General features: G+C 40.4%; 55 protein-coding genes and 1 pseudogene. 14 read left to right on the forward strand and 42 right to left on the reverse strand.

What is annotated here, in order from left to right; all coding sequences use genetic code 11:
- Together E0H81_RS12490 and E0H81_RS12495 are read left to right on the forward strand one after the other, a co-directional pair.
- On the forward strand, positions 1–272 hold a 272-nt coding region (locus E0H81_RS12490; protein ID WP_280526103.1), incomplete at its 5' end, for a transposase.
- 109 nt (positions 273–381) lie between these two features.
- On the forward strand, positions 382–1,563 hold the full coding sequence (locus E0H81_RS12495) for a benzoate/H(+) symporter BenE family transporter (RefSeq protein WP_131319325.1): 1,182 nt from the start codon (positions 382–384) through the stop codon (positions 1,561–1,563).
- 122 nt (positions 1,564–1,685) lie between these two features.
- Here the strand turns inward: E0H81_RS12495 and E0H81_RS12500 are convergent, their stop codons facing one another.
- Complete coding sequence (locus E0H81_RS12500; RefSeq protein WP_131319327.1) at positions 1,686–2,030, reverse strand: DMT family transporter; 345 nt, start codon at positions 2,028–2,030, stop codon at positions 1,686–1,688.
- A 97-nt stretch (positions 2,031–2,127) separates the two neighbouring features.
- Complete coding sequence (locus tag E0H81_RS12505; protein WP_131319329.1) at positions 2,128–3,132, reverse strand: alpha/beta hydrolase; 1,005 nt, start codon at positions 3,130–3,132, stop codon at positions 2,128–2,130.
- Between the two features lie 272 nt (positions 3,133–3,404).
- On the opposite strand from E0H81_RS12505, the gene E0H81_RS12510 reads away from it, so the two are divergent.
- Together E0H81_RS12510 and E0H81_RS12515 are read left to right on the forward strand one after the other, a co-directional pair.
- Positions 3,405–3,848, forward strand: a complete 444-nt coding sequence (locus tag E0H81_RS12510; RefSeq protein ID WP_131319331.1) for a universal stress protein — start codon at positions 3,405–3,407, stop codon at positions 3,846–3,848.
- A gap of 133 nt (positions 3,849–3,981) precedes the next feature.
- Complete coding sequence (locus E0H81_RS12515) at positions 3,982–4,425, forward strand: universal stress protein (protein WP_131267265.1); 444 nt, start codon at positions 3,982–3,984, stop codon at positions 4,423–4,425.
- 348 nt (positions 4,426–4,773) lie between these two features.
- Here the strand turns inward: E0H81_RS12515 and E0H81_RS12520 are convergent, their stop codons facing one another.
- Both E0H81_RS12520 and pepN read right to left on the reverse strand, forming a co-directional pair.
- The gene (locus E0H81_RS12520; RefSeq protein WP_131319333.1) at positions 4,774–4,986 is read right to left on the reverse strand and encodes a hypothetical protein; all 213 of its coding nucleotides are present in this window, start codon (positions 4,984–4,986) and stop codon (positions 4,774–4,776) included.
- A gap of 305 nt (positions 4,987–5,291) precedes the next feature.
- A complete protein-coding gene (gene pepN, locus E0H81_RS12525; protein ID WP_131319335.1) occupies positions 5,292–7,898 on the reverse strand; it encodes an aminopeptidase N in 2,607 nt (868 codons plus the stop codon).
- 421 nt (positions 7,899–8,319) lie between these two features.
- Here pepN and E0H81_RS12530 point away from each other — a divergent pair, with 421 nt between their 5' ends.
- The 4 genes from E0H81_RS12530 (at position 8,320) to E0H81_RS12545 (ending at position 12,114) form a co-directional block, all read left to right on the forward strand.
- On the forward strand, positions 8,320–8,583 hold the full coding sequence (locus tag E0H81_RS12530; protein ID WP_131267268.1) for a hypothetical protein: 264 nt from the start codon (positions 8,320–8,322) through the stop codon (positions 8,581–8,583).
- Between the two features lie 445 nt (positions 8,584–9,028).
- Positions 9,029–10,192: a hypothetical protein gene (locus E0H81_RS12535; RefSeq protein WP_131319337.1), complete on the forward strand. Its 1,164-nt coding sequence runs from the start codon at positions 9,029–9,031 to the stop codon at positions 10,190–10,192.
- A gap of 102 nt (positions 10,193–10,294) precedes the next feature.
- On the forward strand, positions 10,295–11,116 hold the full coding sequence (gene thiM, locus E0H81_RS12540) for a hydroxyethylthiazole kinase (RefSeq protein ID WP_131319339.1): 822 nt from the start codon (positions 10,295–10,297) through the stop codon (positions 11,114–11,116).
- A gap of 104 nt (positions 11,117–11,220) precedes the next feature.
- Positions 11,221–12,114, forward strand: a complete 894-nt coding sequence (locus tag E0H81_RS12545; RefSeq protein ID WP_131319341.1) for a LysR substrate-binding domain-containing protein — start codon at positions 11,221–11,223, stop codon at positions 12,112–12,114.
- Positions 12,115–12,147: 33 nt separating this feature from the next.
- Here E0H81_RS12545 and E0H81_RS12550 read toward each other — a convergent pair whose 3' ends face one another.
- From E0H81_RS12550 to E0H81_RS12560, 3 genes are all read right to left on the reverse strand, one after another.
- Positions 12,148–13,899, reverse strand: coding sequence for an FAD-dependent monooxygenase (locus E0H81_RS12550; protein WP_131319343.1), 1,752 nt, complete (start codon positions 13,897–13,899; stop codon positions 12,148–12,150).
- Between the two features lie 463 nt (positions 13,900–14,362).
- Positions 14,363–15,103 (reverse strand): hypothetical protein, encoded by a 741-nt coding sequence (locus E0H81_RS12555; RefSeq protein ID WP_244926540.1) that lies wholly within the window; start codon positions 15,101–15,103, stop codon positions 14,363–14,365.
- Between the two features lie 264 nt (positions 15,104–15,367).
- Complete coding sequence (locus E0H81_RS12560) at positions 15,368–16,894, reverse strand: TerC family protein (RefSeq protein ID WP_131319345.1); 1,527 nt, start codon at positions 16,892–16,894, stop codon at positions 15,368–15,370.
- A gap of 928 nt (positions 16,895–17,822) precedes the next feature.
- Here E0H81_RS12560 and E0H81_RS12565 point away from each other — a divergent pair.
- Entirely contained in the window at positions 17,823–18,287 is a 465-nt protein-coding gene (locus E0H81_RS12565; RefSeq protein WP_131319347.1) for a MarR family winged helix-turn-helix transcriptional regulator, read from the forward strand.
- 157 nt (positions 18,288–18,444) lie between these two features.
- Positions 18,445–18,909 carry a MarR family winged helix-turn-helix transcriptional regulator gene (locus E0H81_RS12570; RefSeq protein ID WP_131267276.1) on the forward strand — a complete coding sequence of 155 codons (465 nt, stop codon included), beginning with the start codon at positions 18,445–18,447 and terminating at the stop codon, positions 18,907–18,909.
- Positions 18,910–18,916: 7 nt separating this feature from the next.
- Here the strand turns inward: E0H81_RS12570 and E0H81_RS12575 are convergent, their stop codons facing one another.
- From E0H81_RS12575 to E0H81_RS12595, 5 genes are all read right to left on the reverse strand, one after another.
- Positions 18,917–19,576 (reverse strand): SOS response-associated peptidase family protein, encoded by a 660-nt coding sequence (locus E0H81_RS12575; RefSeq protein WP_131319349.1) that lies wholly within the window; start codon positions 19,574–19,576, stop codon positions 18,917–18,919.
- Positions 19,577–19,838: 262 nt separating this feature from the next.
- On the reverse strand, positions 19,839–20,309 hold the full coding sequence (locus E0H81_RS12580; RefSeq protein WP_131319351.1) for a hypothetical protein: 471 nt from the start codon (positions 20,307–20,309) through the stop codon (positions 19,839–19,841).
- Positions 20,310–20,386: 77 nt separating this feature from the next.
- Entirely contained in the window at positions 20,387–22,552 is a 2,166-nt protein-coding gene (locus E0H81_RS12585; protein ID WP_131319353.1) for a malate synthase G, read from the reverse strand.
- 368 nt (positions 22,553–22,920) lie between these two features.
- Positions 22,921–24,060: a cell division protein ZapE gene (gene zapE, locus E0H81_RS12590; RefSeq protein WP_131267280.1), complete on the reverse strand. Its 1,140-nt coding sequence runs from the start codon at positions 24,058–24,060 to the stop codon at positions 22,921–22,923.
- 84 nt (positions 24,061–24,144) lie between these two features.
- Positions 24,145–25,152: an AraC family transcriptional regulator gene (locus E0H81_RS12595; RefSeq protein ID WP_131319355.1), complete on the reverse strand. Its 1,008-nt coding sequence runs from the start codon at positions 25,150–25,152 to the stop codon at positions 24,145–24,147.
- A gap of 155 nt (positions 25,153–25,307) precedes the next feature.
- Between E0H81_RS12595 and E0H81_RS12600 the strand changes: the two genes are divergently transcribed.
- Positions 25,308–26,819 carry a flavin-containing monooxygenase gene (locus tag E0H81_RS12600; RefSeq protein ID WP_244926541.1) on the forward strand — a complete coding sequence of 504 codons (1,512 nt, stop codon included), beginning with the start codon at positions 25,308–25,310 and terminating at the stop codon, positions 26,817–26,819.
- Positions 26,820–26,870: 51 nt separating this feature from the next.
- Positions 26,871–27,779 carry a LysO family transporter gene (locus tag E0H81_RS12605; RefSeq protein ID WP_131319357.1) on the forward strand — a complete coding sequence of 303 codons (909 nt, stop codon included), beginning with the start codon at positions 26,871–26,873 and terminating at the stop codon, positions 27,777–27,779.
- Positions 27,780–27,944: 165 nt separating this feature from the next.
- Here the strand turns inward: E0H81_RS12605 and E0H81_RS12610 are convergent, their stop codons facing one another.
- From E0H81_RS12610 to E0H81_RS12750, 29 genes are all read right to left on the reverse strand, one after another.
- On the reverse strand, positions 27,945–28,151 hold the full coding sequence (locus E0H81_RS12610) for a hypothetical protein (protein WP_131319359.1): 207 nt from the start codon (positions 28,149–28,151) through the stop codon (positions 27,945–27,947).
- A 97-nt stretch (positions 28,152–28,248) separates the two neighbouring features.
- A complete protein-coding gene (gene pyrF / locus E0H81_RS12615) occupies positions 28,249–28,929 on the reverse strand; it encodes an orotidine-5'-phosphate decarboxylase (RefSeq protein ID WP_131319361.1) in 681 nt (226 codons plus the stop codon).
- A gap of 36 nt (positions 28,930–28,965) precedes the next feature.
- Positions 28,966–29,325, reverse strand: a complete 360-nt coding sequence (locus tag E0H81_RS12620; RefSeq protein WP_131319363.1) for a lipopolysaccharide assembly protein LapA domain-containing protein — start codon at positions 29,323–29,325, stop codon at positions 28,966–28,968.
- 21 nt (positions 29,326–29,346) lie between these two features.
- Positions 29,347–29,649, reverse strand: coding sequence for an integration host factor subunit beta (locus tag E0H81_RS12625; RefSeq protein ID WP_131267287.1), 303 nt, complete (start codon positions 29,647–29,649; stop codon positions 29,347–29,349).
- Positions 29,650–29,809: 160 nt separating this feature from the next.
- Positions 29,810–31,486 (reverse strand): 30S ribosomal protein S1, encoded by a 1,677-nt coding sequence (gene rpsA / locus E0H81_RS12630; RefSeq protein ID WP_131267288.1) that lies wholly within the window; start codon positions 31,484–31,486, stop codon positions 29,810–29,812.
- 108 nt (positions 31,487–31,594) lie between these two features.
- Positions 31,595–32,278, reverse strand: a complete 684-nt coding sequence (gene cmk, locus E0H81_RS12635) for a (d)CMP kinase (RefSeq protein WP_131319365.1) — start codon at positions 32,276–32,278, stop codon at positions 31,595–31,597.
- A gap of 17 nt (positions 32,279–32,295) precedes the next feature.
- Positions 32,296–32,727 (reverse strand): SRPBCC family protein, encoded by a 432-nt coding sequence (locus tag E0H81_RS12640; RefSeq protein ID WP_131319367.1) that lies wholly within the window; start codon positions 32,725–32,727, stop codon positions 32,296–32,298.
- 59 nt (positions 32,728–32,786) lie between these two features.
- The gene (tadA, locus tag E0H81_RS12645; protein WP_131319369.1) at positions 32,787–33,308 is read right to left on the reverse strand and encodes a tRNA adenosine(34) deaminase TadA; all 522 of its coding nucleotides are present in this window, start codon (positions 33,306–33,308) and stop codon (positions 32,787–32,789) included.
- A gap of 2 nt (positions 33,309–33,310) precedes the next feature.
- The gene (locus tag E0H81_RS12650; RefSeq protein WP_131319371.1) at positions 33,311–34,435 is read right to left on the reverse strand and encodes an enoyl-CoA hydratase/isomerase family protein; all 1,125 of its coding nucleotides are present in this window, start codon (positions 34,433–34,435) and stop codon (positions 33,311–33,313) included.
- Positions 34,432–35,145, reverse strand: coding sequence for a uracil-DNA glycosylase (ung, locus tag E0H81_RS12655; protein WP_131319373.1), 714 nt, complete (start codon positions 35,143–35,145; stop codon positions 34,432–34,434). Before ung ends, E0H81_RS12650 begins: the two co-directional genes overlap by 4 nt.
- A 50-nt stretch (positions 35,146–35,195) precedes the next feature.
- Positions 35,196–35,792 (reverse strand): 6-pyruvoyl trahydropterin synthase family protein, encoded by a 597-nt coding sequence (locus E0H81_RS12660; RefSeq protein WP_131319375.1) that lies wholly within the window; start codon positions 35,790–35,792, stop codon positions 35,196–35,198.
- Positions 35,793–35,950: 158 nt separating this feature from the next.
- The gene (gene gspK / locus E0H81_RS12665; RefSeq protein ID WP_131319377.1) at positions 35,951–36,898 is read right to left on the reverse strand and encodes a type II secretion system minor pseudopilin GspK; all 948 of its coding nucleotides are present in this window, start codon (positions 36,896–36,898) and stop codon (positions 35,951–35,953) included.
- Between the two features lie 21 nt (positions 36,899–36,919).
- The gene (gspJ, locus tag E0H81_RS12670; RefSeq protein ID WP_131319379.1) at positions 36,920–37,729 is read right to left on the reverse strand and encodes a type II secretion system minor pseudopilin GspJ; all 810 of its coding nucleotides are present in this window, start codon (positions 37,727–37,729) and stop codon (positions 36,920–36,922) included.
- Positions 37,729–38,160: a type II secretion system minor pseudopilin GspI gene (gene gspI, locus E0H81_RS16260; RefSeq protein ID WP_280526104.1), complete on the reverse strand. Its 432-nt coding sequence runs from the start codon at positions 38,158–38,160 to the stop codon at positions 37,729–37,731. The genes gspJ and gspI overlap by 1 nt, the downstream gene beginning before the upstream one ends.
- A gap of 118 nt (positions 38,161–38,278) precedes the next feature.
- The gene (locus tag E0H81_RS12680; RefSeq protein ID WP_131319383.1) at positions 38,279–38,839 is read right to left on the reverse strand and encodes a prepilin-type N-terminal cleavage/methylation domain-containing protein; all 561 of its coding nucleotides are present in this window, start codon (positions 38,837–38,839) and stop codon (positions 38,279–38,281) included.
- A gap of 9 nt (positions 38,840–38,848) precedes the next feature.
- Entirely contained in the window at positions 38,849–39,463 is a 615-nt protein-coding gene (locus E0H81_RS12685; protein ID WP_131267299.1) for a TetR/AcrR family transcriptional regulator, read from the reverse strand.
- A gap of 45 nt (positions 39,464–39,508) precedes the next feature.
- Positions 39,509–40,282, reverse strand: coding sequence for a TatD family hydrolase (locus E0H81_RS12690; protein ID WP_131319385.1), 774 nt, complete (start codon positions 40,280–40,282; stop codon positions 39,509–39,511).
- Positions 40,283–40,308: 26 nt separating this feature from the next.
- Positions 40,309–40,650 (reverse strand): PilZ domain-containing protein, encoded by a 342-nt coding sequence (locus E0H81_RS12695; protein WP_067726035.1) that lies wholly within the window; start codon positions 40,648–40,650, stop codon positions 40,309–40,311.
- A 19-nt stretch (positions 40,651–40,669) separates the two neighbouring features.
- The gene (locus E0H81_RS12700) at positions 40,670–41,653 is read right to left on the reverse strand and encodes a DNA polymerase III delta subunit-related protein (protein WP_131319413.1); all 984 of its coding nucleotides are present in this window, start codon (positions 41,651–41,653) and stop codon (positions 40,670–40,672) included.
- A 29-nt stretch (positions 41,654–41,682) separates the two neighbouring features.
- On the reverse strand, positions 41,683–42,444 hold the full coding sequence (gene kdsB / locus E0H81_RS12705; RefSeq protein WP_131319387.1) for a 3-deoxy-manno-octulosonate cytidylyltransferase: 762 nt from the start codon (positions 42,442–42,444) through the stop codon (positions 41,683–41,685).
- 12 nt (positions 42,445–42,456) lie between these two features.
- Positions 42,457–43,461 (reverse strand): tetraacyldisaccharide 4'-kinase, encoded by a 1,005-nt coding sequence (gene lpxK, locus E0H81_RS12710; RefSeq protein ID WP_131319389.1) that lies wholly within the window; start codon positions 43,459–43,461, stop codon positions 42,457–42,459.
- Positions 43,462–43,464: 3 nt separating this feature from the next.
- Entirely contained in the window at positions 43,465–45,192 is a 1,728-nt protein-coding gene (gene msbA / locus E0H81_RS12715) for a lipid A export permease/ATP-binding protein MsbA (RefSeq protein ID WP_131319391.1), read from the reverse strand.
- Positions 45,192–45,614 carry an ExbD/TolR family protein gene (locus E0H81_RS12720; RefSeq protein ID WP_131319393.1) on the reverse strand — a complete coding sequence of 141 codons (423 nt, stop codon included), beginning with the start codon at positions 45,612–45,614 and terminating at the stop codon, positions 45,192–45,194. The genes msbA and E0H81_RS12720 overlap by 1 nt, the downstream gene beginning before the upstream one ends.
- A gap of 8 nt (positions 45,615–45,622) precedes the next feature.
- A complete protein-coding gene (locus E0H81_RS12725) occupies positions 45,623–46,261 on the reverse strand; it encodes a MotA/TolQ/ExbB proton channel family protein (RefSeq protein WP_131319395.1) in 639 nt (212 codons plus the stop codon).
- 30 nt (positions 46,262–46,291) lie between these two features.
- The gene (locus tag E0H81_RS12730; protein ID WP_131319397.1) at positions 46,292–47,179 is read right to left on the reverse strand and encodes a ParB/RepB/Spo0J family partition protein; all 888 of its coding nucleotides are present in this window, start codon (positions 47,177–47,179) and stop codon (positions 46,292–46,294) included.
- Complete coding sequence (locus E0H81_RS12735; RefSeq protein WP_067866770.1) at positions 47,176–47,958, reverse strand: ParA family protein; 783 nt, start codon at positions 47,956–47,958, stop codon at positions 47,176–47,178. Before E0H81_RS12735 ends, E0H81_RS12730 begins: the two co-directional genes overlap by 4 nt.
- A gap of 25 nt (positions 47,959–47,983) precedes the next feature.
- On the reverse strand, positions 47,984–48,616 hold the full coding sequence (rsmG, locus tag E0H81_RS12740; protein WP_131319399.1) for a 16S rRNA (guanine(527)-N(7))-methyltransferase RsmG: 633 nt from the start codon (positions 48,614–48,616) through the stop codon (positions 47,984–47,986).
- Between the two features lie 85 nt (positions 48,617–48,701).
- On the reverse strand, positions 48,702–49,391 hold the full coding sequence (murU, locus tag E0H81_RS12745) for an N-acetylmuramate alpha-1-phosphate uridylyltransferase MurU (protein WP_131319401.1): 690 nt from the start codon (positions 49,389–49,391) through the stop codon (positions 48,702–48,704).
- Complete coding sequence (locus tag E0H81_RS12750; protein WP_131319403.1) at positions 49,391–50,404, reverse strand: aminoglycoside phosphotransferase family protein; 1,014 nt, start codon at positions 50,402–50,404, stop codon at positions 49,391–49,393. Before E0H81_RS12750 ends, murU begins: the two co-directional genes overlap by 1 nt.
- A 120-nt stretch (positions 50,405–50,524) precedes the next feature.
- Between E0H81_RS12750 and E0H81_RS12755 the strand changes: the two genes are divergently transcribed.
- Together E0H81_RS12755 and E0H81_RS12760 are read left to right on the forward strand one after the other, a co-directional pair.
- A complete protein-coding gene (locus E0H81_RS12755; RefSeq protein ID WP_131319405.1) occupies positions 50,525–52,984 on the forward strand; it encodes an LPS-assembly protein LptD in 2,460 nt (819 codons plus the stop codon).
- Positions 52,984–54,288: a peptidylprolyl isomerase gene (locus E0H81_RS12760; protein WP_131319407.1), complete on the forward strand. Its 1,305-nt coding sequence runs from the start codon at positions 52,984–52,986 to the stop codon at positions 54,286–54,288. The genes E0H81_RS12755 and E0H81_RS12760 overlap by 1 nt, the downstream gene beginning before the upstream one ends.
- A 171-nt stretch (positions 54,289–54,459) precedes the next feature.
- On the opposite strand, the pseudogene E0H81_RS16265 reads toward E0H81_RS12760, so the two are convergent.
- A pseudogene (locus E0H81_RS16265) lies at positions 54,460–54,615 on the reverse strand (RNA chaperone Hfq); the annotation flags it as partial.

Consider the following 54,615-nt stretch of genomic DNA (forward strand, 5'->3'; position numbering starts at 1 on the left):
AAACCAGGTTAAAAGAACAAGGGATTGATCTGATTACTTATCATCGGAAAAATATGCAGGCTATTCAACTATCTGCATCAAATGGATATCACTTAAAACAGCGTAATAAGATAGAAACGTTATTCAGTTTACTGAAAGGACAATACAATTTAGTGACGAGTAGAGCACGTAGTATGCATGGATTTCTTAGTGGTATTTATGCATCGTTATGTGCATATCAATTATGTCATCAGAATAAGCCAACAATTCAAATTATGGAATCGTTGGCTTAAACAGGATTCGGGTTATTTAATATCTAGATTATGTCTTTGCGTTAAAAAATGAAAAGCGTATGATTGGTGCGCTTTTCCACCATTATAAAATGATCATTGCAAAGGATTTATGCAAAAATTTCTCCAAGACTTCTCTGTCCCTGCTGTCTTTGCAGGTTTTATTACTTTCCTTGTCGGTATCAGTGTTTCCTCTGTATTGGTGATTCAATCTGCTCAACTTTTGGGGGCTTCTACAGCACAGATCACCTCCTGGTTCTGGGCATTGGGTTTGGGGATTGGTTTAAGCGGTTTAATCCTGTCTTGGAAGTTTAAATATCCTGTTGCGACCTCATGGTCAACCGCAGGACTAGCCTTAATTCTAGCCACAGCCAATGGTTATAGCCTTTATGAGGCGATTGGGGCATTTTTAGTTTGTGGATTGCTGACAGCGATTTTAGGTTTTTCCGGTATTTTTCAGAAAGTTTTAACCCATATTCCGCAAAGTTTAACCAGTGCCATGCTCGCAGGTGTGTTGCTGAAATTTGGTATTGCACTGTTTGCCAGCATGCAAAATGACTGGGAGTTTATCCTGTCATTATTGGCCGTCTATATTCTGTCAAAACGACTGTCTCCACGTTATAGCATTGTCATCACGGTGATTGCCGGTGTTGTACTGTGTCCTCTGTTTTTACAGTTTCATGTCTCAACCATTCAGTTCAGTCTGGCTCAACCAGTATGGATGGCGCCTGAATTTAGCTGGTCGGCCATTTTCGGTTTGGCTCTCCCATTGTTTGTCATTAACATGGCGTCCCAATATTTGCCCGGTCTTGCCATGATCAAAAGCTATGGTTATCAACCAAATGTGAACCAGCTGATCGGCTGGACCGGAGTAGCACAGACTATTTTCGCGCCTTTTGGATGTTTTTCTGCGAATATTGCCGCCATCAGTGCCGCCATCAGTCTGGATGATCAGGCCCATCCTGACAGCAAAAAACGTTATATTGCCGGTATGAGCTGCGGCTTCTTTTATATCCTAATGGGTTTGTTTGCCGCGACACTGACCAGTATTTTAATGTCTTTCCCTAGCGTATTTATGACTGCTTTGGCGGGTATTGCGCTGTTAGGCACTATTGGCCATAACGTCGCCATCGCCTTTCAGGATGTCAGTGAACGGGAAGCAGCTTTAATGACCTTCTTATTCAGTGCTTCAGGAATACAGTTTTTCGGGATTGGTTCCGCGTTCTGGGGGTTATTATTTGGCTTTGCGGTGTCTATCATATTAAAGTTTAGAAAACAGCCCTCATTCAAATAAGGTAGGTTTTTACGACTTATATCCCTAGATTGGGATATAAGTTTATTTTATCTCGTTATATTTCCCCGATAAATTCATTATTTAATAGCGTGATTATTCTTAAATGAAGTCATTTTATACAATCAATGCCCCACTGACTTAGAAAAGACATTCATCACAATCACACCACCCATAATCATCACGATCCCAATCACAGCAGGTAAATCCAGACTTTGCCTGAATATGAAAAAACCAATGCACGCCGTCAAAATAATACCTATACCACTCCAGATGGCATAGGCAATGCCTAAAGGAATGGTTTTAAGCACTTGTGATAATAAATAAAATGAAATCGCATAAAAGATAAAAACCAAAATGCTCGGAACTAATTTGGTGAAACCTTCAGATTTAACCAAGAAAGTTGAGCCGGTTACTTCGGAAATAATCGCCAAGGCAAGTAAAGCATAGGCCATAAAAACAGGATTCATATCAGCCTCTTCAAAATATATAACTTAAGGACTAAGTTATATATCTGAGTAAGAGATATATTCAATCTGCCGAAAGTAAAATGATGTCATGTACTTTTTAAAAAAATGAAGCACTATATTTTTGAATAAATTGAATGGTTTTTGCAAAGGTCTGCTGACTGGCTTTTTTACTCATCATAAATTGATATTCATGCACTAAAAATTCCTTAGAGTCTGGATAAAAAACCTCAGTTACCGGTATTTTTTGATCTATTAACGCTTTTACAAAAGGTAAAGACTGCGTCCGGGTTAAAAAATCTTTATTTCCACCACTAATCAATACCGGTGGATAATTAGGGGTTAAATACTGAATGGGTGAAATGCTTTTTAAAAATTCAGCATCATCTTTTTTATTGCCGGTATAGGATTGAACCAGATTAAATACCCCCCATTCGATTAATTTCAGCTCATTCGGTGCAGTATTAATAAAAGCATTCATATCATAAATACCGCAATGTAAAATCAGGCCTTTAATCTGGTCGCGTTGAATTAACGGCGTAATACCTGACTGCTGAGCAAAGTCCGGATTACTGATTAAAGCTGCATAATGACTGACCAAATTCGCACCTGCGGAATCACCCGCCAAATAGATTTGATTGGCATTTATATGATATTGCTGCGCATGCTCGCTTAGAAACTTTAATGCCTGATTAATTTGTAGCAGCTGATTTGGATAAATGGCGTGGGGGGCAAATTGATACTGTACTGAAACCACGTTATAGCCCTGATTGGCCAAGAGTTTAAAATAGCCACGTGCATGCTCTTTAGAACCTGAAACCCATCCACCTCCATGAACCCAGACTACGGTTGGACGCGGCTCAAATTGCATCACATTTTTGGGCTGGTAAATATCCAAAGTTAATGAGGGTTGCTGCATATACATTATGTTTTTCTGTACCAGAATTTCTTGGGGTGCATATCGATCAATCATCTTTTTTTGCACATTGGTGGAAGCATTAAAAACACTCGCAATGACCTTGGTACTACTTTGGGTATTCTGACACCCACTACTATTTAGAGCAGCAATTAAACACAGACTTAAACCGAAAAATTTTGAATACACAGGCTTCCCTTATTAAATTGATTTCGCCTGCAATTTAATGAAGACGCTAATATTTTTAGGCATTTTAATCCCTGTTTAAATATTTAGAAATACTTATGCAAATCTTGAGTTTCCCGCTCAGGTTTAAATGCAAAACAGAACACAGTTATATTGATGATATTTATATAATTTAATGAATTTTAAAACATTTTTCACAGACTAAATTGATCATTTATACACAATGTGCTATCTATAATTAATAGCTATATAATAAACGCCAAGGAACAAGTCTTATGTCTTATCAAAATATTTTAGTCCCAGTTGACGGTTCTGACATTTCATTATCTGCAGTTAAAAATGCGGCTCAGATTGCCCAAGCGTTTGGTGGCCAATTAACATTAATCAGTTTAGTCACTGAAGATCCGTTTGCTGAAGCAGACTTTTACTATCCATCTCCAATTATGAAAGAGTATTTCGTCCAGGCCTATGCCAATGCCGAAAAATCACTGAAACAGGCACAAGCCATTGCCAGCGAAAATGGTATTACTGCCAATACTCAAATCGTTAAAGGTAATGTCTCGGAAGAAGGCATTATTGACACTGCGGAAAAGTTGAAAATTGACCTGATTGTTATGGGCTCACATGGCCGCAAAGGGTTTCAAAAGTTCTTACTGGGCAGCTTTGCTCAAGATGTTTTAAAAGGCACAAAACTTCCTGTTCTCATTGTTAAAGAATAAATATTGATCAATACACCCTGCAGTTGATGTGGGGTTTATTTAACGCTTCCCATGAGCTTCTCATTTTTCATAATGACTTATTATCACAATTAAAACATCTTCCCAATTCATCTCTATTCATAAGGATAATTTCATGACTTATAAACATATTTTAGTTCCGGTAGATGAATCTCCTATTTCTTATGCAGCGGTTGAACAAGCATTATCTTTGGCCAAAGAACTGAATTGCCAAGTCACCATTACCAGTGTGATTGCTGTAGATCCCTTTGTGGGTGTGGACTTTTATAAAGTCGCGCCTGCAATTACAGACTACTTTATCCAAGCTGAAAAAAATGCGCAGTTGCGCTTAACTGAAATTAAGCAATCCTTCATTCGAGATGGCATTGATGTAGATACCAAAGTTATTCGGGGTGTCTCGCCTGCGGAAGGAATCATTCATGTGGCAGATGAAGTCGGTGCTGATTTAATTATTATGGGTTCGCATGGCCGCACAGGATTCAAAAAATTAGTGCTGGGAAGTGTGGCGCAAGCGGTACTGACCCAATCCCCTATTCCTGTACTGATTATAAAAGTTTAAATCTCAAAAAAGTCCCTTTAAAAGGGACTTTTTTTATAAACGAATTTTTAATTTATTAAAGAAATGGATTAACTCTTTTATCTGATTTATAATCAGTATTTCTCTTCGGATCTCCGGATAAACCAAGTGACATGTGCTGATGATTAATGTGAATATTTTTAATCATAGTCTTGTCTTATATATTTCCAACGTTATACATTTCCCAGTATATTTATGACTACAAGAAAATCAATCCACCTATAATCATTACTAAGCTTTTATTTAGATGTTTATCATCCAAACTTATTCTCATCAAAGACTCATTTTTAAATAGGTTTAATTCGTCAGATTAATAACGATATACAGGATTTATTTGGAAATGTGCTGATGCAAAGTCTGCAGATAAATTTCGGCTTCAATTTTACTGTCAAAAGTTTTTTGATAGGTTCCCATCGCCTGAATATTATTCGGCGTATATTCAATCACGACAACAAAATGTCCCTCACTGGTACTTTTTGAAACTCGAATAGCAATAATATGTTGGGAGTTTAAATAAAAACCATCTTCAATTTTAACTAACAAAACCAACCTCCAGTCCACTGAATAAAATGACAGGCTTGATTTAATAACAGTCTGCTAAATAATTAAAGCTCATCTTGAGATGAGCTTTAATATCCTCATTTTACGACATTAATGTGATTTAATCGACACTTTTAAACCGATCACGCAATAGTAAATATGTCTTATAATTTTATCTTTTAAGTGAGTTATTCTAAACAGCAGTTCATTTATTGTTCTGTTAAATTGCGCTGTAGCTGTAAAAATAAAAAAGCCTTTTCTCGGTTTTAATCAAGAAAAGGCTTTTTAGTCATTTAATCAATGCGAAGTTAAATACTTAACATGCTATTCAAGGTTTCTGAAACGTTTTTAGATTTCACTTGCGGTTTTAAATTTTCAAGCGCAGTTTTGACTTCTGTACGTTGTGGCTCTGCCAAGGTATACCAGCGCGAAAGCACTTGCAGTAAACGTGAACCGACAATCGGATTTTTCTCATCCAGATATTTAGCCAAATCAATATAATGCTGAACACCAAAGCTCCATGTATTGACTGGGTTGACATTTAAACCGCCACTGACTGCACGAATACGGTTTGGTGTACCCAAATCATAATCAGGGTGAGAGGTTAAATACTTGATGGTTTCTGCATTTGCTTTCGGATGCGCTGCCTGAACCATAAACCATTGATCCAAAGACAAGGCTTCATCCTCAAAGCGGCTATAGAAGTCTGCCAACGCTTCTTGAGCCTGTGGTGCATCATTCCAGACCAGTACTTTAAGCGCACCCAACCGTTCAGACATGTTGCCTGTATGATACTGCTCATAAGCCAGATCAAAGGCAGAAACATCACCCTGACGTGCAATCATACTGAGCATAATGTTTCTCAGTGCACGCACACCCATCGCTTGAGAGAACTCACTTTGCATATCCGGGTCTAACTCCAGGTAAGTCTCTTTGCAGAATGTACCAAGTTCACGTGCCAATCTATTCAGCAAGGCATTACGCTGTTCCTGGATTTTGGCAGGTTGATAGTCGCTATCAATACGGCTGCCCAAATAACCTTCGGTCGGCACATCAAACAAACGTGAAGCCAAGAGTGGATCTTTTTGAATGACCTCAGGCAAGGTATTTTTCATGGCCTGGATATAGATATCAGAGTCATGACCTTCCAGTAAAATACGTTCCAGCAGAGTTTGGGTGGCCTGCCACTGGTTGAAACCGTTGGTTTCATGTTGCATCAAGAAAGCCAACTCTTCATCTGAATAGTTAAAGTCCAGATTGACCGGTGCAGAGAAGTTCCGCAGCAATGAAACCACAGGTTTTGCAGTTAGGCCGGTAAATTCAATGGTTGCTTCACTCTGATCAAATAAATACACGCCATCTTTGACACCATTTTCAAATAGTGATTCAGATTGCAGCGTATATTGCTCACCTGTTTCTGCATCAAAAAGTGCCAAAGCAACAGGAATTGGCACCGCTTTCAGGTTTGGATATTTTGCATTGGCTTTTAAACTTTGCTTAAAGCTTAAACGATAGGTTTGTTTTGCAGAATCGTACTCGCCTTTGGCTTCCAGTTTAGGTGTGCCTGGTTGGTTGTACCAGATCAGGAATGCCGATAAATCAACACCTGAACCTGCGGTCAATGCTGAAACCCAATCTTCTACTGTCACCGCTTGACCATCGTGACGGCGGAAGTATTCGTCTGTGCCTTCACGGAATTTTTCTTTACCAAGCAAGGTTGCCATCATGCGGTTAATTTCCGCACCTTTTTCATATACGGTCGCGGTATAGAAGTTATTAATTTCCACAAAGTGATCTGGACGTGGCGGATGCGATAATGGGCCGGAATCTTCAGGGAACTGGTGTGCTTTCAAGACTGCAACATCATCGATACGCTGTACCGCAGCGGACTGTAAATCTTCCGAGAAAGACTGATCACGGAAAACGGTCAAGCCTTCTTTCAAGCAAAGCTGGAACCAGTCACGACAGGTAATCCGGTTACCGGTCCAGTTATGGAAGTATTCATGTGCAATTACAGACTGAACACGCATAATCGCGGCATCAGTGGTGAATTCTTCATCGGCAAGCACACATGAAGTATTGAAAATGTTTAAACCTTTATTTTCCATTGCACCCATATTGAATGCACTGGTTGCCACAATCATATAGTTGTCTAGGTCATATGGACGACCATAGTGTTCTTCATCCCATTGCATGGAATGTTTCAGCGCTTCCATGGCAATGTGACATTTTGGAATATCTTTTTCGACAGCATAAATTTCAAGTGCGACGTTACGGCCTTCCGAAGTCACATAAGAATCTTTGAGTACCGCCAAATCACCAATCACGCAGGCAAACAAATAGCTTGGTTTCTTGGTTGGGTCTTGCCAAATGGTATAGTGACGACCTTCACCTGCCTCACCGGCTTCCATTAAGTTACCATTGGCTAAAAGTACCGGGAATTTTTTATCCGCTTCTACGCGTGTGGTAAAGACAGACAGGACATCCGGACGGTCTGGATAGAACGTGATTTTGCGAAAACCTTCAGGCTCGTTTTGAGTCACGAATAAATCATCACCCGCCTGATATAAACCTTCAAGCTGGGTGTTGCTTTCAGGATGAATCACCACGGCAGTTTCTAGAATCACTTCATTGGGTGCATTGCGAATCACCAGCTGTTCTGCATCCAGCGTGTAATCAGCTTCGGTTAACAGCTTGCCGTTTAAAGTAATTGATTTTAATTCCAGGTCACGACCCAGCAGGACCAAATCCTCTGCGGTCTGGCGCTTCATCACCAATGTTGCGTTTACATCGGTACGATCTGTATGAACTTGAATATCTAAGTTGATTGAATCAACCAAAAAAGAGGGTTTTTCGTAGTCTTTTAAATAAACAGTTTGGTCTGCTTCAACCACTGGGTTTGCCGCGATATTCATATAATGTCCTAATCCTGTAATTTTTAAGCCAAGACTTTGTTTTTTGTGAGTGCTTCGATCATACGGCAACTTTCACAATCTGTCTGTGCGATTGATTTGAGTTATATATGGGCACTTTGCTCACAATTTTCAATTCATTGTCTGAGCATTGCTACAATTAATCGTTCAGTTGCTTAGTTCTCATACGTACAGTTAAAAATGATGCGCCATAACGCCAATATCTTTCAATAATGTAAATAGAAAATAACTGGATTTTGATATCTCTTTATATTATTTGAGCAAGCTTTATCTGGCTTATACCCTGACTTAACTCAAAGTGACAGACATTTTCAAGATGAATACATTTTGAGCACGCTTCTTGCTTGTATCTATTTGCACAAAGCGCACTATAAAATTAATTCAAAATTAGAAGAGGTGTCCCATGTATTTAAAAGACCATATTGTCCGTGTGGAAAATATCAAGACCATGCAAACTCTCGATGCTGCCGGAATCGATCATAAGGTGATTGCGATGTTTATGAGCTGCGAAGGTATTCCAATGCAATCGCCCGATATTTGCGCAATTTTGAATAATTACGATTCATTAGGCAGCAAAAAGATTCCATCTAAAAAGGTTCAGGCTTTAATCAATGCAAAGCAATTAGGTGAGGAGGATGACTCATTACCTTGCCCTGCTTCTTATTAATTTAAGGAATTTAAATCCCTCTCAATAGCTTCTCTTTTTGTGGAGATGGAAGATTTGCTTTTCCATCTCCATATTAATAAATCTCTTTCATAAATCAAAAAATGATCGTTGGTCTATTCATATTTAAATAGATATTGAAAGTCCCTTTTCTCTCTGGGATGAGAAGCAATGCTTCGCAAGGGAATGAGGGGGTTTTTATAAGAACCTTTCCCTGAGGAGCATGCTACGCAAGTCTCCTACAAGGAGAGGGAATTTCCTTTGTTGTGATTAAAAATGATTTATGAAAGAGATCTAATGAATACTTAGGCTATTTATCTAGAGCAAAGTCCGTATATATTTTCCTGCCCGCATTTATTGTGCATTCAGCACGATTCAATCACGTTACAATAAAAGAGATGTGTATAATCGTTTAAATGATTAACCAGACTTGTGATTGACTCTTTCCATGCTCCTTCAGATTCTGCAAAAACAGTTAGATGAAAGTACATCATGCCCTTTGTGTCAGGCATCCATGTTCTGGATTGAAGCAGAACAGTACGATCAAGCACTTAATTTTCATGAATGTAGTCACTGCCAGCATCGTGTCTTTCAAGACGGGCGCACCAACTGTCATTGTGACAAATGTTTAGTCAACCGAAAAAAAATGCTCACCGAAACGCGTCTTCAAGAGCAGCGTAAAATCAAATCGAAAAATAAAGATAATGTTGAATATCGACTCGACCAGATCAGTTTTCTGAATAAACTATTTTTACTGAGTATTCTGGACAATCAGGTTCAGGAACATACCACACATCATGAATATATTGATTGGGAAAGCATTAAATACCATTCCATTACCCCGAATTATTTATTCCAAAATTATCTGGTCAAGCAACTGGTTAAAGAACAAATCCTGATTGCCAAAGATTTTGCCGCCGAGGCCCATCACTACTATGTCAATGTGCGTTTGGATGGTTATTCTGAACCGAGCCTGTTTAGCATCACCCAGCAGCTTAGAAACTGGTTTTATGAAAATTTAACCATGGGCGTGCCCTTTAAAAATGCAGATGAAGTAAAGAATGTGCTTTATTTGGCGCTGTATCAGGAAATTATTCAGTTCGCGCAGTTTTATTGCCGCACTTGGGGTATTCAAATTGCAGGGAACAACAGTTTTCAAACCTTTTGTTATCGCCTAATGGATTCATTGGCTGTGGGGCAAATTTATTATCTGGTGCAAACTGCGCTGGAGTATTTGCATCAACAAAAAGCCCTGCAAGCACGTAATGAAAACTTTATTAACACCAACTTGTTAAAGAAAACCTTGCAGCAATATCGTGACCGTGCCGTGACCGAAAAATGGGAAACATCCACCCTGCCACGTCCTCACAACATACCTTTTAGCAAGATGAGCGAAATCCTGTTTTTCCGTTTTTTGGGCTATGATGAAAGTATTTTTTTCCAGCCAATTTGGCGGATCTGGAAAAAAATTGAACCTCGCTTAAGCTTCTATTCACAAAAACGCTGTATGTATTGTGGTTCCAATGAGCTTACGGTCGACTATGATGCTGAAAATTATGTGACACTCTGCTGTCGCACCTGTAAGCATCAAGACCACTATTTTACCCAATAAAGTTTTACCCAATAGAGTTTCGCTCAATAAAGTTTCACCCAATAGACGGTGATCAATATGTCTAGCCTCTCCAATTCTATGTATAACTTAAGGAATAATCCTATGGATCAAACTTCAACATTGGTCGAGCATATTGTTGAAGCATGGACTCAGCTGCAAACCGAGCAGCCTTTGGTGCAATGCATTACCAACAGCGTTGCAGCCAATTATACAGCCAATGTCTTGCTGGCGGCCGGTGCCTCTCCTGCCATGATTGATAATCCATTCGAAGCCGAAAGTTTTACCACTATTTCCGCTGCGCTCAGTATTAATCTGGGTACACCGACCCATGAGCAAATGCAGGCCATGCAAATTTCTGCACAAACGGCGCAGCGTACCAATACCCCTTGGGTGCTTGACCCGGTCGGTTATGGTCCCGTTTTAAAATGGCGTTCGGATATGGTGGATGAGTTACTGCAATATAATCCAACCGTCATTCGTGGCAATGCTTCAGAAATTAGTACCCTTGCAGGCAATCAGGTTCTCTCCAAAGGTGTGGATAGCACCTTAAATAGTGCCGATGTCTATACCCACGCCAAAGTCCTGTTAGAACATGCTGAATGTATTGCCATTTCAGGTGAATCTGATTTCATTTTAAGCAAAGAACTGGATGCCGTGATTCAAGTCAATGGTGGCTCTTATTTACAACCGAAAGTCACCGCGACAGGCTGCGCGCTCGGGGCTTTAATCGCGGCTTATTGTGCTGTAACCACACCAACCATTGCCACCATTGCTGCACACACACATTTTGCTATTGCAGGAAAACTGGCCTTTGAAAAAGTACAAACGATGGGTCAGTTTAATGTTGCATTTATGGATTACGTCCACAGTTTAAATCCAGATTTAATTCAGCAATATGCCGATATCAAAATCCTTAAAATCTAAATTCCTGAAATTTAAAAAAATTATCCATATTGATGATTGTGCATAGATCTTTATTTTAGTTTTAAACAGCAAGGTAAAACCATTTTTCAGCAGGAAAATACTCAATGGAACTTAGACATTTACGTTACTTTGTGGCTCTGGCTGAAGAACTCAATTTTACCCGTGCTGCGCAAAAACTCTGTACCGTTCAACCTTCCCTCAGTCAGCAAATTAAAGACTTAGAGGAAGAGGTCGGTGTACAACTGATTGACCGCAGTGCACGAAAAATTGCTCTGACTTTAGAGGGTCAAGGTTTTTTAAAATATGCCCTGGAATCGATTAAATACGCGGAACTTGCCGTCGCTCATGCACGTCAAATTGCCAACCAAGGTCAGCAACAGTTGTTTATTGGCGTATTGCACGTTGCGGAAATGACCATCATCCCGCAAGTGATTCAACAGGTTCGTGCTCAATTTCCGCAAGTCGATCTTAAAATTAGAAGTTTATCCTGTAGCGAACAGGTTCAGGCATTGAAAAATTCCGAACTGGATTTAATTTTTAGTCGCGTGTGTATTGATGATCCGGTTTATACCAGTACGATGCTGTTTGAAGAAAAATTATTATTGGTTGCCCATCAAAACTATATTGCCAATCGCAAGATTCAGGACTTAAGGCAAATTCAAAATGATGACTTTATTGTCTGCGACCAGTTTTTTTCTCCAGTTTTCTATCAGCGAATTGAAGAGTTCACTGAAAAAGAAAATTTAAAACTGAAATATAAATACCAAGTCACCAATGCCTTACAGCATATCAATCTCATTAATATGGGTTTGGGCTGGAGCTTTATTCCTGAATATGCACGGCAATTGCTCAACTCCAATGTACAGTCGATTGAACTGAAACAAGACTTGCCGACCTTGCCGCTCTATGCCAGTTATCGAACAGATGCTGAAAATCCGGTTTTGCAATTTACCGCAAAAATCATTCAGCAATCTGTTCAACAACAGGTTTCAAAATAACTTTTAAAACCTGAATACTTTTTAAAACCTGAATTATGCGATTTGATAATTCATTTTTTCTAGCACATGCGTTAATTTCTGCAAGGCGACTGCATCATCATACAATGCCTGCTGATGGCGCCATGCCACGTAACCATCCGGACGAACCAGCAACATACCTGCTTCAGCAATTTCACAGGTTTTTTGCCAGATGCCATACACATCTTTCACTTCTTGCCCGATGGTCACCACATTCAGATAAGGCAGGTCTAACTTTTCGGCAGCCTGTTTCCATGCAGTACCCGATAAACCTGTGACTAAGGTGAGTTTGCCATTCCCCACAATATCCAGCGTGGAAACCTTTTGACCATTCTTAGCATCCACTAACCAGCAATGTGGAATTTTCGCGCCAGGACGTGAGGTTGCTTGTAAATACAATTGCGGATCAGCCTGCCATTGTTCATCACATTCATCCTCTAAAACCACGGCAGCTGACTGATAACGCTGATTCAGCTCGACACCTTGTGCATTAAACTCAAAGTTTTTAATCTCTAAGGCATGATTCAACTGATTACGTAATTCAGCAGCCTCGGCAGTCGGTGCATTCAGTCGATCTAACAATTGTTGTGTGGTTGCTATACCTTGATCAAAACCAAATACATCTTTGAGATGTTTATAATCCATCCGAGACTGGTTGGCACGTGCAACAATTTGCTGGCCAACCGGCACACGCTCATCACTATAAGAGCTCAACAAATCCGCTTTCGCCCACTCTTTAATCACAAAAGCAAGCTTCCATGCCAAGTTAAACGCATCTTGAATACAGGTATTTGAACCCAAACCACTTGATGGCGGATGACGATGCACGGCATCTCCACCACAGAACACACGACCAACTGAATAATGCTTGGCAAACGCCTGATTTACATACCATGCCGATACATTTTGAACTTCAATATCGACATCATCCGTACCAATAAAGGTATGAATACGTTGAATGATCTGTTCTTCGGTATATTGCGGCTCACCTTGAGCAATATCGAAGCCCCAACCTGCAATCCAGTCATTCCATGGAGAAATGGCACGTAATAAGCCCATACCAATTTCGCCAAAGCCCGCGGCAGGATTGACAATCCAGTGCAAAATACTTGGGCGATGTAGCACATACTTGCTTAAGTCGGCTTTGAAACGCACATAGGTCGTCCCAGCACGCGCCATATGACCTTCAATCGGAAGACCAATTTTTTCAACGATTTTGGATCGTGCCCCATCCATACCGACAAGGTACTTGGCACGTACAGAATATTTGCGATTTTCCAAGCGATCCAGGAACCAGACTGTAACGCCATCATCATCTTGTTCATGATCTAGATATTCGGTGTTGTAAAATAGATTTGCACCACGCGCGACTGCATGTTTGACCAGCAGTGCTTCCATTTCTGGTTGCACCAGATCAAATAAAGGCGAAGGACTGCCCTTTACATAATCACCGTGCCGTAAATCGCCTGTTCCCCACGCCTGAATCCGGGCAATTTCTTCCCCAATCAGACTGGTGGTGATCATGCTTTCCCCCATGTCTTGCCATGGCGTGGCTCTACTTTTAGCTTCTTCTTCTAAATCAAATTCACGCAATACTTCGACTGCACGTTGATTGGTAATGTGCGCACGTGGAGAATTTGCCAAACCATTAAACTGGGTATAAAAACGTACAGCAATGCCATATGTGGCTAAGGCCAAAGCCGTCGTTGCACCTGCCGGACCTGTACCAATCACCACCACATCCGTATCGAAAGGCTGATTTGACATCACGTTTCCTTATTCAATTCACTTAAATGTGCACATCCAAATCATTGGATTTGCTTTTATTGAACTATAAGGAAAATGTCGAGATTATTTAAAAACTATCACAACTAACTATGGTCATATTGGTCTGAGCTATAGAAACTCTATATGGAATTTTTATCTTGAATATTAAGCAGAATTTTTTACACACTTTTTTATGGAAAATTAGAATTTAAAATATTCATTAGATCTCTTTCATAAATTAAAAAATGATCGTTCTATTTATATTTAAATGAATATTGAAAATCCCTTCTCCCTCTGGGATGAGAAGCAATGCTTCGCAAGGGAATGAGGGAATTTTTATAAGAACCTCTCCCTGAGGAGCATGCTACGCAAGTCTCCTACAAGGAGAGGGGAATTTCCTTTGTAGTGATTAAAAAATGATTTATGAAAGAACTCTATTGATTAAGTTAATGAATAATAAAATTTAATATACATGTCGATCTAGCCACAAATTAAAAATTGCTTCAGAAATGGTTTTTAAATCCAGTTTGCAGACACACATCAAGCCCATGCCAGCAAAATAATCCGGCACATGCTGGGTAAAGAAATTGATATGTGGGGTCGCTTTACTCCTTAAGCGCTGAATGTCTGCAGGCGTTGTTTGCGGCATTACACTTGGATGGACAAAAATATCTTCTCTGCGCTTTTGCACCTCACTTTTACGCTGCTGAATCATATCTAAAACCTGTAAATATTCCTCAGGTATCCGCCGTCCTTCACGCGGAAAGAAATTCTGCGATCGGGATGCAAAAAGTGTATAGATTTTGGGCTGTATGACTGTGGGTACAAACCATAATGGAATCGAGGGATATCGGATTCGATAATTGATTGCAACGCGAATGGCGGTATTAAGCGCTCTATTTCTTTTACGATACTCAGGCAAAATACCCGCCCGAGAACTCAGCACAAAAATTGGTTTGTCTTGCAAAGAGAGTTTCAATATCGGAATAACATTTTGTCCAATCAATTTATCGTGATGATAATAATGAACCACCTGGACAGAGACCGCATCTACATCATGAACAAGATCATAAATTTCATCTGGAGTAGAATTTGGAAAAATTTGCTGATCAAATGCCAGCATGGTTGCAAAAAAATGATGCTTTTGTTCAGATTCAAGTTTTGTAAAATCGACAATCCTTTCCCTAATACGCATTAGATTCATTCAACTCTTGTTTTTATATCTTTATTATTCATCATTTTATTCACATGCAACATCCCTAGAAATAGCGATTTTTAGGATTGATTAAGTTGCTTGTTCTTTTCATTTTAATACCATCAAATCAGAATTTAACTTACTCTTCCTGATTAAAAGATAAACCAGAATAATTAAAAACCCAACAGCACCTGCTATTGGGTTTTTTAAAGCGCTTGAAAAGGAAACTAATCAGAGATATTGATTATCTTTTTTAGTGTCCCCAATGATCTTCTAGCGATGCGTAATTAAAACGGATTTTATTCGGTTATCATCCAGTTCCGTCACCTCAAAGTGAACCCCGTGATACTCCAGATGAGTACCTACGGTTACTTCTCCATGCGTCTTTTCCAAAATCAGACCTGCAACACTGATATAGCCGGCATCTTCTTCGACCAGATCCATCATGCCAAGCTCTAATTCAAGCTGGTACACATCCAACATCCCCGATGCTTTCCAGGTATGATCATCAATTTTCACTAAATCAAGCTGTTCATCTGCATCAGGAAATTCTCCGGCAATGGCTTCAAACACATCGAGTGGAGAAATTAAGCCTTGCACATTGCCAAATTCATCGCTCACCAGAACCAATGAACCTTTCGAAGTACGCAAGGTATTGATGGCATCAATCACTTTCATTTTCATGAAAATATAGATCGGACGATGGCGTTTGATTAAAGCTTTGAGCTGCTCGTCATCATCAAGCACATCGAGCAATTCTTTGGCACGAACGATACTGATCACTTTATCCAAGCTGCCACGACACACTGGAAACAAGCTATGCGGGACGGATAATACCTGTTCACGAATCTGTTCAGGACGATCTTCAATGTCCACCCAGGAAATCTGGCTACGCGGTGTCATGATCGAGGCAACAGATCTTTCTGCCAGGGTTAACACCCCACCAATCATATAACGCTCTTCATCGGCAAATGCTTCTTTAGCTTCGAAGTGTTGAGCGCTATTCGCCACGGTCTCCATTTTGCCACCCATCAATTTCAGGATGGAATCTGCTGTACGGTGACGCAGTGGAATTTTAGATTCATGCTTGGCTGCATTGCGCTGACCAAACTGGTTAAATGCTTCAATTGCAATCGCGACGCCAATACCTGAATAGATATAGCCTTTCGGAATATGGAAACCAAAACCTTCTGCAATCAAGCTAATCCCGATTAACAGCAAGAAGCTTAAACACAAAATCACCACAGTTGGATGTCGGTTTACAAAAGCAGTTAATGATTTAGAAGCCAGTAACATTACAGCCATGGCAACAATCATTGCCACCATCATCACATAAATGTTGTCGACCATACCAATTGCGGTAATTACCGAATCTAGAGAAAATACAGCATCTAATACAACAATTTGTGCAACAACTGCAGCGAAACTTGCATAAACAATATTGGTGGTGACATTAACTTCAGGTTTGCCTTCCATCTTTTCATGTAGTTCGGTCACAGCTTTATAGACCAAAAATAAACCACCAAATAAAAGAATAAGATCTCGACCTGAGAAGGTCCAATCAAAGACCACGATAAGCGGTTTGGTCAAAGTGACCAACCAAGAGATAGCAAACAATAAGCCCAAGCGCATAAACAAAGCGAGGGAAAGCCCCACTACACGCGCTTTATCACGTTGTTCTGGAGGGAGTTTTTCTGCCAAAATGGCAATAAAGACTAGGTTATCAATACCTAAGACAATTTCTAAAACAATAAGGGTAAGTAAACCAATCCAAATTCCCGGATCTAATAAAAACTCCATTAGTTTATATCTCCGATTTTATGAATTTGGCTAAAATTAAAGGTAGACCTGCACGGCGACGGATCCATAAATATGACCTGTTCAACAATAGATAAATGAATTATGCACAATCTCCAAAATTTGTAATTAGTTTTTTGTATTTTTAGGCCTAAAAATGCCAATTTAAATAAAATAGAGATTAATTTTTGTGACTTACTTCATCTATTCGTCTGATTTTTTGATCTGATCACACACCAGATCAAATAGCCGCATCTTCTGAAAAACTTAAAAAAGTCCAAAAGAAGAAAATATAAGTTATTGTTTTTATGAATTTTATTATAATATTTACTTGACAAATAGATTAATTCATTACATTTATTAACTCATTGTCAGAAATTTTTTGTTAAAAAGATCAGTTCCCAAAGCTATTTTTTTCACTAGAATGAAACACAGCCAAGATTATATAGCTCATAATCGATAGCTAAACTTAGATGCGTAAGTCTCTAATCCAATCAAAAAAACTAACAGGATTATTTTCTATGACAGATGAAAAAGCGTTAACTTTCAACAAGCATCGAAAACGATTGCCAGCATTCGCTATAAAGGTCATATTTTAAGCTAGATTCATGATTTGATCAGTATAATGTTATCTTCAGAAAATTATCAAAATCCTGAAGTGCAGGAAGAAGTTCTGAAGTTTGCCTAAGGCATTGTAGAATTTCATTAAGATCGATAGTGAAACCCTGTCCCTTCTAAACGATGATGCTTGATTTTGATTGATATAAGGAAATTTACAAAATCAGTTTCCTTATTGCATTATAAAAAACTTGATATATATTAATATGCAATAAAAATAATTTAATATATATTGCGAAACAAAATAGCTTTAGATTAGAATGCTTTTCATGAAAAATTACAATTACAACAATGAATTATGGGGCTGTCTACCATGACTAAAAAATACAGTAAGTTTTTACCTTCTCCGGAAAATTTCAGCTTAGAAAATTTTCCATATTATTGGGTTACCCAAGTGCATGCCCAATATGTTCAGAATGTCGATCATGTATTGAAAAAATATGGTTTAGATAATTCTCGTCGCCGAATTCTACTCGCTTTAAAATCTAAACCGCATGCAAGCGTGTCCGATCTTTCTGAAATGGTCGTTTCCAAGATGTCAACGACCACCAAAATTGTATATCGCCTAAAAGATGAAGGATTAGTTGATACTTCCTCATGTGAAGATGATGCCCGAATTACCCGTGTAGTTTTAACGGAAAAAGGAAAACAAATGACCCAAAAGATTAACGATCTTACCAATGTGGTTTTGGAACAATCTTTTGAAGGCTTAACCCCCTTACAAATTGAAAAGATGATGGAAAGCCTTAGACATATTTTCAAGAATTTAGCGCATTAATTTTAGATTTAATTTTAAATCTAATTTACAAATTTAATCAGGAGGCTTTTTACTTTCGTCAAAAGATATATTTTAAATGAATTTTATTCAAAATTTTTCGCAAAACAGTTACAATAATAAAATACAATTACAACAATTAATAACAGGAGAGACATCCATGACAAAAAAATACAGTAAATTTTTACCGTGCGTGGAAGATTTTAGTTTAGACAATTTCCCATTTTATTGGGTTACCCAAGTGCATGCTCAACATGTACAGAACGTAGATCACGCCCTGAAAAAGTATGGTCTGGATAATTCCCGCCGCCGCATTTTACTGGCTTTAAAAGCAAAATCTCATGCAAGTGTGTCTGATCTTTCTGAAATGATTATTTCCAAAATGTCTACAACTACCAAAATTGTATATCGCCTAAAAGATGAAGGCTTAGTAGACACTTATTCATGTGAAGATGATGCCCGAATTACTCGCGTTTTATTAACAGAAAAAGGGCAACAAATGACCCAAAAGATTAATGACCTTACCAATGTGGTTTTGGAACAATCTTTTGATGGCTTGACTCCATTACAAATTGAAAAAATGATCGAAAGTCTGAAGCATATTTTCAAAAATTTAGCCCGTTAAACACGGCTTAATCGAAAAAATTCAGTTGAGAAGTTATTTTCTCGATTTTTGCTTTTGGTACATGAGAACATTCAAATTCCTCTTCAGGAAACCCTTGTACAAATGATCGGATATCTGGAGACTTCCAACTCAGCCATTCATCTAAACGCTCGTGAGGAATAACAATCACTGAGCGTTTAATATTTCCGGGCTCATGAAATTCTTTCATCATGGGATGGTCAATTGCGTCCATCGTAATCATGGTGGCTGAACGAACCACTTCATCCCCGATCTTACAAATTTCGTAAAGTGCTGCAATAAAAACAGCTTGAGCATCTTTGCGACGCACACCCCAACGCTGAGGCTTATGATCAAAATATTTAGATTCATAAAACTCAGCCACGGGAATGACACCAAACTTATATTTCATCAAAGCATTATTAAAGGTGGGTTTCTGAGATAAAGTCTCATTACGGGCGTTATAGGTTTTAGAAGCAATGTTTTTATCTTCTGCCCATTTCGGCACGAGACCAAACATCACTTTACGCCACTCAAGACCTTGCGGCGATTTAAACAATAAAGGTAAATCATAACCCGGATAGACTTCTTCCGGAAATTCAAAAGCAATATCCGGAAGCTTTAGATCCTGCAATTGTTTGAGTGTTAAGGGTTTAAAGTTTGCACACATAGCATAAGAATTGAATGATAGGAATTAAATTAAACTGGCTCAATTATATCCTTAACCGTATCAATATGACTGTATTCGGTCGTTGTGAATCATCAACCAGTGTGTAACTCTGAATACTTCCAGAGTTCCATTGATTACTACATCTCAATTCTAGTTTTTTCTCACTATGAAAATGGAGTATTCATTCAATCCGTCCCTGTAATCAAAAAGAATTATTAAGGGCAATATATCCTGAGGTTGTTTTATTATTTGCTAATCAAAATCAACTGTTCACCTTTTTGATGGCAACCCAAATGCGCCAGTAAATTAAAAATGAAGTTACTAAGTCCACCACGGTACTTTCGATGGCATTGATATGGGCAAGTTCAGCTTCCTCAAACCGACCTTTAAAAATATTAAAAATCAGTTCATAACAAATCATTCCCACAATGGCAAAAATGGAAATTTTAATGGTGATCGGTAAATACAGCGCAATAAAACGGTTTAAGAATGCATAACCTTTTTCACCACCATTGGCTTTAAAAGCGGCATTGGTCCAACTGATCAATAAACCTAAATGAATGACAAATCCAGCCAAACTGATTTTAAGTTCCTCAACCCCAGTCTGACTTAAAGCAAAAAAGCTCAACAAAATCAAAATACCGCTGACCATATAATAATTTTTAAAGTCGCCTTGGATCACACGGTTTTGTTTTAAATCATCAATCAGTTGATCGGTGCGCCAAAAATACATGATTTATACTCCATTATTAGGTGTCGATCATATACAAAAAAAGCCTCACAAGGAGGCTTTTTATTCAGGTCACAGGATTAGTCGCCTGTATAACCTTTTAATTTCAAACGTGCAGCATGCAATAGCGGTTCTGTGTAACCTGATGGCTGTTCGCCACCTTTAAAGATCAAGTCAGAAGCCGCTTGGAACGCGATATTGTTTTCAAAGTCATTCGACATTGGCGTGTAAAGTGGATCATTGGCATTTTGCTCATCCACAATTTTCGCCATACGCTGCATGACTTCTTCAACTTGCGCACGCGTTACGATACCGTGACGCAACCAGTTCGCAACGTGTTGAGAAGAAATACGTAAAGTTGCACGGTCTTCCATCAAACCAACGTTGTTGATATCGAGAACTTTAGAACAACCTACACCCAAATCAACCCAACGAACCACGTAACCTAAAATACCCTGACAGTTATTTTCAAGTTCTTTGGTTTTCTCTTCTTCAGACCAATTAGTGTCTTTCGCTAAAGGCGGAGTTAACAAATCGTCTAAAGGTAATGCTTCAGTCGCCAACAATTCTTGCTGACGGTTTGCTACATTAATTTGATGGTAGTGAATCGCGTGAATCACCGCACCTGCAGGTGATGGAACCCATGCACAGCTTGCACCTGCTTCTGGATGTTCAGTTTTGGTTTTGTACATGTCGAGCAACATATCTGGTTTTGGCCACATGCCTTTACCAATTTGTGCTTTACCACGTAAGCCTGCTTTCAAGCCAACCATCACATTACGGTTCTCATAAGCCGGGAACCAGATTTGACCTTTAACTTCACCTTTACGAACGAAAGGACCCGCTTCCATGAAGGTATGGATTTCATCACCAGTACGGTCCATGAAGCCCGTATTAATGAAGATGGTACGGTCTTTCGCTTGAGCGATACAGTTTTTCAGGTTTACAGATGTACGACGCTCTTCATCCATGATACCGATTTTAAGCGTTTTAGCTGGTAAACCTAATGCCTGTTCAGCACGCTCAAACAGTTCAACTGCAAAAGCAACTTCTTCAGGACCATGCATTTTTGGTTTAACGATGTACATAGAACCTTTACGCGAGTTCTTGATTTCGTTTTCACCCTTGATGTCTGCAAAAGACAACAATGGTGTAACCAGCGCATCCATGATGCCTTCATAAATTTCCGCACCATCTACTAGGATGGCTGGATTGGTCATCAAGTGTCCAACGTTACGAAGAAGCATTAACGAACGACCGTGAATAGACGTCACACCACCAATCAGGTTTTTATGCGTACGATCTTTGTTCAATGCACGAGTAACAGTTTTACCGTTTTTCTGGATTGATTCTTCAAGCGTGCCGCGCATTAAGCCCAACCAGTTACGGTAGCCTTCTACTTTTTCTTCTGCATCAACTGCAGCAATCGAATCTTCTAAATCCTGAATGGTGGTTACAGCTGCTTCAAGTACTAGATCTTTAACGCCGGCTGCATCTGTTTGACCAATTGGACTGGTTGCATCAATTTCAACAACTACATGCAATCCGTTATTTTTAAATACGATTTCAGTTGGTGCAGCAGCTTCGCCGTTATAACCAACAAATTGAGCCTGATGCGCCAAAGTGGTGGTAGAACCATCTTTTAAAGTCACAACCAGTGCATTGTGCTCTACTGTATATTTTGTTGCATCTGCATGCGAACCATTTGCCAACGGGAAAGTTTCATTTAAGAAGTTTTTCGCGAATGCAATTACTTTTTCGCCACGTACCGGGTTATAGCCCTTACCTTTTTCCGCGCCACCGTCTTCAGGAATCACGTCGAAACCGTAAAGTGCATCGTATAAAGAACCCCAACGCGCATTTGCCGCGTTCAAGCAGTAACGTGCATTACGTACAGGTACTACAAGTTGTGGACCAGCCAAAAGCGCGATTTCTTCGTCGACATTTTCTGTGCTGATTTTGAAATCTTCTACTTCTGGTAATAAGTAGCCAATTTCTGTAAGGAAAGCTTTGTAAGCTTCTAATTCAAATTTGTTGTTGCGGTGCCATTCATCAATTTTAGCCTGAAGATCTTCACGCTTTGCTAAAAGCGCCTTGTTCTTAGGACTAAGATCAACAACGACTTGCTCGAAGTTTTTCCAGTATGTTTCGCTGTCTAAACCAGAACCTGGTAATGCTTCATTTTCGATGAAATCGTAAAGTTCTTTAGCAATCGCTAACTTGCCTTTTTGAATACGTGCAGTCATTGTCTTTCCTGATATTGCTACTTTTTATAACAAGAGATTCTAGTATACCGATTTAAATCTAGCTGAATAGTACTATCACACTGCTAAATAGTGGTCATTTTTTATAAAATAAATATGCACATTATTAAATAAAATATGGCTCACCAATGCGATGTCATCATCCACCTGAATACCTTTTTACAGTTTATAAAGTTTTTGAAATGTCGAAATTAGACTTAAGTGCAGATTTAGAGATAAAACAGCAGTTAAACCTGACATTGGTATAGTTATAGAGTAAAGATTGAACAATGACTAGCTTTAAATGACGACTAAATACATATTTTCTGGTCATAAAAAAGCGCCATTTCTGGCGCTTTATTTTAATTTGTTTAGGATTCCACTTTCTGGATTTGTTTATGCGCTGCATTCAGATACTCATCGGACTGCATTTCCAGTAAACGTGAACGCGTGCGTTCAATTTCAAAGGCTAATTTTTCACCTTGATAGATATCAATAATTGAATCTTCAGAGGTCAACAACAACTTTACCCCGCGATCATAAAACTCATCGACCAGATAAATAAAACGGCGTGCACCTTCTGACAGGTAATCTGTTAAATGCGGAACGTTGCTCACCAGCACAGTATTGTAAATATTGGCGATCTCAATAAAGTCGGCTGGACTACGCGGCTTAAAGCACAAATCTGAAAATTCACACCATAAAACATCTTCAGTATGCCCAACAGTTTCCACAATACGGTTATTGATAATAATCGGCTCTTGAGAAATCTTTTGAGTTTGGGTCAAAGCCGTAAAGCGCTGTGCGATCCAGTTTCTATGATCATGGGTCAAGGGAGATTTAAACAATTGCGCCTGTTTCAGCACTCGCAAACGATAATCCACACCTGCATCGACATTTAAAATCACACAGTTCTTTTTCACCATCTCAATGGTGGGAATAAAACGGTCACGATGAATCCCGTTTTTATACAGGCCATCTGGGGCAATATTTGATGTTGCAACCAAGGTAATCCCGCGATCAAATAATTTTTGGAACAGTTCGCTTAAAATCATCGCATCAGTAACATTCGATACAAAAAATTCATCAAAACAGATGACTACCGCTTGCTGGTAAATTTGGTCAGCAACCAATTCCAGTGGATTACGCTGTCCCGATAATTTGTTCAATTCACGATGCACATGCTGCATAAAATGATGGAAATGCATGCGCATTTTGCGGCGAAAAGGAATGGATTCAAAAAACTGATCCATCAACCAGGTTTTGCCGCGCCCTACACCGCCCCACATATATACACCCTTAGGAGATGTTTGACGACGGAAACGACGGAAAGCTTTTTTCGATGCCTTAAAACGCTGCAGCAGTTCTTGCCAGACACGATCCAATTCATGGACAGCTTGCGCCTGTGCATCATCCGGCATGAACTGACCAGACGAGATCGCTTGCGCATAACGTTCTGCAGGTGACAAAGGAATAAAGGCGGTGCTGTGCTTAGAATTTAAGTCTGACATATGATTGAATACTATTTTAGGCTATTGAAAGTATAGCGAAGTTTGGGATGGAAGATATAACACTTTGGCATTACTAAACTTAGGCTATTTAAAGTACTGGCGTGGACTGTATCCAAACCATCGTTTAAAGGCATGATTAAAAGCCGCCGGCTCGGAATAGCCGAGTAACTCTGCAATCATTTCAATGGAATACTCTTTGTATTCTATCAGCCTTAAGGCCTTGTCTTTAATCAGTTGTTCACGTATTTGTTTATAGCTGCTTTGTAATTGCTGCAATTGATGGCGCAAGGTCCGCTCTGGAATTTGCAAGGCTTGGGCAGTTTCAGCCATTGTTGGCATCACGCCTTGCTGCAACTCTAGATAATCCTGTACGCGCTGCACCAATGAAGGCACCTGCTCATCCATTTTTAAGCGCTCCAATTCAGCAATACATTTACTTTCATAGATTTTAAAAGTCATTTTATCTGCAGATGGAATCTCAACATCCAGAACTGCATCATCAAACCAAAATTCTGCGCATTTCGAGCCAAACTTTAACGCTGTACCATAGTAACCATGATATGTATTTAAAAAATCTTGATCTTGTGGCTGTGAAAATGGCAATTCAATATGAATTTGGGGAATGCTCAACCCCATCATTTTATAAAGGTCCTGGATAAATTTATAGGTACCTGAAATTTCACATTGTGCTCGTAACAAACCCAGATCACTGTTTAAATCTTGTGGTTCATAGCATAAAGCAACCTTGTGCGCTGTGTATTTTAAGCTTAAGGTCCCAGTTAAATGAGTTAATGCTTGATATTTAATACCTTGCTCTAAGGCTGTACGCACATTTCCACTGGTGACCAGCAACATGAGCAAAGGGCCATATCCAGCCAGCGCATAATGCTGCCCAATAAACAGACCTTTTTCAGGCGCAACATCCTGCCCAATAACTTTTAAAACATCCCATTCCAAACTCGGATGAATGGTTGAACTGGGATCCAATGCCTCAGCACGCAGCCCAATACTTTGAAGTTTTTGATCAACTGCAATCCCAGCTTTACGCATGCCTTGAATTAAATACATCAAGCCAAGAATTGATCTTTTCATAGCATTGTCTAATTAAAAGAATATGACCATTTTTTACTATAAAATTCCACGCTTGCAAATTGCCGAATATATCAATTTTTTTGGCACGACTATCATGTTGCGAAGCAATCTATTCATTTAAGCTATATAAAAATAAATTTATAAGGCAATAAAAAATGCATGATGTACCTCAAGGCAAACAAATGCCACAGCAAACTCAAGTTGCCATTATTGGAGCCGGGTTTGGTGGCTTGGCAATGGCCATTCGTTTATTACAAAACAATATTCAAGATTTTGTCATTTTAGAAAAAGCCCATGATGTCGGTGGGACTTGGCGTGAGAACCAATACCCGGGCGCAGCCTGTGATGTGCAATCGCATATGTATTCACTTTCATTTGCAGCTAAAACTAACTGGTCGAAGCGCTATGCTGAAGCACCTGAAATTTTTGCCTACATCCAAAGCTTGATGAGCAGTTATGATTTAAAAAAATACTGCCAATTTAGCTGCGAAGTTCTGGCTGCCGAATACAATCAACACAGTTGTGACTGGAAGCTGACATTAAATAATGAAAAAACTTTGATTGCTCAATTTGTTGTTTTCGCATCTGGTCCATTACATGTTCCGCAAATTCCACACATCAAAGGTATTGAAAAGTTTCAGGGCAAAGTTTTTCATTCATCGCAATGGGATCATCAATACGACCTCAGCAATAAAAATGTTGCATCCATTGGTACAGGTGGCAGCGCCATTCAATACATTCCTGAAATTGCACATCAAGTTAAGCAACTGTATGTATTTCAACGTACCGCTGCTTGGGTCATTCCACGCGATGAACGCCGTTATTCACGTTTGGAAAAAAAGCTGTTTGATCAATTTGATTGGTTTAGAAAGCTGCATCGTGCACGTCTCTATTGGTCAAATGAATCGCGCGTAGTCCCTATTGTTAAACCAACCGTGATGAAATACACCCAAAAACTTGCGGAAGCCTATATTAAATATCAAGTGAAGGATAAAAAGCTGGCTCAGAAACTCACCCCTAATTATATTATGGGTTGCAAACGAATCTTAGTGTCCAACAAGTACTATCCGACCTTTAATCGACGCAATGTCGAACTCGCTACTGATGGCATTCAAGAGTTAACCACTGACAGCATCATTACTCAAGATGGCAAAGAACGTAAAATTGATTGCCTGATTTATGGAACAGGCTTTATCACCGACCCACGTATTTATTTAAAGTCCTTTAAATGCACTGGAGAAAATGGTCTCGATTTACGAGAGGCTTGGCATGATGGTGCGGAAAGCTTTTATGGCATGTGTACCAAACATTTTCCGAATTTTTTCCAACTTTTAGGACCCAATACCGTTCTGGCCCACAACTCGGTTATCTTTATGATTGAGTCACAAATCAATTACATCTTGCAAATGATTCAGCTGGTCAAGCACACCCATAGCCATGCCATTGTAGTAAAAGACCAAGTACAAGATCAATTCAATGCAGAGGTACAAAACCTGCTGAATGGAACGGTATGGCAATCTGGCTGTGTAAGCTGGTATCAGCAAGATGGCGGCAAGAACTTTGCACTTTGGCCCACCTATACATGGAAATATTGGCTAAAAACCAAAAAACTTAATCCCGCAGATTACCGCTTGCTAAATAAAACTCCTGAAAGTCGTGCAGCCTAAATACTTAATGCTCATAATAAGCAGGTGTCTTTTCACCTGCCGACTTTTTGTATGCAATCGCTTTGGTTGATTATCCAGCTTCTTCTCTGTTTATTCCTTGGATTCGTTCTTGCACGTAAACTTCCTCGGTGGCTAGAAAATTTAGCGTTTAAAATTCTGCCCTATTTTACTTATATTCTACTGATAGCCATCGCGATTGAATTCTCTCAAACACTACACAGCATAAGCAGTCCGCTGCAAATTTTATCTCATGCACTGACCCTCTCAATTGCAACATCAGTTGGTGCTTTTCTCTGCTGTTATATCCTGTTTAAAAGTATTGGCTATCAACCAACGCAAGGTAAAGTATCCGCAGAGTTATTGGTTAAATCACTGCTCAACATTAGTTATGCCTTTATTGCACTCGCATTCGGGTATGGACTTGCTGAACTATTTAATCATTTTGAATATAGCCTGCATATGAGTACATGGAATCTACTGCTGATTTTCATGTTCTTGATTGGTTTGGATTTAGCATACTCCCCACTCGACCGTTCATGGCTGAACTGGAAAATCATGCTTGTACCGATCGGCTGTATTGTCGGTTCATTAGCCGGTGCATTTTTTACCGCAGCAATTGTGAAAGACATTAGTCTCAAAGACCTGATTATGCTGTCTCAAGGTTATGGTTTTTATTCTATGACAGGCATTGTGGTGACTGAACTTAAAAATGCCGAGCTTGGCAGCATTGCACTAATGAATGATTTATTCAGAGAAATCATTGCAATTCTTTTGATGTATAGCATTGGTTGGCGCTACCCTCGCTCTGCCATTTCATCCGCTGCCGCAACAGCAATGGATGTTACCCTACCTATGGTCAAACAAGCCTGTGGCAATGAGTTTATTCCACACGCCATGGTCAGTGGCTTTATTCTTTCTGTGCTTGCACCGATTATGGTGAGTGTACTTGCAGCGATTTGATTTTTTATTTCCCCTTTCTCTAACTCTTACTTGTGCTTCGTTTAAAGCAGGGATAGAGAACTTGCGCAGGGATAGAGAACTTTATTTTCTTTCAAAGAATGGCATAAAGTCGTCTCCCTCTGGAAGAGGATTTAGATGAGGGAAATAATATTTAGACTTGTAATTTTAAAAATTCAAATCTATTCCCTTTACCAAATCCCCCACAACGTCAAGCACATCCAAAGCAATTTCAGCCACCTCAAAACCTGAACTCCAGTCTGCTGAACTCGCTTGATTCTGCTGCTCTTCTTGCTGCACAAGCTTTTCTACAGGTTGAATCCTCTGTGAAGATTCATTTTTTGACGATAAAGCAAGATCATCAGGTTCAGTCATTGAATTGCTCTTTTGAAATTAATCTTGTTCTTAATGTATTAAAAAAGCCTTTCATCAGAAAGGCTTTTTATAGATATTCGACAAAATGCGAATCAGATTAAATGGTCGCCAAAATATCACGCAAGGTTTGACTTGGGTTTTCTGATTGAGTAATCGGACGACCAATCACCAAATGCGTTGAACCATCAAGCATCGCTTGCTTTGGTGTCACAATACGTTTTTGATCATCTGCATTAGAACCCGCTGGGCGAATACCTGGAGTGACTAAAGCGAAATCTTGACCCAATGTTTCACGAAGCATTTTGGCTTCTTGAGCAGAACAGACGACACCGTCCAGACCACTGTCTTGAGTGAGCTTAGCAAGGCGTTTTACTTGTTCAAATGGTTCAATATCCAAACCGATATCTTTTAAGTCCTCACGACCCATTGAAGTCAACACAGTCACAGCAATCAGTTGAGTGTTGTAATTGCCTGCTTTTAAGCGCTCCACACAGGTTTCCATCATCTTACGACCACCTGATGCATGCACATTCACCATCCATACACCCAAATCAGCTGCTGCACATACGGCTTGCGCTGTCGTATTTGGAATATCATGGAATTTTAAATCCAGAAAAACCTCAAAGCCTTTGTCGTGCAGTGCCTTAACCACACTTGGACCTTCATGGGTAAATAACTCTTTACCAACTTTTACCCGACATAAAGCAGGGTCTAATTGCTCTGCAATGGTTAACGCGTCATATTGGCTTTTAGCATCCAGTGCAACAATGATACTCAAGAGAATTTACCTTCGGTCAGACAAAAAGAAAGCCCATTATAATGGGCTTTTATTTTCGTTGGTAATATCTAATACAGTTTTTTCATGCCTAGTATGAGCTGCAGCTTCAGCAGCAGCCATTTGGGCAGTCTGAATTTGCTCTTTCCGGAGATATTCAATGTCTTTACGCAGTCGTTTAATTTCCCAGTTATTTTGAAATACCCGAAAAATTTGCACACCCAACAATAAACCCAACACCACACCCAAAGCTAAAGTAAGTAATAACAATAAGCCCAAACGCATAGCAGGAACTTGAGTAAATAGCAGATCTACGCTTAACTCAGTGCCATTTTGTAAAACTAAAGCCAGTGAATAGCCAAACAGCACAATGAGCAAAGCTACCAATACGTAACGCATAAATACCCCTTTTGGAATTTATTACTGTGCAGAATCGTTTACTGCATCACGCAACGCCTTACCAGGTTTAAAGTGTGGAACTGCTTTTGCAGCCACTTCAACAGACTTTCCTGTTTTAGGATTACGCCCCACACGTGGATCACGGTGATGCAAAGCAAAACTGCCAAAACCACGAATTTCAATACGATTATCAGATGATAAAGCAGCTATCATTTGATCAATCATAATTTTAACAGCTTCTTCGACCAAAGGCTCTGCTAAGTGTGGATTTTTAATGGAAATTCGCTCTATTAAGTCAGACTTATTCAACGCTTCCGTAGTCATCTGCGACCTCTTTAATTATCAAGCTACTTTGTAGATGATCCGATAATAACGTGTTTAAATACAAAACGGTAGCGCAATAAGTTAATACTACGCTACCGTTTACAGTATTTGTGTAAAAAGTATTAGTTAATTTACATTAACAATACATTTTAACGCCTACTTAGTTACCCATTTGAGCTTTGATCAAATCACCAATAGTCTTAGGACCATTTTCTGTAGAAGTTGTTGCTGTTTTCAAGTTAGCAACTGCTTCTTTCTCTTCAGCTTCGTCTTTTGCTTTGATAGACAAGTTGATAGAGCGTGATTTACGGTCTACGTTGATGATTTTAGCTTCAACTTCTTGACCAACTTCCAAGAATTTAGTTGCATCTTCAACGCGATCGCGGTTGATTTCAGAAGCTTTAAGAGACGCTTCAACTTCGTCAGCTAACTTAACAGTTGCGCCTTTAGCATCAACAGCAGTCACAGTACCTTTAACCAAAGCACCGCGTTCGTTAGTTGCCAAGTAATCATTGAACGGATCGTTGTTCATTTGTTTGATACCAAGGCTGATACGGTTGCCTTCAGCATCTACAGACAAGATAACAGCTTCTACAGTGTCACCTTTCTTGTAACGACGGATAGCTTCTTCGCCTTGTTCGTTCCAAGAAATGTCAGATAAATGAACTAGACCATCGATACCGCCTGGTAAACCGATGAAGATACCAAAGTCAGTGATAGATTTGATCGTACCAGAAACTTTTTCGCCTTTGTCGTGGTCTTTAGCAAACTCTTCCCATGGGTTAGCACGAGTTTGTTTGATACCAAGAGAAATACGACGACGTTCTTCATCAACTTCAAGAACCATAACATCAACTTCGTCACCAATCTGAACAACTTTAGATGGGTGGATGTTTTTGTTAGTGTGATCCATTTCTGAAACGTGTACTAAACCTTCAACGCCTTCAGCGATTTCAGCGAAACAACCGTAATCAGTAAGGTTAGTTACGCGAGCTTTAACGATTGAACCTTTAGGGTAACGGTTCATGATCGCTAACCATGGATCTTCGCCTAATTGTTTAAGGCCTAAAGATACGCGGTTACGTTCACGGTCAAATTTAAGTACTTTAACAGTAACTTCTTGACCAACTTCAACAACTTCTGAAGGATGCTTGATGCGTTTCCAAGCCATGTCAGTAATGTGAAGAAGACCATCGATACCGCCAAGGTCAACAAATGCGCCGTAATCAGTGAGGTTCTTGATAGTACCTGTAACTGTTTGACCTTCTTCAAGCTGAGCAAGAAGCGCTTCACGGTCAGCTGAAGATTCAGCTTCCATAACTGCACGACGTGAAACAACAACGTTGTTACGTTTAGCGTCAAGTTTGATTACTTTGAATTCTAACTCTTTGCCTTCTAGGTGAGTAGTATCACGAATAGGACGAGTATCAACTAAAGAACCTGGAAGGAACGCACGAACTGGACCGATGTCAACAGTGAAACCGCCTTTAACCTTACCAGAGATAACACCAGTAACGATTTCGCCGTCTTCAAAGATTTTTTCAAGTTTAGTCCAAGTTTCAGCGCGTTTTGCTTTTTCGCGTGAAAGAACTGTTTGACCCATACCGTTGTCAAGAGCTTCAACAACAACATCAACAGTATCACCAACTTGAACTTCAAGTTCACGTTGGTCATTTAAGAATTCAGCGCGGTCAACAATACCTTCTGATTTAAGGCCAGTGTCAACTGTTACCCAGTCAGAGTCGATGCTTACAACAACGCCTTGGATGACAGCACCCTTTTCAACGTTGAAATTTAATTCGCTTTCTTCAAAGAGGGCTGCAAAAGATTCGGTCATGATATACCTGATAAAGTTCAGCGGTCTTGGATCAGACAAGGCCGGTTTAATAAAGCTTCCACATAGTCCGTAATAAACTGATCTAGCTATGCTTTGGCTGAAAATTCGTTAATTGGCTAATTGCTTTTCGACAAAATTGGTCATCAACTGGAATACTTCATCGATGCCCAATTCTGAACTATCAATGATATATGCATCTGCTGCCGGCTTGAGTGGAGCGACTGTGCGCTCCATGTCTCGTTTGTCTCGAGCTTGTATATTAGCTAAAATGTCGCTTATTTTAACATCTAGCCCCATACCCTGCAACTGCTTTACACGTCGCGCCGCTCGGGATTCAGCCGAAGCAGTCAGATAAATCTTGGCTTGAGCCTCTGGAAAAATAGAAGTGGCCATATCACGACCATCTGCAACCAAGCCCGGCTCTTGTGCAAAAGCACGTTGACGCGCTAATAATGCGGCTCTAAGTTCAGGAATTGCAGCAACTTTTGAAGCAAACTCACCCACACGTTCAGTACGGATCGTTTGACTCACATCTTCACCGTCCAGTTGAACCTGAGTTCCGGCTTCAGTTGTAACAAATTTTATGTCTAAATTTGTTGCAATTTTAATGCACTGCTCAAGTGCTGAATCTAGGCAATCCAGCAAGTCTTTTTGATGTAATGACAGCCCCAGCAAACGATATAAAGCACCAGAATCCAGTAAATGAAATTGATAGTGCGCTGCCAGTTTAGCCGCAAGTGTGCCCTTTCCAGAACCGCTTGGACCATCGATAGTAATAATTTGAACTGTCATTAATTTTCCACTTTACCCTATACAGTTTTAGCTAATTTCGAAAAACCTAGTTTAATCGCAGATTTAAGCTGTGCAAGAATTAATTTACTTACAAAAGGTGCTCGCGCCTGCAATTCAATGGTGTAGGTCACTAAAGTTTTGTCAGCATCTTTTGCTTCAAACTCGATAATCCCTAAATGATGTTTCACTAAAGGATTTTTAATAATCTGATATTCGATACGCTCATTAGGTTCCAGTAAAGTAATTTGTTCCTGCAGCGGTTTGATTGGGCCAAAACCCATACGGCGTACTGAGCCAATACCATCTGGACGTTCAGGATCTGCAGAGTCTTTAATTCGTTCTACCTGAATGGGTGCAAAAGCAATATTATAAGTTGAGTGTTTTGATAACAAATCAAAAACCTGATCGATGGGTGCGTTAAATTCTTTTTTTACTTGAATGGAATTCATGACTTATCCTAAATTTTAATTGACAATGCTTATTGTCATTTTATTTTACATGATTTGAATTAATGATTCTGACCATTTAAAGACTTTTCTTGTAATCTCTGCAGCCGTTTTTGCTCACGCCGCATCTTAAAAAAATCACTGAGTTGTTTAGAACATTGTTCATTCAAACATCCAGCCTCAATATCAAACTGATGATTATAATACCCTGTTTCAAATAACTTTCTTGCACTGATCAAGGAACCTGCTTTGGGCTCGGTTGCACCAAACACCACTTTGGATACACGTGCATGAATCAAAGCCCCGACACACATGGTACAAGGCTCTAAAGTCACATAAAGGACTGAATCTTCAGGAAGCCGGTAATTATTAAGATTTGCACAAGCCTGACGCAATGCTTGCACTTCCGCATGTGCGGTCGGATCATTCAAAGAAATTGGCGCATTGTATCCGGCGCCAATAATTTGATTTTGACTGACAATAATCGCACCGACCGGAATTTCCTGTTTCGATGCTGCAATGGCAGCTTGCTCATAAGCAAACTGCATCCAGTATTCATCCGTCAATTGTGTTGCATCAGTCATTCTTAACCGATCACACCATAGTGTTTCAACAGATTATTCCAGCTTTCATTTTTGGTCACAGGAGGATAATCCGACAAAATTGCTTTGAGTGAAAAATCCGTACCTTTCGTCCATTCTGGAGACAGGTCTTTATCCACCAAGCGTGCCCGGACACCTTCTACAAAATCTGAATGACGAATCTTCCAGTCTGAAATTTGAGTTTCAAGCTCAAACACTTCATTCCAGGAATGAACCTGCTTGCCCCATTGCCACAATAACCAGGTTAAAGCAGCGGTTGTAGGCGAACCTTTTTGCAAGTTTTCACTCGCCTGACGCAGCCAGTCACTGCGTGCATCACTCAAACCAATAATCGATTCATAGTCGTGCTCAAAGTTCACACCACGGCAAACACTGTGAATCACATCTAATGAGTTTTGCAGCGGACCAGGACCTACAGGGCGGTGCATGCCATTCAGGGTGTCATCAATGGCACGAAAATCACCGGCTGGATAATGTCCCCAATCTATATTGATGACTTTTTCCAACACGTTATCACGCTGTGCATCACAAATATGCGTTGCCCAACCAATACCATACGCACCTGCTGCCGTCATGATGGAACCGGTTAAGCCTGTAAATAAGCCTATAGCTCCACGATCAGCCAAGAAACGTGTCGCGCCGACATCTGGATATAAACCGATGTTAATTTCAGGCATCGCCAAACGTGAATAAGGTGTGACCAGTCGAAAAGGTGCAGCCATAAATAAACCTAGACCACCGCCCATCACATAACCTTCACCCCAAACCAATACTGGTTTAGCATAGTTATGCAGCAATAAATCTAATGCATATTCTTGTTCAAAGAATTTATTTGCTGTCTCCACTTCGTCATTAATCACTAATTGACGAAGTTTACGAACATCCCCACCTGCACAAAATGCTTTTGGTGTAGTTGAATCTAGCCAAACGGCTTTCACAGCATCATCATGCTGAAAATCCTGGAACACGTCTAAAAGTGCAGTGACGATGGATTCATCTAAAGCATGCAGAGATTTTGGACGGTTCAGGCGAACAATGCGCCAGCCATTTCCTGCTTCTTCTACAATAAGATCGGGGTGATAATTTTTTAATTCAGGAGATTGTGTCATGCGTCCAGCTGCCAATTTATCGGCTCAATGCCATTTTGTTTCAGATAATTATTTGCTTTTGAAAATACTTTACAGCCAAAAAAACCACCACGGTTTGCTGCCAGTGGCGAAGGATGTGCAGCTTTTAAAATCAGGTGTTTATTCGGATCAATCCGTTGACCTTTACGTTGCGCATAGGCACCCCACAGAATAAAAACAATATGCTCACACTGCTCGTTTAACACATCAATAATATGATCGGTAAAATCTTCCCAACCCTGTTTTTGATGCGAAGTGGGTTGACCTGCTTCAACAGTTAAAACTGCATTCAGCAATAACACACCTTGTTCAGCCCAACGGGTTAAATCACCGTGTTTCGGAATAGGAATACCAAGATCGGCATTCAACTCATGGAAAACATTACGTAAAGATGGCGGTAATGCAAGCCCCTTTTGCACAGAAAAACTTAAACCATGGGCCTGATTAGGTCCATGATAAGGATCTTGCCCTAAAATAACCACTTTCACACGGTTTAACGGGGTTTTATTTAGTGCATTAAAAATCAGTGAACTCGGGGGATAGATCACTTTATCTGCATTTTTTTCAGCAATCAGAAACTGCCTTAACTCATCCATTTTTGGGCTGAGCAAGAAATCACTCAAAACACCTTTCCAACTTGCATCCAACTGGATTTTATCTAGTTGAGCTTGTTGTTGTTCCGTTAAAGACATAATTGCTTCCTAATCCTTTTTTGAAAACCTAGTATGTGACTCAATGATCCTTAAATCTGTACCTGCAGATCAACACTCGGGTTTTGGAATTTAATTCCTTGTTGTAATTTTTCATACATATCAGGATCTGTCCATTCAGCTTGAACTTGTTCAGAGAACACAATTTGTTCAAGACTCAGCACACCCATTTGCGTATTTTCGATATCTTCGATAAAGCTTTGTGCATAGCCGGTATCCGTTTCATGCACAATCACCGAGTAAACTTCTACATCCCCTTCCCCATTTTGGGTTTCGGTTGATGCAAGCACTTGTTGTGCTAAATAGAAGAAAATACGTGAAAATTGTTCCGCAGAAGGAGAAACAGGTAAAGCTACCCAACGGGCACTAAATTTTTTGCAGGCTTCAATATATTCAGCATCATCATGCTGCCAAAAACAAATGGCATGATCAAAACTGTCAAAAATATCCTTGATTACGCCCTTCAGCAATCCGAAGTCATACACCATTTGACCATGATCTAGCTTCGAAGCTTTAAGCAATAATTCAACTTTATAACTATGGCCATGAATCGAACGCTTACAGCGATCCGATGTGCAATTGCGCACAATATGAGCATTTTCAAACTTAAATAACTTACGAATTAACATGTGTGGTGATGCAATCAAAAATATGTGAATTGAATTTGATTATAAAGCAAAAGTGAAAGTCTGGGCATTAATTTTACAGTTCAAAGCAATTGGTAAAACATATGCGACTTAAACAAGATAATAAGATGGATTATATTTCAGCTTGTTGGTTTATATGATTAAAATGGCGCCATACTGCGATATGCCACATACACTATTTTATCTTTACGCACCAAATCACTACTAAACTGACGTTTACGCCCACTTAACAACACTTCAATCTTGGCTTTGAAATAACTGGATTGCACTCCCAGCAAATCATTCACTTCATTGCGAATATCAGGGTTAACCTGCGTAAAAGGCTCAATCGCCCAAAGATCATTAATATTGGAAAAATATTCTAAATTTTCTTGGCGTTGCTGCAGAGCTTGTTGAACTGCGTTGACATCCAACTTGGGATCAAGACTCGCAAGCAGCATTGCGGATGCTGTATTCACATTAACTTTACTTTCTAATGTAGGTGCTGCACTGACATAATCTGCAATTTGCAGATATTTTTGACCTTCAAAGCCACGGATCAGTTTCAGTTCCTCAACATTATGAAATTTACTGTTTGGCGCTAAATAACCTTGTGGCAAGCCTTGATAGTAGCTTGCCTCCGCGCCCATCGCACCAATGGTTTCATCATCAGCATCTTGCCAATCAATCACTGCTTCACTCAATTTTTCAGGCAACCCGACACGTAGCAACAGTTTTTCAAACCAGGCTTTCGCTTGAGGATTCGCTGTGCCGTCAGCATTAACTAAACTATTTAAATTAAATTTACTTGATTCATCCTGCAAAGCCCCCGATACAAAACCATCTTCTACCGGAAAAGCTGGCATCGGTTTGGCCCAATTTTCTTGCAGATGATCGATATCACCTGCATTTTCAGCATCATCCACCAAAAGCTCTGAAAAAAAGGCTTCTGCGCTTTTGGCATACAATAACGATTGATTTTGACGCATCAAATATGCCGTATTCTCAGCAGTATTGGCCTGACGTTTGGCAATTGTCGCAGCAAGAATCGTTGCTAATGCGACCATCACCAAGATCGTAATTAAGGCAATACCCTGTTGCTGCTTCATGCTTAATCTCTTTAGATTTGGTTATGTTGGATTATTGGAATTATTATTTTGATTAATGTTCTGCGGCTTTAAATAGTCTGTATTCAACAGACTAAAAATCCATTCATAAGCCACATCTTTCACCATTAACTTAATTTTAATGCCCTTGGGTAATATCTGTTTTTGCGTGGCATCATTTAAATCTATTTGTCCATCTGGCCATGAGTTTGACTCATTCGGATTCAGCACCACAATTTCAAACTGGTCGACATCATTTAGCAACACACTGGATTCGGGTTGATCGCGTCCGCTGCTGTTTAAATTACGATATTTCAAACGATAGAGTTTTTTTTCATCTGCACGATATTGATATTCGACACGTTCATCCGGTGAAATACCTTGTTGCAAAGGATCCGTCACACCGGTTTTACTAAAATTAAAGCGACCATTTTGCAAAACCAAAGCGGGCTGAATATCGCTATTTATATTCGCAGTCAATGGTACGGCTTGAACCGTATCGCGTAAAACTTGTTGATAGGCTTCCTGTAACTGGCCCAAATTTACTTCATGTTCAGTATTACGCTCTTTGACTTTGATCAGGTAATCAAAAACTTTCCAACCCAATGCCGAAAGCACTGCAAATATGGCAATCGCCACCAATAATTCAACCAGGGTAAATCCTGAGCGAGGATTAACGAAATAACGTTTCGTCCGAGCGCAAGAGCAAGAACTGTGTTCGGAGTGGGCACGATTACGTCGAGTAACACTCGAACGTGGCGCAAGTCCGAAAGCTCTGTCTGGGGAGTAAGGCTGTGAGTGTAAAGTTTGATTTTTTTTATTTTTCGATTGCATCAAACTTTGGCCTTATAGTTAAAGAAAACCAGATTGGTGATACCGGATTCGACTTTACCGGATTCAGCATTAAACAAACTGACTTGCACTTCTATACGCTGCACATTCGGACTAATCGTCGATTGTGCAGATTTATCAATTTGCCAAGTTTCACCTTGCTGGGTAATCTGTTTGGACTGTGTTCCTTGCAGCCATTCCTGGTTAATTTCCATCACGGCAACTTCATTCAATGCCACGAATTGCGCTTTGGTGCGTAAAATTGCGTTTGATGTCGCTTGGGTATATTGCATCGCCACTTTGGTAAAAGCGATTGCAGCAGTTGCAAAAATGGCTAAGGCCACCATCACTTCCAATAGTGTAAAACCTGAGCGAGGATAAACGAAACAACGTTTCGTCCGAGCGCAAGAGGAAGAACCATGTTCTGAGTACACACGATTAATTCGAGTAACACTCGAACATGCCGTAAGTCCGAAAGCTGTGCTTGAGGAGCAGCGATGAGTGAAACGCTGTTTCAACGCTGCGCAAGACCAAGCGCTCCACTTTGAGTACCTAGCTTTCATTGATTTTACCTAAATGATCAATCTCGATTTCTTCGCCAATCGGACGTTGCTCGAAATAAAACTGGATCCGTACAGGTTTCGCTTCCCCATTGCCTAGCCAAAGTAATTTCGGTGCATTTGCACTCACCAAATCATCGTTATTGGCATTTTCATATACATAATCGAGTGATTGCACATTAAAGGAAACATGTTCGGGTAAAGCCCGTTTTTCAAATTCTGAATAGTCTTGCCATTTCTTATTTTCATTTATTACTGAATTTTGTGCAGCTTGAAGCGTTGGAATCAGATATTCAACGACACCATAACGAAATGGCGATACATCTGTTGCGGTCTGAACATCAAGGGCAAAAATGCGAGCCTGATCATTGGCTTCACGATTCATCCTGCGTAAATCCATGATAAACACTTCACGTGCCTGCATGGCTTTACGCTGATCAACGCCATTGATATTGGTTAAAATTAAAGATGCCATGATTGCCATAATCACAATAACCACCATCAACTCTATTAAGGTAAAACCGCGAATTGATGATGATCCTGTGTGCTTCATGGCATACCTTTAGGCAAATTGTTCCGTGGCGCGGATTTGCTTCGGCATCGCCAAGGCTTGGTCAATATAAGCGACACGCAATGTATCGCGTGAACCCAAATAACGCTGATAAAAACTAGAATTCAAGATTGCGGCTGCACCGTGAGTTAAAGCCCAGATTGAAGCCAAATAATCACGTACTGACATGCTGCTTTGAATGCTTTCCAAATAGCTTTCAGTCATACGAAAAATAATCCGCAAGCGCTGCTTTCTCACCTGATACAGCTCGCTGAACAAATGATGAATGCCTACACCCGTGGTAGAAAGACGTTCTTCAATTTGATGGAACAGCACGGTACGTTCCGGATGGTGTAAATGATGCAGCATAAAGAAAGCCAGATGTTCTGGAAAGGCTTTCTCATCATCCTTAATCATCTCCAGCAACATCTTCTCATTACGGATAATGAGCAGCATGTAGAGTTCATCTTTACTTTGGAAATGTTTATATAGAGTCCCTTTCGCTAGATCGAGTTCTGCGGCCAACGCATCAAGCGTCATCCCTGATTCGCCATTTTCTAATAACAGTTGCTCTGCAACCTGAAAAATTAACGCTTCTCTTGCTCGAAACTGAGCCTGACGATCCATCTTCACCCTGTAACTCTCTTATGCGCTTGTATCAATTCGAATTATTCACTTTAAATTGAGGAGGTTTTCAAAGTTTTGCATGGTAATGAAAGCAATTTCCTCAACTGACTTATCATATACATCACTTAAGGCTTTGGCTACATAGGGAACGTATTTTGGTTCATTAGACTTTCCTCTATAGGGCATCGGTGCCAGGTAAGGACTATCTGTCTCAATCAGTACGCGATCAAGTGGAACCTGCTTCGCCACATCACGTAAATCTTGTGCATTTTTAAAAGAAACAATGCCGGAAAATGACACGTAATAACCGCAATCCAGCACGGCCTTGGCGGTTTCCCAGTCTTCGGTAAAACAGTGCAAAATACCATGAGTCGACTTTTCAGCGCGAATGATATCGACCGTGTCGTGCTTGGCTGCGCGGGTATGCACCACTACAGGTTTTTTCACTGCCTGAGAAGCATAAATATGACGGGCAAAACATTGTTTTTGTTCAGTAATAAAATCTGTGCTATGAAAATAATCCAGGCCTGTCTCACCAATCGCCCAAACTTTTTCAGGCTGCGCCAGTTCAATCAAATAATCTGTGGTGGCGCGCGCCATGGTCGCAGGATCTTCACAGGGATGAACGCCAACACTGTATCCAACATCAGCATGACGTGCGGCAATTTTAGCAAGCTCGATATGGTCATCCAGATCCACCGAGATACTCATGAATTTGGATACACCCGCTTCACGCGCCTGTGCTAGTGCCAGATCTAAATTACCATCATAAGGCGTTAAATCCAGCAAGGTTAAATGGCAGTGAGTATCTACAAACACGGTAAAATCCTAAAGCGGTTAAACAGCTACATAGTGTAACTAGTTCGACCCTCAGACTTAATACCTACCAGCAACTTTTCAGCTTCTGATTTGTAATAAACACCTTTTTCCCCTGTCAACTGCATACCAAAACCTTGTAATTTGATGCCATTTTGTTTTTGAGAAATCCAGATAACTTTACCGGTCAAAGGAATTTTTTGTGATTGCTCAGGCAAAGTTGCCAATACAAAGACTTCTTCACCGATTTTTACCGGCTGTTTGGTTGGAACAAACAATCCACCACCTACAACATAAGGCATATAGCTGGCATACAACGTGTCTTTATCCGGGATATTCGCCTGAATAATACCGCCCATACGTGGTTGCATCATCTTCCCCTTTAAATATTTAGATGTTCATTAGTTTTATACACAGTTGATCAAGCACCAAATTGCTTTGTACATTCTGCTCGATAAACCGTTTAGATTGTTGCAAGTCGGAATAAATCGTGAATAAAAATTCCAATGTATATTGTTCTGATAGCACACTCAAATCCAAATCTGGATTTTTAACCTGCTGATTGAGCTTGACACAAATTAAATCGGACAACAAGTATTCAAACATTTGCGCAAAATCACTAAAACTTAAGGCTTTGTTCCACTTGGTCGCAATTGCCATCGGCATATTCTTTTGTGTCACTAATTTTTGCCAGTCATTTAGAAATTCCTGTCGCTTATTCAACCATTCAGCTTGGGCCAATTGCATGGCCTGCAAAGGCATTTGATTGGACAGATTCAGCAACAGTTGTTTTTGAGTTTGATCTAAACCAGGTAACTGCTGAGATAAATACTCGCCTGCTTGAACTTCCGACATCCGGTCTAAAGCAAAATGTTGCAAACGACTGCGAATAGTCGCAGGAAGTTTCAGATAATGATCGGCTAGTAAAATAATAACAATACGATCGCCCGGTTCTTCAAGGGTTTTAAGTAAGGCATTCGCGGAAGCCATATTTAAAGCTTCTGCCGGCTCAATCACAATCACCCGCCAACCATCTACCGTTTGTTGGACAAAGGGCAATAAATCACGAATTTTTTCGATCTTGATTTTGGCATTTTGCTTTTTATTTTCTTCATCCGTGCTGATATACACATAGTTCGGATGAGTATCCGATTTTAACCACAAACAACTGCCACATTCACCGCAAGGTGCATTGCTGGCATGACGATTGGCACATAAAACCCAAGCCAAAAAATATTGCGCAAACGCTTCCTTGCCACAGCCTTTTTTGCCATAAAAAAGCAAGCCATGCCCAAGTTTGGGGAAACGCCCGGTTAGCGTCTCCCAAACGGTTTGTTGCCATGGATAAACTTGTGCGACCACATCTTTTTGCATTGAATTAAAGCCCAACCTTATCCCCAATTTTACTCAAAGCAGCAAACATCCATTTCATTGAGACGATCCAAATCCGCTTGTGTATCAACGCCTGGTGGCAAGTTGGCTTCAGCAACAGCAATTGCAATACGGTGTCCATTTTCAAGCACACGCAATTGTTCCAGGCTTTCCAGTTGTTCCAGCACACCCATATCCCAAGATACATATTCTTGCAGCAAATTCACACGGTACGCATATAAACCTAAGTGACGGTATGCCTGAGAATGTAATTCTTGGACTTCTTGTTTAGCACCATCACGATCATAAGGAATGGTCGCACGGCTAAAATACAAGGCCTGGTTGTATTTAGACATCACCACTTTCACGATACTGTCACGATGAAACTCGTCCAGGCTGTGAATTGGCTCACACAAGGTAGACATAGAAGATTCAGGCTGTGATTCTAATAGTTGTGCCACCTGCTGTACCAATTGTGCCGGAAGCAAAGGTTCATCGCCTTGTACATTGACAATAATATCTTCACTTGCCCAGCCTTTAATCCGGGCAACTTCGCTTAAACGATCTGTGCCTGACGGATGATCTGCGCTTGTAATGACAACATCCACACCTTCTGCACGGCAAACTTCAGCAATACGTTCATCATCGGTTGCAACACACAAATCGTCAAAACCCGCGACTTTTTTTGCCTGATCCACCACCCGTAAAATCATGGGACGGCCATGAATTGCAAGTAATGGCTTACCCGGTAAACGTGAACTTGCGAAACGTGCAGGAATAACAATATGTTTCATAAACGATGAACCTTAAGAAATTTGAATATCGAGTTGCTGCAATTGCTGATGCAAGACTTCATAACAGCCTGGGGACAGTACCGCCTCAACAGGAACCACCCAAATTTCACGTTTGAAATCTGGATTTTTCTTTAATAACGGCAGCAGTTTCACTGCATCTTTTTCGGTGGTAATAATCGGATTCCCATCTTCAAATTGAAGATCGGTGATTTCATAATCATAATGATCGGGAAATTCATGACCCTGAAATTGGTGAATTCCCATGGAATCTAAAGTTTTATAAAATCGCTGCGGGAAACCAATGCCGACCACTGCATAAAAATTGTCAGCTGGATTAAATGGCGTGCCCTCTACAGCATTGAGTAAATACGGTGTAGCCACTTCCAAATGCATATTTAACGCAGAGCCTGGTTCGGCTGCATGCTCAATCACCGTGCCTGTATTTAAACGGCTGGGAGGCTCACGCAAATACCCTTCAGGCAATAACTTTTGATTACCCAGGCCACGATTTTGATCCAGCACAATCCATTCAATTTGACGTTCTAAAGCCAGATGCTGTAAACCATCATCACTAATAATTAAGTCCAATTCATGTCTGGATAATAAATATTCAATACTGCGCTGACGATTGGAGCCCACGACCATTGGAACCCCGGTGGATTGAACAATCAAACAGGGTTCATCGCCAACGATGTCCGGCACAGATTCCAGATCGACATAGGCTGGAAAAGGGCCTTTCCCGCCATAGCCCCGACTAATCACCCCAACCCGAACATTTTGACTGTGGAGATAATTCACCAGCTGGATCAGCAGTGGTGTTTTACCACTCCCACCCACCGTGATATTACCAATCACCATCACCGGGATTGGGGCTTGATAGCTTGATTTAATGCCCATCTGATAGAGCTTTTTATTCAATAAAAAACCAGCACGATAAATCCATGACAAAGGTCTAAGCACAATTAACCACTTGGCTTGGTTATTCCAAGCATCCTGAATCAATTGTGCAATGGACATAAATCAATTTTCCTCGAAATTACGCTGATGCAACTGATAATAAGCACCATGCTTGGCAATCAGTTCCGCATGGGTACCTTGCTCAACAATTGTACCTTTATCCATCACCACAATACGATCTGCATTTTCAATGGTCGATAAACGATGCGCAATCACGATGGTGGTCCGATCCTGCATGGCTGCATCAAACGCCCGTTGAATAAAGTATTCCGATTCATTATCCAGTGCACTGGTGGCTTCATCAAGAATCAAGATCGGTGCATTTTTTAAAATCGCACGTGCAATAGCAATACGCTGACGTTGGCCGCCCGAAAGGTTCAAGCCCTGTGCACCTAATGGCGTATTGTAGCCTTGCGGCAAGGCTATAATAAATTCATGCGCATAAGCCGCTTTTGCTGCAGCAATAATAGCTTCATCAGATGCACCTTCAAGCTGACCATAGGCAATATTTTCACGCACAGTCCGGTTAAACAGCACCACTTGCTGATTTACCATCGCAATCTGGGTTCGCAAGGTATTGATATCCAGCGCTTGAATATCATGCTGATCCAAATAAATATGACCTGAGCTGGCTTCCTGAAAACGCACCAGCAGATTCACTAAAGATGTTTTACCAGCGCCTGAACGCCCCACCAGTGCAACCGTTTCACCCGCTTTGACATTCAAGTTAAAATCATGAATGGCTTGATGACCATCGGAATAAATTAAATTCACGTTTTGGAATTGAATATTACCTTTAAGTACCGGCGTTAAAGTTCCTGTATTTTGCTCTGCAGGCAAATCGAGTAAGTCAAAAACTGAATGCGCTGCCGCCATACCGCGTTGTAATTTTTCATTCACATCGGTTAAGGCTTTAATCGGTTTGCTTAACATTCCCGCTGCGGTGATGTAAGCAACGAACTCACCGGCACTGGTATCACGCAAAATTTCTGGTCGTAATGCAATCCAGATAACAATAGCCATAGCAAACGACATAATGAATTGCACAACAGGGCTATTCAGCTGCTGTACCACCACCATTTTCAAACCACGTTTTAAGTTTTCAAGCGAGTGATCTTTAAACCGGGTTTGCTCATACGCTTGCCCACCAAAACCCTTGACCACCAAATTACCATTTACCGTTTCTTGCACCACATGGTTAACATCACCCATGGTGTCCTGAACTTGTAAAGATAATTTACGCATCCGTTTCGCTGCCTGACGAACCAAAAAACCCATAAGCGGAGCAAAAATCAAAATAATCAGAGTAAGTCGCCAATTGCTATATAACAGAAAGCCGAGTAACCCAATCGCAATCAAACCTTGTTGCACAATGGTTTTCAGTGATTCTGAAGAAGCTGCGGTTAACTGCTCCACATTGTACATAATTTTAGCAGTGATATGACCGCTGGTATTGTCCAGATAATACTGCGATGGAAGCGTTAACAGTTTGGCAAAAACTTCCTGACGAATATTAAAGACCAGATTACGTGAGATGACTGCGGTATAGTAGCCCCCGATAAAGGAACCCAATCCCCGGAAAAACATCAGTAGAATCACCAAGAAGGGAAATATAGAAGTAAAGCCTTGGTCTCTATGCTGGATTGCGGTAATGATTTTTTCTAACAACTTTGCAATAGATACTTCTGTGGCAGCACTAATTGAAAAACCGATAAAAACCAATATCGCTACACCCCAAAAAGGCTTCAAATAGCCCAAAAGACGTAGATAGACTTTAAAATCTTGCTTCACTAATAACCTCTAGACGGAACTTTAGTACTAATATTGATATTAACAAAACCCAGTTGACCTGCAACATCCATCACCCGAATCACATCCTGATGCGTGGCTTTGGCATCCGCGGCAATCACAAACATTAAATCACGACGATCATTAGAAATCTGTTTAATTGCAGTATTTAAATCTGCAACCTCTTTACTTGCAAGCGATTGTCCGTTAATTGAATAATGCCCGGAAGCATCCACAACCACTTCAACTTTATGATCATATTGCTTCGGTGGAACACCATGCGCATCTGGCAAGGTTAAATTCATGCGACTAAACTGGTTAAACGTGGTGGATAACAGTAAAAATACCAGAATAAACAGCAAGCAGTCGATCATGGGGGTTAAGTTAATATGAATATCTTCAACTTGTGTGCGTTTGAATTTCATTTTCCACCCTAACCTGCTTTTCTAATATCTTGTTCTTCAGCTGTAGAATTTTGATAGAAAAGTGCTGCATGGAATAAGGTCGACTGTTGCTCAAGTTCAGCAACATACTCTTGCACCAAACGCTGAAAATAACGGTAGGCAAACAATGCTGGAATGGCAATAAACATCCCCGCTGCAGTCGTAATCAACGCTTTTGAAATGCCGGGAATCATCAAGGTTGGATTGCTATTAGTGCCTAGGTCAATCACCAAGAATGATTCGATAATACCCAGAACGGTACCTAACAAACCTAACAATGGTGCTACTGCACTGAGTGTACCCAAGAAATTAATGTTTTTTTCCAAATAGCCAATTTCTTGAGAAGCAGTGGTTTCCATCTGTGCGCGGGCATACTGCTCATTTTTAGTTTTACTTTGATAACCTGCAGTAAAGATGCGCCCCAAAGTACTACTTTGCAATACTTTATCTTTTTGCAATTGCTGCATGACAACATCGGCATTTTGCGTTTGATTCAGTAACAATGCCTTGGGCAAAATCATTGATTTTTTTAATCGAATAAAGCGCTCAACGGTTATTGCTACTGTAAAAATCGAACATAAAACAAGAGGAAGCATCAGCCAGCCTCCTGCTTTGACTAATTCCCACATCTGTTTTTCCCCAATAAAACCAACAAAAAATTATTCTGCGAAACAAATATTCAAAATACCATCTAATTCATCCAGTGAATGATACTGAATGACCAGTTTTCCTTTACCTTGCTTATTATGATCAATCTTTACATCTGCACTAAAACGCTCTGCTAGGCGCTGCGTCAACTGCTGGATATCTGGTGCAACATCCACTTTGGTTTTTTCTTGTTTAGGCGCGTTTAAATCGCGGACCAGTTGCTCGGTTTGACGCACCGATAAACTTTTTTCAATCACATGCTCTGCAACTTTAAGCTGATCTTTGGCTTTTAAAGTTAAGATTGCACGCGCATGCCCCATATCCAACAGACCTTGCTGCATGAAGTCTTTGACGGATTCAGCCAAAGTCAAAAGACGCAATAAATTACTGACTGTGGTACGTGCCTTACCGACTGTATCGGCAATTTCCTGGTGACTTAAACCAAATTCCTCATGAAAACGCTGTAATGCCATGGCTTGATCAATCGGATTCAAATCTTGACGTTGAATGTTTTCAATTAAGGCTAATGCAATGGCAACTTGATCGGTCAAATCACGCACAATTGCCGGGATTTCAGTTAAGCCCGCAAGCTGTGCAGCACGCCAACGACGCTCACCAGCAATAATTTCATAGGGAAATTTTTCATCATCGATTGGGCGAATGACGATGGGCTGCATCACCCCATGTTTTTCAATCGAAGCAGCAAGTTCCTGAAGATCGGGTTCATGAATAAAACGACGCGGTTGGTATTCACCCCGTTTAAGCAAATGCACATCAATTTGTTTCAACTGGCCATGATCTAAACCTTGCGCTTCCATCTGTAATTTTTCTTTTTGGATTGAACCAAGCAAGGCATCCAAACCACGACCTTTAGCTAACCCGCGTTTTTTTGTGGTCATGCTTTAATTCCTTTTTTTACTTTACTTTTCTTTAACACTTCAGCCGCTAAATTTAAGTAAGCAACTGCGCCTTTTGAATTTTTCTCAAAATAGATAATTGGCAAACCATGCGCAGGCGCTTCAGCCAGGCGTACATTACGTGGAATCACGGTGTCATACAGTTTTTTACCAAAGTATTGTTCAAGTTCTTCTGAAACATCGCGCGTCAATGCATTTCGTGCATCATACATGGTGCGTAACACACCTATAATTTGCAAATCCGGATTAAGTGCTTGTTGAATCCGGTCAATGGTTTGGGTTAAATCCGCCAAGCCTTCCAGTGCATAATATTCACATTGCATTGGAATCAGCACACTATCCACCGCTGCCAAAGCATTTACCGTAATTAGGCTTAAGCTGGGTGCACAGTCCACAATAATATAATCAAAAGAATGTTCTATTTCTTTTAAAGCTTCCCTCAGAATAAACTCACGACCATCCTGTTCCGCAATCGCAAGCTCTACACCAGCCAAATCACGGTTAGCCCCTAAAACCTTATAGCCGACTTCCGCTTTGCTAATTGCGGTTTCAATCGGAACTTCACCCAATAAAACATCGGTTACCGAATACAGAAGATCATTTTTTTGGATACCAGAACCCATCGTGGCATTCCCTTGTGAATCCATATCCACAAGTAAAACGCGCTTTTTTAACACAGCTAACGATGCTGCCAAATTTACTGCGGTTGTGGTTTTGCCTACACCACCTTTTTGGTTCGCAATCGCAATAATTTGTGCCATGGTAACCCCAACCCTTCAAAAATAATTAAATACGTTTTAATAAAAGCAGATGACGCTGTTCATCCAGTCGCGGAACCTTTAATGCAATAATGTCACAGCTAAACTCTTGCTGAATGGCAGCGACTTCTTCTTCAGGAATGAGGCCTTTCATTGACGCAATAATACTGTTTTCATGCATATAAGGTTTTGATGCAGCAACAAAGTCGGTTAATGATGCAAAGGCACGACTGGTAATGACATCGAATTGACCCAAGTCATGAATACTGTCTTCATTTTCGACACGGGTTTGCACTGCAATCACATTTTTTAATTTTAAGTCAGCAATAAACTGCTTCAAGAAACGAATTTTTTTGCCATTTGAATCCAGCAAAACACATTCACGCTCTGGCTGACACAATGCAATGATCATGCCCGGCATACCGCCACCCGTACCAATATCCAGCAGGCGCCCTTGTGGCAAGTCTTTTAAAATACTTAAGCTATCCAGTAAATGCTTGACCAGCATTTCTTTTGGGTCACGAATTGCAGTCAAATTATATGCTTTGTTCCACAACACCAAAGCATCTTGGTATTTGAGTAATAAATTTAAAGCCTCATCGCTGAGCTCTAAACCCAAAGCCTGACTACCCTGCTTGAGTTCTTGAAAAAACGTATGCATATACAATTAACGTCTCGAAAAAGTTAGGTGAAGTATACCGATTTATACATGAAGTCACAGTAGCGAGTGCTTAGTGAATACGCACTTAAGCGTACAAGCCTTGCTTAATTTGTTGATCCAGTACATTTAATCGTTCCGGAGTGCCAACATCGACCCAAACAGCATGCATCTTCGAAGCAGATATTTTCTGTTCGAGCATGGCCTGTTTCAGCAAGGGTGCCAATGGGCGTTTACCACCTTCCAGACCCTCAAACATTTTAGGATCAATCACCGCTACACCACTATAAGTGAGCGCTTCACCCGGCTGTTGTTGTTCGAAGGTATAAGCACGACCATTTGCCAAGGTAAAATCACCCTGCGGATGCTGTTCCGGATTGGTTACAAATACCAGATGTGCTAAATCTTCTGCAAGCTGCACATTCAATAAACAACTAAAATCCATGCTGGTCCAGACATCACCATTGACCAGAATAAATGGTTCTATACCCAATAACGTCAAGGCATTAATAATACCGCCGGCTGTTTCCAGGCCTTCGCCCTCATGTGACCATAGAATGTTCACGCCAAACTGTGAACCATCCCCTAAAGCACTCGCCAGCTTGTCGCCCAACCACGCAGTATTAATGACAATTTCAGTCACACCGATTGCCTGTAATTTTTCAATATGCCAGACAATGAGTGGCTTGCCACCCACTTCAAGCAAAGGCTTGGGTGTATGTAGCGTCAGTGGACGCATACGGTTACCCATCCCGGCCGCAAGAATCATCGCTTTCATTATGCAGCAACCTCATATGTGCCATATTTGGCTTCAAATTTTGGCATCACTTTGGCTTGGATGAACTGCATAAAGGGTTGTAACTCCGCATAATCTTTACTTTCTTCAAGTAAATACCACATCACACGCGGCAAATCTTTCAAGTAACCTGTTTTTCCATCACGTTCAAATAAACGCACAAAGATACCCAAAATTTTAATATGACGCTGAATCGCCATAAAGTCCGCATCACGTTTAAACTGTGCAAAATCACGATCTTGTTTTGCAGTTTCAGGCAACAAGTCATAGAAGACTTTAAACCACTCATAAACACGATCCGCATTCCACTGCACATAAGCATCGCGTGTGATTGAAATCAGGTCATAAGTATCTGCACCAATCACGGCATCCTGGAAATCAATCACCCCGAGATCTGTCTCACCTTCAATTTTCATCAAGTTACGACTATGAAAATCGCGATGTACAATCACTTGCGGTTGTGCCAATGCAGCATTAGCCAAAATGGCAAAGCTACGTTTAATTAAGGCTTGTTCATCTTGAGTTGGCTGGATTTGTAATGAAGGTAACATCCACTCTGTGAGCAATTCCATTTCAGAAATCAGCTTTTCATAGGAATAAGCCGGAAAGTTTTCTGTACCATCAATTGCTTGCAATTCGATCAACTGTTTAAAGCTTTGCGCATAATAAGCATCAACAGTGGCATCGTTCAGCAAGGTTGAGAGCAAAACATCACCGAAATCCTCGAGCAATAAGAAGCCTTGTTCCAGGTCTTTTGCAACGATATGCGGTACACGGACACCATGACTATCGAAAAACTGGTCAATCGTCACAAAAGGCACACAATCTTCTTTTTCTGGTGGTGCATCCATGAGCATAAATGTTTTATTATTCAAATTGATTCGTGCATAACGACGGAAGCTTGCATCGCCTGGCAAAAAATTAATTTCAAATTGATCTGAATCAAGTACAGATGTAATCCATGTATGTATGATTTGTTCACGTTGTGTTTTCATTTGCGATAAATTCTAAAACAGGCTGAGTTTTTAAAGTACTAAGTGTAGCCACTTATAAACTTTTTCTCTATGATGCGAGAATAATTAATTGCGATTAAGCATACTTGGTTAATGATACAAATGAAGCATCAGTTCAAATTTAATCCTTTAGCGACTGCTATCTTGACCCTTTTATGTGGCAGCTCGATTTCAAGCTATGCTGAGTCCACACTTCCAGCTTCGACTGTCGACAACCAAAAAATGAAGGACAGCATTCAGGAAGCTTATCCTGGACAACAATTTTTTGAACAATATTACGTTGATAAATCCTCACCGGAAGCGCAACAGCGTCAGGGACAAAATTTAAGTTCCGCCTATTGTAAAGGTGCCTGGGTTACGCCGATTAGCCCGGAGACCCAAGCGGTAGATCCGTCTGAAGCCACCTCAGTTGTGACTGCAGATTATGGTCATTACGATCCAAAAGGTGACTCTGTCCTTGAGGGCAATGTCGTTATTGATCAACAAGGTCGCCAGATTCGTGCCGATAAAATCACCATTGACCAGACTCAAACTTTTGCCAATGCTGAAGGTCGCGTGCAAATGGCACAAGCCGGATTGCTCGCACAAAGTGATCAAATCAATTACAACTTAAAAACCCAGCAAGGCGATTTAAATAACAGTTTCTATATTTCTGAAGAACAACATGCGCATGGCCGTGCGGAGAAAATTGCCCGTACTTCTGAAAATGTTGTGGTGATGAACAATGCGACCTATAGCACTTGTCCACCCGATGAAACACCGACCTGGAAAATTCAGGCAGATAAAATCACTTTAAATCAGGAAACGGGTCGCGGAGAAACGCGCGGAACCAAGCTCTATGTTAAAGATGTTCCCGTTTTGGCGGTTCCCTACTTTAACTTCCCGATTGATGACCGTCGTACCACGGGTATTTTGACCCCAAGTTTTGGCTTTACCAACGACGGTGGTGTAGAACTCGCTGTTCCGGTTTATTTAAATCTGGCGCCAAATTACGATGCTACCGTTACGCCACGATATATTGCTGATCGTGGAGCCATGCTTGAAGGCGAATTCCGTTATTTAACCGAGAATTACGGCTCAGGTATGATTTGGGGCGGTTATTTGGCTTCGGATGACAAATATGATGGCCAAGACCGTAAAGACTTGCATCTATTGCATCAATGGCAAATTAACGATCAATTTTCTACCAACCTGGATTATAACTACGCCTCAGATAAAGATTATTTCTCTGACTTAAACAACAACCCCAACTCGAAGACCGACTTAAACTTGCGTCGCGCTTGGGAACTTAACTATAAAAATGGTATCCCCGGCTTAAAGGCCCAGTTAAAGGTTGAAGATTTCCAGACACTGGACAAGTCTGTTTCTGATCAAGACCGTCCTTATGCCCGTTTACCACAGTTCCTGTTAAATTATAAAACAGGCAATCCACTGGGTTTACAATACGAATTTAATAATGATACCGCTTACTTTAAGAAAGACATCAGCCTTTCTGATACAGCCAATACTGGCTCCTATGAGCCAAGTGGTACCCGTATTTATAATGACTTTGCTGTTCGTTATAACTACCGTAATCCATGGTCATTTGTCATTCCGGAAGTGTCGATTCGCAATATCAATACTTTCTACGATCAAGACACCATTAATGCCAACCAGAACACCAATTCTTCAAGTGAAAATCAATCGGTCACTGTGCCGCAATTCACTTTAGATACCGGTTTAACCTTTGAAAAAGAAGGCAAATATTTACAAACCATCACACCACGTGCATTTTATGCCTACGCACCGTATAAAAATCAGGATGGTCATCCAAACTTTGACTCAACAACAGCATCGATCAATTATGACCAGTTATTTAATGCACGTCGTTTCTATGGCCATGACCGTTTAGAAGACAACAATTTCTTATCTTTAGGTCTAAGTTATAGCTTATTTGATGAAATTGGTCTGGAACGTTTAAAAACCAGCGTTGGACAAAGTTTTTATTTTGAAGATCGCCGAGTAAGTTTAGAAAATGAAAGCAATCAGTTTGATACTGAACGTCGTACCGGCCCTGTTTTAAGCGTATCTAGCCAGCTGTCACAAAATTTCACGATCGGTGCTAACTCGGCATGGATGTCGAATGGCGACAACGCTCAACGTGACTTCCAGCTTTATTACACTGGTGAACAAGGTAACCTGTATAACGTGGGTTATTTCTATCGCCAAGATATTCCAAACCAGCAAAAACAATATGACCAAGTCGTCGCATCCTTCATTCAGCCAGTCTCTAACAACTGGCGCATTATGGGACATGCTCAATACGACATAGACAATAATGTAGCGCGTGAATATCTATTGGGTGTAAATTATGAAGCGTGTTGTTGGGGTGTTTCGGTTTATGGACGTTCTTACTATAATGACCTGGACGATGTGAATGCGGATGGCGTGAATGCAAAACGCGCCATCATGGCTGAAGTCAGCCTTAAAGGCTTAGGTGGTTTCAACAAAAAGCTTTCATCATTACTAGAAAACCGTATTCTAGGTTTTAATAAAATTAATCAATCTTGGACACAACGTTAATGAAGACAATACCGTTAAAACATTTTTTTAAAGCGACTGCTCTTGCTTTAGCCCTTTCTTCATCAATGGCTACATTCGCACAACCAACAGATGAAGTTGTTGCTTTGGTAGATAACAGTGTCATTTTGAAAAGTGATTTAGATCAAAGTATTGCAGAAGTAAAACATCAATTCGAAACCCAAAAAAAACCTGTTCCACCAGAGCAATTCCTAAAACAGCAGGCTCTTGATCAACTAATTATTCGCCAAGCTCAACTTGAGCAGGTCAAACGCTACAATATCAAGCCCAATGAAAAAGAGCTGAACGAAGCTGTGCTGAAAGTTGCTGCTCAGTCCGGCGGCAATAGTCTGGAAGCATTTCAGCAAAAACTGGATGCGATTGCACCTGGAACGTATGAATCGCTGCGTAACCGTATTGCAGAAGATTTAGCCATCAATCGCCTACGCCAGCAAATGGTGATGTCACGCATTAAAATTAGTGACCAGGACGTGGAAAATTTCTTAAAAACACCGCAAGGTCAAGCAGCATTAGGCAATCAAGTGCATGTATTACATGTACGTATTTCCGGCAACAACAATGTAGAAAAAGTTGCTGAGCAAGTGAAAGCGGCATTAAAAGACAGCAATGATATTGCTGCAATTGATAAGAAATTTACTGCCAATGGCGTGAAAGTCGAAAGTGCAGATACGGGTTTTCGCAATCTGTCTGACATTCCAAGCGAACTTGCGGCACGTGTAAGTCCACTCCAAGTTGGACAAACCACTGATCTTATTCCTGTGCAAGATGGAATACATATTTTAAAACTCGTTGATCGTAAAGGTGCTGATCAAAAAGCCATTGTGCCTCAATATAAAGCACGCCATATCTTGATTCAACCTTCTGAAGTGGTGAGTCCGGAAAATGCTAAACAGCAAATTGACAGTATTTACAATCGCTTAAAAGCAGGTGAAGATTTTGCAGTACTGGCTGCAACGTTCTCTAATGATCCTGGTTCTGCGCGTGATGGCGGTAGTTTGGGCTGGGTTAACCCGGGTGTTATGGTTCCTGAGTTTGAAACTCAAATGAAAAACACACCTATAGGTCAAACCAGTGCACCATTTCAAACCCAATTTGGCTGGCACATTCTTCAAGTTACGGATACTCGTCAACAAGATATGACGCGTGAATATCAAGAACGTATGGCACGTCAAATTTTAGGTGAACGCCAATTTGATGCAGAGTTAGATAGCTGGTTACGTGAAATTCGCAGCAATGCTTTTGTTGAGATTAAGGATCCGAGTCTGGATCGCAAAAAGAATAAATAAACTTGCTTTATTTAATTCTTAAAAAACCAGTTGTGATGAGCAACTGGTTTTTTATTTCATTAATATTGGGTCCAGCTCTACATAAGAATTTGGCAGGATTATTTATTTTAAAACTAAAAATTTTTAAATAAAAAAAACCTCTCACGAGGAGAGGTTTTTAAAAATCAACAATTAACGATTATTTTCGTCATCTTGAGGATCTTCAAATTTCGTTTCACCTTCAAAACCAGGGGTAGATTGACCACCGAAGCCACCTTGACCACCGAAGCCACCTTGACCACCGAAACCGCCTTGTTGACCACCAAAACCGCCTTGACCACCAAAACC

Source organism: Acinetobacter terrestris (assembly GCF_004331155.1).
Classification (GTDB): domain Bacteria; phylum Pseudomonadota; class Gammaproteobacteria; order Pseudomonadales; family Moraxellaceae; genus Acinetobacter; species Acinetobacter terrestris.

Bases quoted from the DNA above. Each gene is read 5' to 3' on its own strand.
- E0H81_RS12680 (WP_131319383.1), bottom strand. From the start codon at position 38,839: ATGAAGCACACAGGATCATCATCAATTCGCGGTTTTACCTTAATAGAG.
- ung (WP_131319373.1), bottom strand. From the start codon at position 35,145: ATGTCTTTAACGGAACAACAACAAGCTCAACTAGATAAAATCCAGTTG.
- E0H81_RS12500 (WP_131319327.1), bottom strand. From the start codon at position 2,030: ATGAATCCTGTTTTTATGGCCTATGCTTTACTTGCCTTGGCGATTATT.
- E0H81_RS12595 (WP_131319355.1), bottom strand. From the start codon at position 25,152: ATGAAAAGATCAATTCTTGGCTTGATGTATTTAATTCAAGGCATGCGT.
- rpsA (WP_131267288.1), bottom strand. From the start codon at position 31,486: ATGACCGAATCTTTTGCAGCCCTCTTTGAAGAAAGCGAATTAAATTTC.
- kdsB (WP_131319387.1), bottom strand. From the start codon at position 42,444: ATGAAACATATTGTTATTCCTGCACGTTTCGCAAGTTCACGTTTACCG.
- E0H81_RS12535 (WP_131319337.1), top strand. From the start codon at position 9,029: ATGCTCCTTCAGATTCTGCAAAAACAGTTAGATGAAAGTACATCATGC.
- E0H81_RS12610 (WP_131319359.1), bottom strand. From the start codon at position 28,151: ATGACTGAACCTGATGATCTTGCTTTATCGTCAAAAAATGAATCTTCA.
- E0H81_RS12660 (WP_131319375.1), bottom strand. From the start codon at position 35,792: ATGTTAATTCGTAAGTTATTTAAGTTTGAAAATGCTCATATTGTGCGC.
- rsmG (WP_131319399.1), bottom strand. From the start codon at position 48,616: ATGCATACGTTTTTTCAAGAACTCAAGCAGGGTAGTCAGGCTTTGGGT.
- E0H81_RS12650 (WP_131319371.1), bottom strand. From the start codon at position 34,435: ATGACACAATCTCCTGAATTAAAAAATTATCACCCCGATCTTATTGTA.
- E0H81_RS12575 (WP_131319349.1), bottom strand. From the start codon at position 19,576: ATGTGTGCAAACTTTAAACCCTTAACACTCAAACAATTGCAGGATCTA.
- E0H81_RS12735 (WP_067866770.1), bottom strand. From the start codon at position 47,958: ATGGCACAAATTATTGCGATTGCGAACCAAAAAGGTGGTGTAGGCAAA.
- cmk (WP_131319365.1), bottom strand. From the start codon at position 32,278: ATGACAGTTCAAATTATTACTATCGATGGTCCAAGCGGTTCTGGAAAG.
- E0H81_RS12570 (WP_131267276.1), top strand. From the start codon at position 18,445: ATGACAAAAAAATACAGTAAATTTTTACCGTGCGTGGAAGATTTTAGT.
- E0H81_RS12510 (WP_131319331.1), top strand. From the start codon at position 3,405: ATGTCTTATCAAAATATTTTAGTCCCAGTTGACGGTTCTGACATTTCA.
- E0H81_RS12580 (WP_131319351.1), bottom strand. From the start codon at position 20,309: ATGTATTTTTGGCGCACCGATCAACTGATTGATGATTTAAAACAAAAC.
- thiM (WP_131319339.1), top strand. From the start codon at position 10,295: ATGGATCAAACTTCAACATTGGTCGAGCATATTGTTGAAGCATGGACT.
- gspK (WP_131319377.1), bottom strand. From the start codon at position 36,898: ATGAAGCAGCAACAGGGTATTGCCTTAATTACGATCTTGGTGATGGTC.
- E0H81_RS12755 (WP_131319405.1), top strand. From the start codon at position 50,525: ATGAAGCATCAGTTCAAATTTAATCCTTTAGCGACTGCTATCTTGACC.
- E0H81_RS12565 (WP_131319347.1), top strand. From the start codon at position 17,823: ATGACTAAAAAATACAGTAAGTTTTTACCTTCTCCGGAAAATTTCAGC.
- E0H81_RS12555 (WP_244926540.1), bottom strand. From the start codon at position 15,103: ATGAATCTAATGCGTATTAGGGAAAGGATTGTCGATTTTACAAAACTT.
- E0H81_RS12585 (WP_131319353.1), bottom strand. From the start codon at position 22,552: ATGACTGCACGTATTCAAAAAGGCAAGTTAGCGATTGCTAAAGAACTT.
- E0H81_RS12730 (WP_131319397.1), bottom strand. From the start codon at position 47,179: ATGACCACAAAAAAACGCGGGTTAGCTAAAGGTCGTGGTTTGGATGCC.
- E0H81_RS12605 (WP_131319357.1), top strand. From the start codon at position 26,871: ATGCAATCGCTTTGGTTGATTATCCAGCTTCTTCTCTGTTTATTCCTT.
- E0H81_RS12700 (WP_131319413.1), bottom strand. From the start codon at position 41,653: ATGCAAAAAGATGTGGTCGCACAAGTTTATCCATGGCAACAAACCGTT.
- pepN (WP_131319335.1), bottom strand. From the start codon at position 7,898: ATGAATATCGCGGCAAACCCAGTGGTTGAAGCAGACCAAACTGTTTAT.
- E0H81_RS12685 (WP_131267299.1), bottom strand. From the start codon at position 39,463: ATGGATCGTCAGGCTCAGTTTCGAGCAAGAGAAGCGTTAATTTTTCAG.
- E0H81_RS12560 (WP_131319345.1), bottom strand. From the start codon at position 16,894: ATGGAGTTTTTATTAGATCCGGGAATTTGGATTGGTTTACTTACCCTT.
- E0H81_RS12495 (WP_131319325.1), top strand. From the start codon at position 382: ATGCAAAAATTTCTCCAAGACTTCTCTGTCCCTGCTGTCTTTGCAGGT.
- E0H81_RS12625 (WP_131267287.1), bottom strand. From the start codon at position 29,649: ATGACTACGGAAGCGTTGAATAAGTCTGACTTAATAGAGCGAATTTCC.
- E0H81_RS12720 (WP_131319393.1), bottom strand. From the start codon at position 45,614: ATGAAATTCAAACGCACACAAGTTGAAGATATTCATATTAACTTAACC.
- E0H81_RS12545 (WP_131319341.1), top strand. From the start codon at position 11,221: ATGGAACTTAGACATTTACGTTACTTTGTGGCTCTGGCTGAAGAACTC.
- tadA (WP_131319369.1), bottom strand. From the start codon at position 33,308: ATGACTGATGCAACACAATTGACGGATGAATACTGGATGCAGTTTGCT.
- zapE (WP_131267280.1), bottom strand. From the start codon at position 24,060: ATGTCAGACTTAAATTCTAAGCACAGCACCGCCTTTATTCCTTTGTCA.
- murU (WP_131319401.1), bottom strand. From the start codon at position 49,391: ATGAAAGCGATGATTCTTGCGGCCGGGATGGGTAACCGTATGCGTCCA.
- E0H81_RS12695 (WP_067726035.1), bottom strand. From the start codon at position 40,650: ATGCAACCACGTATGGGCGGTATTATTCAGGCGAATATCCCGGATAAA.
- E0H81_RS12620 (WP_131319363.1), bottom strand. From the start codon at position 29,325: ATGCGTTACGTATTGGTAGCTTTGCTCATTGTGCTGTTTGGCTATTCA.
- E0H81_RS12600 (WP_244926541.1), top strand. From the start codon at position 25,308: ATGCATGATGTACCTCAAGGCAAACAAATGCCACAGCAAACTCAAGTT.
- E0H81_RS12640 (WP_131319367.1), bottom strand. From the start codon at position 32,727: ATGAATTCCATTCAAGTAAAAAAAGAATTTAACGCACCCATCGATCAG.
- lpxK (WP_131319389.1), bottom strand. From the start codon at position 43,461: ATGTCCATTGCACAATTGATTCAGGATGCTTGGAATAACCAAGCCAAG.
- gspJ (WP_131319379.1), bottom strand. From the start codon at position 37,729: ATGCAATCGAAAAATAAAAAAAATCAAACTTTACACTCACAGCCTTAC.
- E0H81_RS12550 (WP_131319343.1), bottom strand. From the start codon at position 13,899: ATGTCAAATCAGCCTTTCGATACGGATGTGGTGGTGATTGGTACAGGT.
- E0H81_RS12760 (WP_131319407.1), top strand. From the start codon at position 52,984: ATGAAGACAATACCGTTAAAACATTTTTTTAAAGCGACTGCTCTTGCT.
- E0H81_RS12725 (WP_131319395.1), bottom strand. From the start codon at position 46,261: ATGTGGGAATTAGTCAAAGCAGGAGGCTGGCTGATGCTTCCTCTTGTT.
- E0H81_RS12530 (WP_131267268.1), top strand. From the start codon at position 8,320: ATGTATTTAAAAGACCATATTGTCCGTGTGGAAAATATCAAGACCATG.
- E0H81_RS12515 (WP_131267265.1), top strand. From the start codon at position 3,982: ATGACTTATAAACATATTTTAGTTCCGGTAGATGAATCTCCTATTTCT.
- E0H81_RS12750 (WP_131319403.1), bottom strand. From the start codon at position 50,404: ATGAAAACACAACGTGAACAAATCATACATACATGGATTACATCTGTA.